This is a genomic window from uncultured Stenotrophomonas sp. (genome assembly GCF_963519925.1).
Lineage (GTDB): Bacteria > Pseudomonadota > Gammaproteobacteria > Xanthomonadales > Xanthomonadaceae > Stenotrophomonas > Stenotrophomonas maltophilia_AE.
In genome coordinates this window covers 1-56,901 of sequence record NZ_CAUQPH010000009.1, presented here as the reverse complement: position 1 = coordinate 56,901, position 56,901 = coordinate 1, and the positions used below count along the sequence as shown (strand labels likewise).

The 56,901-nt window shown below is 66.9% G+C and carries 51 protein-coding genes and 1 tRNA gene (1 of these 52 only partly in view); 32 read left to right on the top strand and 20 right to left on the bottom strand.

From position 1 onward, the window contains the following. The 7 genes from RWO33_RS03460 to ykgO form a co-directional block, all read right to left on the bottom strand. Positions 1 to 754: the 5' portion of a phytanoyl-CoA dioxygenase family protein gene (locus RWO33_RS03460; RefSeq protein ID WP_314102012.1), read on the bottom strand. 92 nt of this gene lie to the left of the window's left edge; 754 of the gene's 846 nt are visible here — the first part of the coding sequence; it begins with the start codon at positions 752 to 754; its stop codon lies off the left edge, out of view. 51 nt (positions 755 to 805) lie between these two features. Continuing rightward, positions 806 to 2,041, bottom strand: coding sequence for a TraB/GumN family protein (locus RWO33_RS03455; RefSeq protein WP_314102009.1), 1,236 nt, complete (start codon positions 2,039 to 2,041; stop codon positions 806 to 808). Next, positions 2,034 to 2,564 (bottom strand): GNAT family N-acetyltransferase, encoded by a 531-nt coding sequence (locus RWO33_RS03450; protein ID WP_314102007.1) that lies wholly within the window; start codon positions 2,562 to 2,564, stop codon positions 2,034 to 2,036. The genes RWO33_RS03455 and RWO33_RS03450 overlap by 8 nt, the downstream gene beginning before the upstream one ends. Positions 2,565 to 2,586: 22 nt before the next feature. Further along, the gene (locus RWO33_RS03445) at positions 2,587 to 3,474 is read right to left on the bottom strand and encodes a carbon-nitrogen hydrolase (RefSeq protein WP_314102005.1); all 888 of its coding nucleotides are present in this window, start codon (positions 3,472 to 3,474) and stop codon (positions 2,587 to 2,589) included. A 237-nt stretch (positions 3,475 to 3,711) separates the two neighbouring features. Continuing rightward, a complete protein-coding gene (locus tag RWO33_RS03440) occupies positions 3,712 to 4,749 on the bottom strand; it encodes an agmatine deiminase family protein (RefSeq protein WP_314102003.1) in 1,038 nt (345 codons plus the stop codon). Between the two features lie 44 nt (positions 4,750 to 4,793). Beyond that, a complete protein-coding gene (locus RWO33_RS03435; RefSeq protein WP_145477870.1) occupies positions 4,794 to 5,120 on the bottom strand; it encodes a hypothetical protein in 327 nt (108 codons plus the stop codon). A gap of 223 nt (positions 5,121 to 5,343) precedes the next feature. Further along, positions 5,344 to 5,469: a type B 50S ribosomal protein L36 gene (gene ykgO / locus RWO33_RS03430; RefSeq protein WP_017355593.1), complete on the bottom strand. Its 126-nt coding sequence runs from the start codon at positions 5,467 to 5,469 to the stop codon at positions 5,344 to 5,346. Between the two features lie 193 nt (positions 5,470 to 5,662). Here ykgO and cmk point away from each other — a divergent pair, with 193 nt between their 5' ends. The 7 genes from cmk (at position 5,663) to galU (ending at position 13,681) form a co-directional block, all read left to right on the top strand. Continuing rightward, positions 5,663 to 6,343, top strand: coding sequence for a (d)CMP kinase (gene cmk, locus RWO33_RS03425; RefSeq protein ID WP_145477869.1), 681 nt, complete (start codon positions 5,663 to 5,665; stop codon positions 6,341 to 6,343). A 194-nt stretch (positions 6,344 to 6,537) separates the two neighbouring features. Beyond that, positions 6,538 to 8,223, top strand: a complete 1,686-nt coding sequence (gene rpsA / locus RWO33_RS03420) for a 30S ribosomal protein S1 (RefSeq protein ID WP_070209366.1) — start codon at positions 6,538 to 6,540, stop codon at positions 8,221 to 8,223. Positions 8,224 to 8,312: 89 nt separating this feature from the next. Continuing rightward, on the top strand, positions 8,313 to 8,618 hold the full coding sequence (locus RWO33_RS03415; RefSeq protein WP_017355596.1) for an integration host factor subunit beta: 306 nt from the start codon (positions 8,313 to 8,315) through the stop codon (positions 8,616 to 8,618). 101 nt (positions 8,619 to 8,719) lie between these two features. Next, positions 8,720 to 9,898 carry a lipopolysaccharide assembly protein LapB gene (gene lapB / locus RWO33_RS03410; RefSeq protein WP_145477868.1) on the top strand — a complete coding sequence of 393 codons (1,179 nt, stop codon included), beginning with the start codon at positions 8,720 to 8,722 and terminating at the stop codon, positions 9,896 to 9,898. Between the two features lie 3 nt (positions 9,899 to 9,901). Further along, the gene (locus RWO33_RS03405; RefSeq protein ID WP_314101991.1) at positions 9,902 to 10,876 is read left to right on the top strand and encodes a glycosyltransferase family 4 protein; all 975 of its coding nucleotides are present in this window, start codon (positions 9,902 to 9,904) and stop codon (positions 10,874 to 10,876) included. 16 nt (positions 10,877 to 10,892) lie between these two features. Continuing rightward, positions 10,893 to 12,800 (top strand): nucleoside-diphosphate sugar epimerase/dehydratase, encoded by a 1,908-nt coding sequence (locus RWO33_RS03400; protein WP_186308826.1) that lies wholly within the window; start codon positions 10,893 to 10,895, stop codon positions 12,798 to 12,800. Next, positions 12,797 to 13,681, top strand: coding sequence for a UTP--glucose-1-phosphate uridylyltransferase GalU (gene galU / locus RWO33_RS03395; RefSeq protein WP_145477866.1), 885 nt, complete (start codon positions 12,797 to 12,799; stop codon positions 13,679 to 13,681). The genes RWO33_RS03400 and galU overlap by 4 nt, the downstream gene beginning before the upstream one ends. A gap of 165 nt (positions 13,682 to 13,846) precedes the next feature. Here the strand turns inward: galU and RWO33_RS03390 are convergent, their stop codons facing one another. The 3 genes from RWO33_RS03390 to RWO33_RS03380 form a co-directional block, all read right to left on the bottom strand. Beyond that, complete coding sequence (locus tag RWO33_RS03390; RefSeq protein WP_145477865.1) at positions 13,847 to 15,055, bottom strand: acetyl-CoA C-acyltransferase; 1,209 nt, start codon at positions 15,053 to 15,055, stop codon at positions 13,847 to 13,849. Between the two features lie 66 nt (positions 15,056 to 15,121). Continuing rightward, positions 15,122 to 17,509 (bottom strand): 3-hydroxyacyl-CoA dehydrogenase/enoyl-CoA hydratase family protein, encoded by a 2,388-nt coding sequence (locus tag RWO33_RS03385; protein ID WP_314101988.1) that lies wholly within the window; start codon positions 17,507 to 17,509, stop codon positions 15,122 to 15,124. 49 nt (positions 17,510 to 17,558) lie between these two features. After that, positions 17,559 to 18,236, bottom strand: a complete 678-nt coding sequence (locus RWO33_RS03380) for a TetR family transcriptional regulator (RefSeq protein ID WP_145477863.1) — start codon at positions 18,234 to 18,236, stop codon at positions 17,559 to 17,561. A 299-nt stretch (positions 18,237 to 18,535) separates the two neighbouring features. Between RWO33_RS03380 and ndk the strand changes: the two genes are divergently transcribed. The 12 genes from ndk (at position 18,536) to guaA (ending at position 32,707) form a co-directional block, all read left to right on the top strand. Next, the gene (ndk, locus tag RWO33_RS03375; protein WP_145477862.1) at positions 18,536 to 18,961 is read left to right on the top strand and encodes a nucleoside-diphosphate kinase; all 426 of its coding nucleotides are present in this window, start codon (positions 18,536 to 18,538) and stop codon (positions 18,959 to 18,961) included. A 10-nt stretch (positions 18,962 to 18,971) separates the two neighbouring features. After that, positions 18,972 to 20,177: a 23S rRNA (adenine(2503)-C(2))-methyltransferase RlmN gene (gene rlmN, locus RWO33_RS03370; RefSeq protein ID WP_145477861.1), complete on the top strand. Its 1,206-nt coding sequence runs from the start codon at positions 18,972 to 18,974 to the stop codon at positions 20,175 to 20,177. After that, positions 20,164 to 20,961: a type IV pilus biogenesis/stability protein PilW gene (pilW, locus tag RWO33_RS03365; RefSeq protein ID WP_145477860.1), complete on the top strand. Its 798-nt coding sequence runs from the start codon at positions 20,164 to 20,166 to the stop codon at positions 20,959 to 20,961. Before rlmN ends, pilW begins: the two co-directional genes overlap by 14 nt. Positions 20,962 to 20,967: 6 nt before the next feature. Continuing rightward, on the top strand, positions 20,968 to 21,834 hold the full coding sequence (locus RWO33_RS03360) for a RodZ domain-containing protein (RefSeq protein WP_145477859.1): 867 nt from the start codon (positions 20,968 to 20,970) through the stop codon (positions 21,832 to 21,834). Between the two features lie 69 nt (positions 21,835 to 21,903). Next, positions 21,904 to 22,542, top strand: a complete 639-nt coding sequence (locus tag RWO33_RS03355) for a tetratricopeptide repeat protein (RefSeq protein ID WP_314101984.1) — start codon at positions 21,904 to 21,906, stop codon at positions 22,540 to 22,542. After that, entirely contained in the window at positions 22,542 to 23,750 is a 1,209-nt protein-coding gene (gene bamB / locus RWO33_RS03350) for an outer membrane protein assembly factor BamB (RefSeq protein ID WP_314101982.1), read from the top strand. Before RWO33_RS03355 ends, bamB begins: the two co-directional genes overlap by 1 nt. Positions 23,751 to 23,762: 12 nt before the next feature. Further along, positions 23,763 to 25,160: a ribosome biogenesis GTPase Der gene (gene der / locus RWO33_RS03345; RefSeq protein ID WP_145477856.1), complete on the top strand. Its 1,398-nt coding sequence runs from the start codon at positions 23,763 to 23,765 to the stop codon at positions 25,158 to 25,160. 167 nt (positions 25,161 to 25,327) lie between these two features. Next, positions 25,328 to 26,467: a molybdopterin-synthase adenylyltransferase MoeB gene (moeB, locus tag RWO33_RS03340; protein ID WP_314101979.1), complete on the top strand. Its 1,140-nt coding sequence runs from the start codon at positions 25,328 to 25,330 to the stop codon at positions 26,465 to 26,467. 142 nt (positions 26,468 to 26,609) lie between these two features. Further along, positions 26,610 to 28,439 (top strand): monovalent cation:proton antiporter-2 (CPA2) family protein, encoded by a 1,830-nt coding sequence (locus RWO33_RS03335; protein WP_314101977.1) that lies wholly within the window; start codon positions 26,610 to 26,612, stop codon positions 28,437 to 28,439. A 38-nt stretch (positions 28,440 to 28,477) separates the two neighbouring features. Beyond that, positions 28,478 to 29,353, top strand: a complete 876-nt coding sequence (folD, locus tag RWO33_RS03330; RefSeq protein WP_314101976.1) for a bifunctional methylenetetrahydrofolate dehydrogenase/methenyltetrahydrofolate cyclohydrolase FolD — start codon at positions 28,478 to 28,480, stop codon at positions 29,351 to 29,353. 222 nt (positions 29,354 to 29,575) lie between these two features. Continuing rightward, a complete protein-coding gene (gene guaB, locus RWO33_RS03325; RefSeq protein WP_314101974.1) occupies positions 29,576 to 31,030 on the top strand; it encodes an IMP dehydrogenase in 1,455 nt (484 codons plus the stop codon). 111 nt (positions 31,031 to 31,141) lie between these two features. Then, positions 31,142 to 32,707: a glutamine-hydrolyzing GMP synthase gene (gene guaA / locus RWO33_RS03320; protein WP_314101972.1), complete on the top strand. Its 1,566-nt coding sequence runs from the start codon at positions 31,142 to 31,144 to the stop codon at positions 32,705 to 32,707. A 108-nt stretch (positions 32,708 to 32,815) separates the two neighbouring features. Here the strand turns inward: guaA and RWO33_RS03315 are convergent, their stop codons facing one another. Then, complete coding sequence (locus RWO33_RS03315) at positions 32,816 to 35,923, bottom strand: discoidin domain-containing protein (protein WP_314101970.1); 3,108 nt, start codon at positions 35,921 to 35,923, stop codon at positions 32,816 to 32,818. Between the two features lie 229 nt (positions 35,924 to 36,152). Between RWO33_RS03315 and RWO33_RS03310 the strand changes: the two genes are divergently transcribed. The 5 genes from RWO33_RS03310 to RWO33_RS03290 all read left to right on the top strand — a co-directional run bounded on the left by RWO33_RS03310 (position 36,153) and on the right by RWO33_RS03290 (position 41,671). Further along, entirely contained in the window at positions 36,153 to 36,392 is a 240-nt protein-coding gene (locus tag RWO33_RS03310) for a hypothetical protein (RefSeq protein ID WP_314101969.1), read from the top strand. 133 nt (positions 36,393 to 36,525) lie between these two features. After that, positions 36,526 to 37,047, top strand: coding sequence for a DUF3592 domain-containing protein (locus RWO33_RS03305; protein ID WP_314101967.1), 522 nt, complete (start codon positions 36,526 to 36,528; stop codon positions 37,045 to 37,047). Between the two features lie 92 nt (positions 37,048 to 37,139). Further along, positions 37,140 to 38,363: a helix-turn-helix transcriptional regulator gene (locus tag RWO33_RS03300; RefSeq protein ID WP_314101965.1), complete on the top strand. Its 1,224-nt coding sequence runs from the start codon at positions 37,140 to 37,142 to the stop codon at positions 38,361 to 38,363. Beyond that, the gene (locus RWO33_RS03295; RefSeq protein WP_314101963.1) at positions 38,360 to 40,564 is read left to right on the top strand and encodes a hypothetical protein; all 2,205 of its coding nucleotides are present in this window, start codon (positions 38,360 to 38,362) and stop codon (positions 40,562 to 40,564) included. The genes RWO33_RS03300 and RWO33_RS03295 overlap by 4 nt, the downstream gene beginning before the upstream one ends. A gap of 150 nt (positions 40,565 to 40,714) precedes the next feature. Beyond that, positions 40,715 to 41,671, top strand: coding sequence for an aminoglycoside phosphotransferase family protein (locus tag RWO33_RS03290; protein ID WP_314101961.1), 957 nt, complete (start codon positions 40,715 to 40,717; stop codon positions 41,669 to 41,671). Positions 41,672 to 41,686: 15 nt separating this feature from the next. On the opposite strand, the gene RWO33_RS03285 is transcribed toward RWO33_RS03290, so the two are convergent. The 7 genes from RWO33_RS03285 to RWO33_RS03255 are packed head-to-tail and all read right to left on the bottom strand — an operon-like array spanning position 41,687 to position 48,183. Next, complete coding sequence (locus RWO33_RS03285; protein ID WP_314102025.1) at positions 41,687 to 42,574, bottom strand: DMT family transporter; 888 nt, start codon at positions 42,572 to 42,574, stop codon at positions 41,687 to 41,689. Between the two features lie 32 nt (positions 42,575 to 42,606). Next, positions 42,607 to 43,656 carry a UDP-N-acetylmuramate dehydrogenase gene (murB, locus tag RWO33_RS03280; protein ID WP_314101959.1) on the bottom strand — a complete coding sequence of 350 codons (1,050 nt, stop codon included), beginning with the start codon at positions 43,654 to 43,656 and terminating at the stop codon, positions 42,607 to 42,609. Beyond that, entirely contained in the window at positions 43,653 to 44,708 is a 1,056-nt protein-coding gene (locus RWO33_RS03275) for a quinone-dependent dihydroorotate dehydrogenase (protein ID WP_145477844.1), read from the bottom strand. Before RWO33_RS03275 ends, murB begins: the two co-directional genes overlap by 4 nt. A 9-nt stretch (positions 44,709 to 44,717) precedes the next feature. Continuing rightward, positions 44,718 to 45,488 carry a class I SAM-dependent methyltransferase gene (locus RWO33_RS03270; protein WP_145477843.1) on the bottom strand — a complete coding sequence of 257 codons (771 nt, stop codon included), beginning with the start codon at positions 45,486 to 45,488 and terminating at the stop codon, positions 44,718 to 44,720. A gap of 7 nt (positions 45,489 to 45,495) precedes the next feature. Then, positions 45,496 to 45,780 carry a DUF4190 domain-containing protein gene (locus tag RWO33_RS03265; RefSeq protein ID WP_145477842.1) on the bottom strand — a complete coding sequence of 95 codons (285 nt, stop codon included), beginning with the start codon at positions 45,778 to 45,780 and terminating at the stop codon, positions 45,496 to 45,498. A 52-nt stretch (positions 45,781 to 45,832) separates the two neighbouring features. Beyond that, on the bottom strand, positions 45,833 to 46,633 hold the full coding sequence (locus RWO33_RS03260) for an SDR family oxidoreductase (RefSeq protein ID WP_314102022.1): 801 nt from the start codon (positions 46,631 to 46,633) through the stop codon (positions 45,833 to 45,835). A gap of 17 nt (positions 46,634 to 46,650) precedes the next feature. Then, positions 46,651 to 48,183, bottom strand: a complete 1,533-nt coding sequence (locus RWO33_RS03255; protein ID WP_314101955.1) for an aldehyde dehydrogenase family protein — start codon at positions 48,181 to 48,183, stop codon at positions 46,651 to 46,653. Between the two features lie 226 nt (positions 48,184 to 48,409). Here RWO33_RS03255 and kdsA point away from each other — a divergent pair, with 226 nt between their 5' ends. Then, positions 48,410 to 49,255 carry a 3-deoxy-8-phosphooctulonate synthase gene (gene kdsA / locus RWO33_RS03250; RefSeq protein ID WP_145477839.1) on the top strand — a complete coding sequence of 282 codons (846 nt, stop codon included), beginning with the start codon at positions 48,410 to 48,412 and terminating at the stop codon, positions 49,253 to 49,255. Positions 49,256 to 49,378: 123 nt separating this feature from the next. Further along, positions 49,379 to 49,455 (top strand) — tRNA-Arg (locus RWO33_RS03245). A 366-nt stretch (positions 49,456 to 49,821) separates the two neighbouring features. On the opposite strand, the gene RWO33_RS03240 is transcribed toward RWO33_RS03245, so the two are convergent. Continuing rightward, the gene (locus RWO33_RS03240; RefSeq protein WP_314101953.1) at positions 49,822 to 50,400 is read right to left on the bottom strand and encodes a hypothetical protein; all 579 of its coding nucleotides are present in this window, start codon (positions 50,398 to 50,400) and stop codon (positions 49,822 to 49,824) included. An 818-nt stretch (positions 50,401 to 51,218) separates the two neighbouring features. Here RWO33_RS03240 and RWO33_RS03235 point away from each other — a divergent pair. The 3 genes from RWO33_RS03235 (at position 51,219) to RWO33_RS03225 (ending at position 52,557) form a co-directional block, all read left to right on the top strand. After that, complete coding sequence (locus RWO33_RS03235; protein ID WP_314101951.1) at positions 51,219 to 51,434, top strand: hypothetical protein; 216 nt, start codon at positions 51,219 to 51,221, stop codon at positions 51,432 to 51,434. Between the two features lie 235 nt (positions 51,435 to 51,669). Continuing rightward, positions 51,670 to 52,119: a PA2169 family four-helix-bundle protein gene (locus tag RWO33_RS03230; RefSeq protein WP_314101949.1), complete on the top strand. Its 450-nt coding sequence runs from the start codon at positions 51,670 to 51,672 to the stop codon at positions 52,117 to 52,119. 150 nt (positions 52,120 to 52,269) lie between these two features. Continuing rightward, entirely contained in the window at positions 52,270 to 52,557 is a 288-nt protein-coding gene (locus tag RWO33_RS03225) for a hypothetical protein (RefSeq protein WP_145477833.1), read from the top strand. Positions 52,558 to 52,586: 29 nt separating this feature from the next. On the opposite strand, the gene RWO33_RS03220 is transcribed toward RWO33_RS03225, so the two are convergent. Continuing rightward, positions 52,587 to 53,063, bottom strand: coding sequence for a GNAT family N-acetyltransferase (locus RWO33_RS03220; protein ID WP_314101946.1), 477 nt, complete (start codon positions 53,061 to 53,063; stop codon positions 52,587 to 52,589). A 120-nt stretch (positions 53,064 to 53,183) separates the two neighbouring features. Between RWO33_RS03220 and RWO33_RS03215 the strand changes: the two genes are divergently transcribed. The 3 genes from RWO33_RS03215 to RWO33_RS03205 all read left to right on the top strand — a co-directional run. Continuing rightward, a complete protein-coding gene (locus tag RWO33_RS03215) occupies positions 53,184 to 53,912 on the top strand; it encodes an AraC family transcriptional regulator (protein WP_314101944.1) in 729 nt (242 codons plus the stop codon). A 72-nt stretch (positions 53,913 to 53,984) separates the two neighbouring features. Continuing rightward, positions 53,985 to 54,932, top strand: a complete 948-nt coding sequence (locus tag RWO33_RS03210; protein ID WP_314101942.1) for a DMT family transporter — start codon at positions 53,985 to 53,987, stop codon at positions 54,930 to 54,932. Positions 54,933 to 55,379: 447 nt separating this feature from the next. Further along, positions 55,380 to 56,901 (top strand): aspartate kinase (locus RWO33_RS03205; protein ID WP_314102020.1); only part of this gene is annotated, 1,522 nt, incomplete at its 3' end.

Sequence of the window (56,901 nt, the reverse complement as noted above, 5' to 3'; positions counted from 1 at the left end):
AGTAGCGCCACGAGGCGGATTGGCGCGCGGTCGACGGATCGTAGAAGGCATCAAGGTGTCCCACGGGCACGCCCTTGGGGGTAACGTGCATGACCACGCTGCGCCGCATGCGTGCGGCCGCGTGCGGTGCACCGCCATGGAACAGTTGCGGGTGCCAGATGATCACGTCGCCCGGGGCGACGTGCACGGGTCGGGGCGACAGTCCCACCGCGTCGCACTGGGCCGCGACCACGGCCTGGTAAGCAGACCAGCCGGCAGGCGCCAGGGGATCGATCGGTCCGTCCCCGAACACCTCGCGGCGGATGGCCTGCACATCCACCGGCGGCAGTTTGTGGCTGCCCGGCACCACCATCAGTGGCCCGTTGTCGTCGCCGACCTCATCCAGCGCAACCCAGACGCCCATGTAGCGCTCGGCGGGGGTGGTGGCGAACACGGGTGTGTCGCGGTGCAACGCCTGCTCGGAGCCACGTTCGTAATACAGCGTGGTGTAGAGCGACGTCGGTTCGCCGAAGAACCGGTCGCACACGGCGATCGCGGCATTGTCGGTGAGCAGTCGGGTCAACGCGTCCACGACCAGGTGCAGGTTGACCACGCGCGAAAGGCGGCCGTGCTCGTCCAGGTTGCGCGACGCCGCCTTCGCATTGCGCTGCTTGAATCGGGCGATGCGCCCGTTGAGCTCCTCCACCAGCGCGGCATCGACGGCCCCGCGCACCACGACGAAGCCATCGCGTTCCAGGTTGTCCAGGTGTTCCATTGCTGCTCCTTGCATTCGCTGTGTGCTGCCGATCCAGGTGGGGGTGCCGCGCTATGCCGCCACTTTTCCCCACACCTGGAAGCCGGTCAGCCAGAGTCCGAGCATGCTGCCGAGGTTGGTCAGCATGAAGGTCAGGACCACGCGGGTGACCCGGTTGCGGTACCAGCCGCGCACGCTCTGCGCGTCGTCGCGCAGCTTGAGGAAGTCCTCGTAGGCCGGTTTGCGCAGGCGGGCTTCGACCAGGGCGGCGAATGCGCCGGTGGGGATGCTCAGCCGGAACGGCTTGAACGGGGCGACCACGATGGCGGTGAGGATGCTGAGGGGATGGCTGCCAGCGAGCAGGCAACCCAGGCCGGCCAGGCCGCCGGTGTACATCGCCCACACCGCCAGCAGTTCGGTGCCCACGCCCAGTCCACCGCGGTAGAAGCCCACCGCGATCCCGGCCAGCACGATCGCCAGGATGGCCAGGGTGATCCAGGGAATGTTGCGCTTCTTCGGCACCGCTTCAAGCGATTCGCGCAGCGGGCCCGGTGCCTCGGTATCGGTTTCCAGGTACCGGGCCAGCCCGGCGAGATGGCCGGCGCCGACCACGGCAAGGACCTCGCGCTGGGCCGGGTCGTGTACTTCGCGCAGGCGGGTGGCCATGTAGCGGTCGCGCTCGCCGATGATGGTTTCATACAGCGCCGGGCTCTCGCTGGCGAACTCGCCGAAGCTCGCTTCCAGCATGTCACCCTGCTTGAGCTTCTCGATCTCGTCTTCGCCGACCTCTTCGGAGGCGAACAGGCCGGTGCCCAGGCCCATGACCAGCTTGATCTTCCCGAAGAAGCCCAGCCGCTGCGAGGCCCGCTTGAAGGTCAGCCCCACTTCGCGGTCGATCAGGTGCACGGGCAGGTTGCGTTCGTTGGCCAGGCCCACGGCGCGCTTGAGCTCGGCACCGGGCTCGATGCCCAGTTGTTCGGCCAGGCGGCGCTGGTAGGCGGCCAGGGCGAGGTTGGCGGCGAACAGCGCCACGCGGCCCTTGCGGATCACCTCGACCAGGTCGAGCTTGGCCAGTGCATCGGGATTGGTCAGCGCCTGCAGGCGCTGCGGATCCAGCTCCACCGCGACGGCATCGAAGCGGCCGCTGTTGATGGCGCGTTCCACCACCTCCACGCTGGCCTGCGAAACGTGAGCAGTGCCCAGCAGGGTATAGCGCACGCCATCGCGCTCGACCACGCGCACGGGTTGGCCGGCGAACAGGGTGTCGCCGTTGTCGTCCATCAGGTTGTCGGTCATTTCATCATTCATTCGAAGGGGCGCTGTCGACACCATCGCCGAGCGCGCGCTGCATCTGCACCGTGTCCAGCCAGCGCCCATGCTTGCGGCCCAGGCCACGGAAGATGCCGACCAGGTGGAAGCCGAAGCGTTCGTGCAGCTTGATCGAGGCGGTGTTGGACGGCTCGCCGATCACCGCCACCATCTGGCGGTAGCCGCGCGCGACGCAGGCGTCGATCAGGCCCTGCATCAGCGCGGTGCCGACGCCCTTGCCCTGGAAGGCGGCGTCGACATAGACGGAGTTTTCCACCGTCCACTGGTAGGCGATGCGGCCACGGTAGGTGTTGGCATAGGCGTAGCCGGCGACCTGGCCATCGACCTCGGCCACGAGGTAGGGGAACCCGCGCGCGACGATGTCGTGCATGCGCCGCTGCATCTCGGCCGCATCCGGAACGTCGTACTCGTAGGTATTGACGAAGTCGGTCACTTCCACGGCATAGATGGCGGTGATGGCCGGAATATCGGCATCGGTGGCGTCGCGCAGCAGCACGGTCACGGGGCGGGCTTCCTGTGGGGGATCAGTCGATGTAGCGCTTGAGCAGGTCGCCGTAGGCGTCGATGCGGCGGTCGCGCAGGAACGGCCAGATCCGGCGGACGTGTTCGCTGCGCTGCAGGTCGACGTCGCAGACCAGCACGGTCGGCTCGGCACCGGCTTCGGCAATGAATTCGCCCTGCGGGCCCAGCACGTGGCTGTTGCCCCAGAACTGGATGCCGGAGGCGCCCAGCGGCGAGGCTTCATGGCCGACGCGGTTGCAGCTCAGCACGGGCACGCCGTTGGCCACGGCATGGCCGCGGTGGCTGAGCACCCAGGCATCGCGCTGGCGGCCCTGTTCGTCCTTCTGGTCGTCCGGGTCCCAGCCGATGGCGGTGGGGTAGAGCAGCAGTTCGGCACCGGCCAGCGCCATCAGGCGCGCGGCTTCCGGATACCACTGATCCCAGCAGACGAGCACGCCAAGGCGACCCACCGAGGTATCGATCGGCTTGAAGCCGATGTCGCCGGGGGTGAAGTAGAACTTCTCGTAGAAGCCGGGGTCGTCCGGGATGTGCATCTTGCGGTACTTGCCCAGCAGGGTGCCGTCCTTTTCGAACACCACGGCGGTGTTGTGGTACAGGCCGGCGGCGCGGCGCTCGAACAGCGAGCCGACGATGACCACGCCGTGCTTTTTGGCGAGCGCGCCGAGGCGTTCGGTGCTCGGACCGGGAATCGGTTCGGCCAGGTCGAACTCATCCACCGACTCGTGCTGGCAGAAGTACGCGCCGTTGTGCAGTTCCTGCAGCAGGATGAGCTTGGCACCCCGGGCAGCCGCTTCAGCCACGCGCGTTTCGATCACGGCCAGGTTGGCGGCCGCGTCACCGTGGTTGCGCTCCTGGATCAGGGCGACGGAAAGGGTGTGGCGAGAGCTCATCCGGGGCGGTCCTGCTGGGGGAAAAACGCAGTTTATCGCGGATGGGTGTGTGCGGCGTGCTGGGCGATAAACGGGGTGCGTGTCTGGTCGCGAAGAGCAGCTGTTCACCTTTACGGGCTGGGCCGGCCGACGGGCAGCCCAGCTCAGACCAAGCGATGGCCACCGGCTGTTCGCCCAAAACCAAAAGCGCCGGGCAAAAAGCCCGGCGCCAGGGAAACCATCGAATGCCGATGAGCTTTACGCAGCCAACAACCCGGAAGGCAACTGCATGGTGATGCAGTGCAGGCTGCCGTTCTGCCAGATCAGCGAGCGGCAGGGAACCTGCACGATCTCGTGGTTCGGATAGGCCTGGGCCAGGACGTCGCGCGCCGCGTCGTCGGCCACGTCGCCGTAGGCCGGCATCAGCACCGCGCCGTTGAGGGTCAGGTAATTCGCGTAGGACGCCGCCAGGCGGCGGCCCTCGTCCATCACCGGGCGTGCCCATGGCAGCGGGAACAGCCGGTACGGCTGGCCGTCGGCCGTGCGCAGCGCCGCCAGTTCGTCGCCCATCGCCTGCAACTCGGCGAAATGCGAGTCCGTGCTGTCGTCGCAGGCCTGGTAGACGATGCTGTCCACCGACGCGAAGCGCGCCAGGGTGTCGATGTGCGCGTCCGTGTCGTCGCCTTCCAGGTAGCCGTGGTCGAGCCACAACACGCGGTCCTGCGCCAGCCAGCTGGCCATGTCCGCGCTGAGCGAGGCACGGTCGCGGTCCGGATGGCGCTCGTGCAGGCACTGCCAGGTGGTCAGCAGGGTACCGGCACCATCGGTCTCGATCGCCCCGCCTTCGAGCGCGAACGGGATGCTCTGCAGCTCCGCGTCGGCGAACAGCCCCGCCTGGTGCAGCACGCCCACCAGCTGGTCGTCCAGGCTTGCCTCGAACTTGCCGCCCCAGCCGGTGAAGCGGAAGTCCAGCAGGCGGAAGCCGCCGTCGGCGCGGCGCAGCGTGATCGGGCCCGAATCGCGCAGCCAGGTGTCGTCGTACTGCGCAGTGACGAACCGCACCCGCCCGGTATCGATCCGGTTCGAGCGCAGGCGCGCATCGGCGTACGCCTCCAGGTCGTCGTCGGCCACGATGATCACCACCGGCTGGAAGCGGGTGATGGCCGCGACCAGCGCGATGTAGGTGTCCTCGACGTCACCCAGGCGGTCGGCCCAGTCGGTGTCGGCGTGGGGCCAGGCGATCAGGATGGCGGACTGGGATTCCCATTCGGCCGGAAAGCGGAGCGTGTCGTTCATGGTCTCGATGCGATGGCCCGCCGGGCGGCGGGCGTGGTTGTGGATCAGCGGATCGGCGGCTTCGGGCCAACTTCGTTGGCGTCGGCCTTGTTGGCCACCACGTCGATCACCTTGGACTTCTCGAAGTACACGGTGAACATCGGGTAGACCCAGCGGTTGATGGTCGGCCACTGGCGCTTCTGGCCGCCACGCGGCTCCAGCTTCTCGGTGGGTTCACCAAACGCGCTCAGCACCTGGCTGGCGGTCTGACCGCGCACCGGTACCACCGGCGCGGCCTGCTCCTTGGTGCGGTCGATCAGCAGGGTATCGGCGTGGGCGCCGGCACAGGCCAGCAGGGCCAGCAGCGGCAGGGTGGTCAGGTAACGCTTCATCTCGATCTACTCCCCAGTCATCAAGAAAGGAGCCACGACCGGCGGTCGTGGCCAACAACGGCATCAGGACCAGTGGTCATGATCTACCGGCGGATCCGGCAAGGCAGCCATGACCGGTGGTCGTGGCACACCCGGCGATTACAACAAAATCGGCAATAAAAAACCGCCCGGAGGCGGCTTTTTATTCAGGCAGGTCGCGACCGATGGCCGTGACGCCCTCGGCTCAGCGCTGGCGAGCCTTGAAGCGCGGGTTCGACTTGCAGATCACGAAGATCTTGCCGCGACGACGGACGACCTTGCAGTCGCGGTGACGGGACTTGGCCGACTTCAGGGAAGACAGGACTTTCATTGCATACCTCGGCGTAAACGTGGATTCGGTTGGAGCGCGGCCGCGATATGCAGACGACAATCGGCAGGTGACGCTCGTTCAAGCCCGCCATTCTACCGGGCTTTTTTCCATCCTTTCAAGTGGTTGCACCAAAAAGGTCTCGGCAGCGGTCGGGCAGGGGCTAGAATGGGGGGTCAAATCCACAGGGAAACCCATGAATCAGCTACCTCCCGTGCTCACCATCGACGGCCCGTCCGGGGCCGGCAAGGGGACCGTAAGCCGCATTGTCGCATCCCGGCTGGGCTGGCACTACCTGGATTCGGGCGCCCTGTACCGGGCCGTGGGGGTGGCCGCGAGCTGGGCCGATATCGACACCTCGGACGCCTCCGCGCTGGTCCGGTGCACCTTCGACACCCATGTGCGCTTCGTCGAGGCGGCCGACGGGGGGCTGCGTGTCATCGTCAATGAGACCGACGCCACCGACGAGCTGCGCCTGGAAACCACCGGCGCCCTGGCCTCGGCCATTGCCGCCATCCCCGAGGTCCGCGCCGCGCTGAAGGAGCGCCAGCGCGCATTCAGGGTTCTGCCGGGCCTGGTTGCCGACGGCCGCGACATGGGCACCGTGATCTTCCCGGATGCCCCATTCAAGGTCTTCCTGACCGCCAGTGCCGAGGAGCGGGCCGGGCGCCGGCATAACCAGTTGAAAGACAAGGGGGTTTCTGTTAACTTTGATGACCTCCTGCGCGAGATCATGGCCCGCGACGCCCGTGATGCACAGCGCACAGTGGCGCCCCTGAAGCCGGCAGATGATGCCGTCGTCATCGACACCAGTGGTATCGGCATCGACACCGTCGTTGCCAAGGTACTGGATCTGCTTCCGGTTTCGGGTGCCTGATCCGTGGCAAGGAGGCCGTCAATCCATCGGCGGCAGTCGCACCAATGCAAGGCAACACAAGCTCCGTCCCGCAATGATGCGTGGCGGTTTTCCTACTTAACACACGACTCGCGTTACCGGGGTCGACCAACAGGCGGGCAGTAAAAGGGAACCGTTCCGGAACCCATGCCCATGTGTCCAACAGAGTAAATCTAATGACCGAATCATTTGCCGAACTGTTTGAAGCCAGCCAGGCCAATCTGGCCAAGCTGAAGCCGGGCGCCATCGTCAGCGGTGTTGTCGTTGAAGTCCGCGGCGACGTCGTGGTGATCAACGCCGGCCTGAAGTCCGAAGGCATCGTGCCGATCGAACAGTTCCGTAACGACGCCGGCGAAATCGACGTTGCCGAAGGCGATGTCGTCAAGGTCGCCCTCGACTCGATCGAGAACGGCTTCGGTGAAACCGTCCTGTCGCGCGAGAAAGCCAAGCGCGCCATGGTGTGGGACGAGCTGGAAGAAGCCCTGGAAAAGAACGAAACCATCACCGGCCGCATCAGCGGCAAGGTCAAGGGTGGTTTCACCGTGGACATCAAGGATGTCCGCGCGTTCCTGCCCGGTTCGCTGGTGGATGTGCGCCCGGTGCGCGACCCGGCCTACCTGGAAGGCAAGGAGCTGGAATTCAAGCTCATCAAGCTGGACCGCAAGCGTAACAACGTCGTGGTCTCGCGCCGCGCTGTCGTCGAAAGCGAGCACTCGGAAGAGCGCGAGCAGCTGATGGACAAGCTGCAGGAAGGCGCGATCCTGAAGGGTGTCGTCAAGAACCTGACCGATTACGGCGCGTTCGTGGACCTGGGTGGCATCGACGGCCTGCTGCACATCACCGACATGGCCTGGAAGCGCGTGCGCCATCCGTCCGAAGTCGTCAACGTCGGCGACGAGCTGGACGTCCGCGTGCTGAAGTTCGACCGCGAGCGCAACCGCGTTTCGCTGGGCCTGAAGCAGCTGGGCGAGGATCCGTGGGACAACATCGCCCGCCGTTACCCGGCCAACAGCCGCGTGTTCGGCAAGGTCTCCAACGTCACCGATTACGGCGCGTTCGTCGAGATCGAGCCGGGCGTCGAAGGCCTGGTGCACGTTTCCGAGATGGATTGGACCAACAAGAACGTCAACCCGTCCAAGGTCGTGCAGGTCGGTGACGAAGTCGAAGTCATGGTCCTGGACGTCGACGAGGAGCGTCGCCGCATCTCGCTGGGCATGAAGCAGGTTGCCGCCAATCCGTGGGAAACCTTCGCTGCCATCCACAAGAAGGGCGACAAGGTGTCGGGCCAGATCAAGTCGATCACCGACTTCGGCATCTTCATCGGCCTGGACGGCGGTATCGACGGCCTGGTGCACCTGTCCGACATCAGCTGGAACACCACCGGCGAAGACGTGGTCCGCAACTTCAAGAAGGGCGACAACCTGGACGCCGTCGTCCTGGCCGTCGATCCGGAGCGCGAGCGCATCAGCCTGGGCGTCAAGCAGCTGGAGCAGGATCCGTTCGGTCAGTACATGGCTGCCAACCCGAAGGGTTCGAAGGTCGAAGGCGTGGTCAAGGAAGTGGACGCCAAGGGCGCTACCATCGAACTGGCTGACGGCATCGAAGGTTACGTCTCGGCTCGCGACGTTGCCAACGAGCGCGTCGACGACGCGACCCAGTTCCTGAAGGTCGGCGACAAGGTTGAAGCGAAGTTCGTGGGCATGGATCGCAAGGGTCGTACCCTGCAGCTGTCGATCAAGGCCAAGGACGACGCGGAAATGCGCGAAGTGCTGGAGGAATACCAGTCCTCTTCCGCTTCCAGCGGCACCACCCAGCTCGGTGCGCTGCTGCGCGCCCAGCTGAACGGCAACAAGTCCGAGTAATCGGGCCCCGCCGTAGCTGTAGTTTCCTGGGCGGCCCGGACACTTGTCCGGGCCGTTTCAGGGTTTGAGACCCTCGACGCGAGTCCGCAATGACCAAATCCGAGTTGATCGAAATCCTGGCGCGCCGACAGGCGCATCTGAAGTCGGACGATGTCGATCTGGCGGTGAAGTCGTTGCTGGAAATGATGGGCGGGGCGCTGGCCGGCGGGGATCGCATCGAGATCCGCGGGTTCGGCAGTTTTTCGCTGCACTACCGGCCGCCGAGGCTGGGGCGCAACCCCAAGACCGGGGAATCGGTCGCATTGCCGGGCAAGCATGTCCCGCATTTCAAGCCGGGCAAGGAACTGCGTGAGCGCGTCAGCGCCGTGGTACCGCTGGAAAGCGATCCTGCCTGAGCCACGTCATCCGCCAGTGCGGATGCACCCCTTGCATGGGTTCGGCTACTCTTGAACCCCAACGCATGCCTTCTTCTACTTTCTACGGACGTTGAGCGCCGATGGAATTTGTCTCCGAGTGGTTCTGGTTTTTCCTGTTCCTGCCGCTGGCAGCGGTGTCCGGCTGGGTGATCGGCCGGCGTGGTGGCCAGCGCCATGGCGACAACCAGGTCAGCCGTCTGTCCAGCACCTATTTCCGTGGCCTGAACTACCTGCTCAACGAGCAGCCTGACAAGGCCATCGAACTGTTCCTGCACATCGCCGAGCTGGACAAGGAAACCTTCGAGACCCAGGTCGCGCTGGGGCACCTGTTCCGCCGCCGTGGCGAGGTCGATCGTGCCATCCGGCTGCACCAGGGGCTGGTCAACCGCACCGACCTGAGCGACGCCCAGCGCGTCCAGGCGCTGCTGGCCCTGGGCGAGGACTACATGAAGTCCGGCCTGCTGGATCGCGCCGAGACCGTCTTTACCGAGCTGGCCCAGATCGACCAGCGCGCCCCGCAGGCGCTCAAGCACCTGATCGGCATCTACCAGGCCGAGCGCGACTGGGAAAAGGCGATCGACAACGCCACCCGTTACGAAGAGGTCACCGGCGAGCCCATGGGCAAGCTGGTCGGGCAGTTCGAATGCGAACTGGCTGAACGCTTCCGCGGCGCCGGCAAGATCGAGGAGGCGCGTGCGGCGATCGCGCGGGCCTACCAGGCCGACGCCATGTCGGTACGTGCCGGCATCATCGAAGGGCGCCTGGAAACCGACTCGGGGAACGCCGAAGCGGCCGTGCGCGCATTCGAACGTGCCGCCCGCAACGACCCCGAATACCTGCCCGAGGTGCTGCAGCCGTTGATGCAGAACTACCGCAAGGTCGGCGACCTCGGCGGCGCCCGCGCATTCCTGTCGGAAATGACCGAGCACTACCGCGGTATCGCGCCGGTGCTGGCCCTGACCCAGCTGATGGAAGAACAGGAAGGCGTCGCCCCGGCGCGCGCCTACCTGGGGCGCCAGCTGAAGGATCGTCCGTCGGTTCGCGGCGAGTCGGCCCTGATCGACCTGACCCTGGCCGAAGGGGCCGACTCCACCGCGACCCTGCACGACCTCAAGCACATCACCGACCAGCTGCTGGTCCGCAACCCGGCGTACCGCTGCACCCGCTGCGGCTTCGGCGCGCGCACCCACCACTGGCAATGCCCGAGCTGCAAGGAGTGGGGAACGGTCAAGCCGCTGCTGAACTACGCGGTGCTCTGACCCATGGCCCCTGCGTGGTGGATCGGAGCGGCGGCCGTGCTGGCCGTCGCGGCGGCGCTTACCGCGTGTGCCCGCCACTATGCGCTGCGGCGCAACCTGATGGACCAGCCCGGCGAACGCCGCAGCCACGGCGTGGCCACTCCGCGCGGCGGCGGCATCGCCATCGTCGTGACCCTGCTGCTGGCGGCACTGGTGGCCGCCATCGCCTGGCCCACGGCACGCATGCCGCTGCTGGTGTCTGCGCTGGGCCTGGTGCTGGTGGCCGGTATCGGCTGGTGGGATGACCATCGCCCGCTGCCGGCAGTGCGTCGGCTGCTGGTGCATCTGATCGCCGCCGCCCTGATCGCGGGCCTGGTCTGGAATGCCACCGGCAACGTCTGGCAGGCCGCGCTGGCCCTGCTATTCACGACATCGCTGATCAACATCTGGAACTTCATGGATGGGATCAACGGGATCGCGACCAGCCAGGCCATTCTGGCCGGTGTGGCCTTCTCCCTGGTGCTGCCCGGCCCCCTGGCCCTGGTCGGTATCGTGCTGGCGCTGGCCTGCCTGGGTTTTCTGCCGTTCAACTTCCCGCGCGCGCGGATTTTCATGGGCGATGTCGGCAGCGGGGCACTGGGCTACGCGGTCGCGGCGCTGGTCTGCCTGGCCAGCGTGACCACCTCCCTGTCCTGGTTGCTGCTGCTGGTGCCGCTGACCGCGTTCCTCGTGGACGCGGGCTTCACACTGCTCTCGCGCATGCTCTCGGGTCAGAGATGGATGGAGCCCCACACCCAGCATCTTTACCAGCGGGCCGTTAAAGGTGGTGCCACGCACACTTCGGTTACAGGGACGTACTTTGTTTTTGGTCTGTTCAGTATTACAGTGTTTAATGCTTGCACGTACTTGCAGCCGAGGTGGGAGGCTGCCGTTGCCATAGCGTGGATCTTCTGCGCGACTGGTCTTTGGCTGCTCCTGCGCAAGGGAATGCGCCACTAGAAGGATTGCCTGGTTTATGACGTCTTGGCTGGACCGCTTTACGAGCCTGCTTCCGCGTGCCGCCATCGTGGCCCACGATCTGTTCATGGTCTGGGCCTGCTGGCAGCTGCTGCATGCGGGCCGCTATTCGATGTTGGCGGACGCCCCTTCGCTGCCCCTGTGGAACATCGATACCACGCTGGTGCTGGCTATCCAGGCGGTGGTGTTCTGGCGCGTGGGCCTGTACCGCGGCCTGTGGCGGTTCGCCAGCGTGGCCGACCTGCTGCACATCTTCAAATCGAGTTTCATCGGCCTGCTGGCCATCGTCGTGGTGCTGGCGTACAAGCGCTTCGCCGGCGTCCCGATGTCGGTTCTGGTCATCTATCCGTTCGCGCTGTCGGCGCTGCTGGGCGCGCCGCGCCTGCTGTACCGGGCATGGAAGGACTACCAGGCGCTGCAGTCCGACGCCACCGCGCGCCGGGTGCTGATCCTGGGCGCCGGCCAGGCGGCCGAAGCCCTGGTCCGCGACCTGCGCCGTTCGGGCGATTTCGAGCCGGTAGGCCTGCTGGACGACGCCCAGCACCTGCAGGGCGCCAAGCTGCAGGGCCTGCCCATCCTCGGCACGCTCGATGACGCGGCCGCAGTGGCCCGCGAGACCGCCGCCAAGCTGCTGGTCATCGCCATTCCCTCGCTCGATGCAGCGGGCATGCAACGCGTGGTGGCGCTGTGCGAAAGCACCGGCGTACCGTTCCGGATGGTGCCCAAGCTCAATGACGTGCTGCTGGGGCATTCGCTGCCTGGCGAGCTGAAGGAAGTGGCCATCGAGGACCTGCTCGGGCGCAAACCGATCCTGCCGGACTGGTCCCTGATCCGTGGCTGGCTGGGCGGGCGCACCGTGCTGGTGACCGGCGCCGGTGGTTCGATCGGGTCCGAGCTGTGCCGCCAGTGCGCGCGGCACGGGGCAGGGCGGGTGGTGCTGCTTGAAATGAGCGAGCTGCTGCTGCTGACCATCGAGGCCGAACTCAAGCGCAGCTTTCCGGACCTGATGGTGGAAGCGGTGCTGGGCGACTGCGGCGACCCCGCCGTGATCCGCCATGCGCTGTCGCTGTCCAGCGTCGACGCGGTCTTCCACGCCGCCGCCTACAAGCAGGTGCCGGTGCTGGAACGCCAGCTGCGCGAAGCGGTGCGCAACAACATCCTGTCCACCGAGACGGTGGCGCGCGCCTGCGTGGAAGCGCGCATCGAACATTTCGTGTTCATCTCCACCGACAAGGCCGTCGACCCGGTCAACGCGCTCGGCGCCAGCAAGCGCTATGCGGAGATGATCTGCCAGAGCCTGGACCAGAAGACCAGCCATACCCGTTTCGTGACCGTGCGCTTCGGCAACGTGCTGGCCTCGGCCGGCAGCGTGGTCCCGGTGTTCCGCGAGCAGATCCTCAAGGGCGGTCCGGTCACGGTCACCGACCCGGAGGTGACCCGGTACTTCATGACCATTCCCGAGGCCTGCCAGTTGATCCTGCAGGCCGCGGCATCGGCGTCGCACGGTGCGATCTATACCCTGGACATGGGCGAGCCGGTGCCGATCCGGGTGCTGGCCGAACAGATGATCCGCCTGGCCGGCAAACAGCCGTACAAGGACATCGCCATCGTCTACACCGGCCTGCGCCCCGGCGAGAAGCTGCACGAAACCCTGTTCTATTCGGACGAGGACTATCGCCCGACCGCGCATCCCAAGATTTTGGAAGCCGGCGTGCGCACCTTTGCGCGCGACCAGGTGCTGGGCAACGTACCGCGCCTGCGCGAAGCGATCGCCAATTACGATACCGACGCCATCAACAGCATCCTGTTCGCGACCATGCCGGAATTTGCGCCATTGCAACAGGAATCTCACGTCGAGTCGGCTAACGTGGTGCCCTTTCCGGCACGAGAGGCCAACAGGCTGTGACGAACAAGCGCATTCGCAAGGCGGTATTCCCGGTAGCGGGACTGGGCACCCGGTTCCTTCCCGCGACCAAGACGGTTCCCAAGGAAATGCTGCCGATCATCGATCGGCCGCTGATCCAGTACGCCGTCGATGAAGCGATCGAAGCGGGGTGCGACACCCTGATCTTCGTCACCAACCGCTACAAGCATGCGGTGGCTGACTACTTCGACAAGGCCTACGAACTCGAGCAGAAGCTGGAGCGGGCGGGCAAGACCGAGTTGCTGGAGCTGGTGCGCAACGTGCTGCCGGAAGGCGTGCGCGCGGTCTTCGTCACCCAGACCGAAGCGCTGGGGCTGGGCCACGCGGTGCTGTGCGCGAAATCGGTGGTCGGTGACGAGCCGTTCGCGGTGCTGCTGCCGGACGACCTGATCTGGAACCGCGGCGACGGCGCGCTCAAGCAGATGGCCGATCTCAATGCGGCCACCGGTGCCAGCGTGATCGCGGTCGAAGACGTGCCGCACGAGAACACCGCAAGCTACGGCATCGTGGCGACCGAAGCGTTCGACGGCCGCAAGGGCCGCATCTCGCAGATCGTGGAGAAGCCGAAGCCGGAGGACGCGCCGAGCGACCTGGCCGTGGTGGGCCGTTACGTGCTCGACCCGAAGATCTTCGGCCTGCTTGAAGCCACCGGCCGCGGCGCTGGCGGTGAGATCCAGCTGACCGACGCGATTGCCGAGCTGCTGAAGTCCGACGAAGTCAATGCGTACCGCTTCGAAGGTACCCGTTTCGACTGCGGTACCCATCTGGGACTGGTCGAGGCGACGATCCGCTTCGCGCTCGAGAACAAGAAGCTGGCCAAGCCCGCCCGCGAGAAGCTGACGCAGATGCTGGCCGAGGATTGATCGCGAAGGCGGTCAATCGGTGAAAAAAAGGGCGGCCTGATGGCCGCCCTTTTTCGTAGCGCCGGCCGTTGGCCGGCCCTCATTACCGCCTGGGCCGACCAACGGTCGGCGCTACCGGGCGCGGAAACGGCCACCGACCAACGGTCGGTGGCTACCGGCGCCGCATTACAGCGATTCGAAGATGCCCGCTGCGCCCATGCCGGTGCCGATGCACATGGTGACCATGCCGTACTTCTGCTGGCGACGGCGCAGGCCGTGCAGCAGGGTGGCGGTGCGGATCGCGCCGGTCGCGCCCAGCGGGTGGCCCAGGGCGATGGCGCCGCCCAGCGGGTTGACCTTCGACGGGTCCAGGCCGCAATCGCGGATCACCGCCAGCGACTGCGCGGCGAAGGCTTCGTTGAGCTCGATCCAGTCCAGCTGGTCTTGGCTCAGGCCGGCCTGCTTCAGCGCCTTGGGAATCGCGGCGATCGGGCCGATGCCCATCACTTCCGGGCGCACGCCGGCGACCGAGAAGCTGACGAAGCGGGCCAGCGGCTTCAGGCCGTAGTCCTTCACCGCCTGCTCCGACGCCAGCAGCACCGCGCCGGCGCCGTCGCTCATCTGCGAGGAGTTGCCGGCGGTCACGGTGCCGCCGAACTGGCCGTTGCGGAACACCGGGCGCAGCTTGGCCAGGCCTTCGGCCGACGAATCCGGACGCGGGCCTTCGTCGGTGTCGACGATGCGGTCGCGGGTGATGATGCGGCGGCCGTCGGCCAGGTCGGGCTGGCGGGTGCGCACGTCGTAGGGACTGATCTCATCCTTGAACTCGCCGTTCTGGATCGCGGCGATGGCCTTCTGGTGCGACGCCAGCGCGAAGGCGTCCTGCTCTTCGCGCGAGACCTTCCATTCCTCGGCAACCTTCTCGGCGGTGATGCCCATGCCGTAGGCGATGGCCACGTGGTCGTTGTCGAACACGCTCGGGGCCATGGCGATCTTGTTGCCCATCATCGGCACCATCGACATCGACTCGGTGCCGCCGGCCAGCATCAGGTCGGCATTGCCCAGGCGGATCTGGTCGGCCGCCATCGCCACGGCCTGCAGGCCGGACGAGCAGAAACGGTTCACCGTCTGCGCGGCGATGGTATCGGGCAGGCCGGCCAGCAGCACGCCGATGCGCGCCACGTTCATGCCCTGCTCGGCTTCGGGCATGGCGCAGCCGATGATGGCATCGTCGATGCGGTTGACGTCGATCCCCGGTGCCTGCGCGACCACGGACCTGAGCACGTGGGCCAGCATGTCGTCGGGACGGGTATTGCGGAACACGCCCTTGGGCGCCTTGCCAACCGGGGTGCGGGTGGCGGCGACGATGTAGGCGTCCTGGATTTGCTTGGTCATTGCAATGATCTCTTCAATTAGGGGACAGGCGTGCCGACCAACGGTCGGCACCTACCGGGCGCGCAATCAATTGCGCAGCGGCTTGCCGGTCTTGAGCATGTGCGCGATGCGGGCCTGGGTCTTTTCCTGCTGGGCCAGTTCGACGAAGTGCTTGCGCTCCAGGGTCAGCAGCCACTCTTCGTCGACCAGCGTGCCGCGGTCCACTTCGCCACCACACAGCACGGTGGCGATGCGCACGGCGATCTCGTAGTCGTACGGGCTGATGAAGCGGCCTTCCAGCATGTTGACCAGCATCATCTTGAAGGTGGCGATGCCCACGTCACCGGCCACCTGGATGCGGCGGGCCGGCATCGGCGGACGGTAGCCGCCTTCGGCCAGCGCCTGCACTTCGGCCTTGGCGATGTGCAGCGCTTCGAAGCTGTTGAACACCACCTTGTCGGTGGCGCGCATCAGGCCCAGTTCCTTGGCGTTGACCGCCGAGTTGGAGACCTTGGCCATGGCCACGGTTTCGAAGGTCTTCTTCAGTTCGGCGAACACATCACCGCCCGGGCCGGCGGCTTGGGAGGCGCGCACTGCCAGTTCCTTCAGGCCACCACCGGCCGGCAGCAGGCCGACGCCGGCTTCGACCAGGCCGATGTAGCTTTCCAGTGCGGCCACGCTCTTGGCGCTGTGCATCTGGAACTCGCAGCCGCCACCGAGGGCCAGGCCGCGCACCGCGGTCACCACCGGCACCAGCGCGTACTTGATGGCCTGGCTGGTGCGCTGGAAGTTGTGCACCATTTCTTCGAACTGGTCGACCTTGCCGGCCTGCAGCAGGCCGAGCGCGCCGGCCAGGTCGGCACCGGCGGAGAAGGGTTCCTTCTGCTGCCAGATCACCAGGCCCTTGAAGCCCTGCTCAGCGCGCTTGATCGCTTCCTGCAGGCCGTTGAGCACGTGGTCGGACACGGTGTTCATCTTGGTCTTGAAGCTGACCACGGCAATGCCGTCGCCATCGTGCCACATGCGCACGCCGTCGTTCTCGAACACAGTTTCGCCCGGGCTGAAGGTCTCGCCCAGCAGCGGATCCGGGAAGCGCTGGCGCTGGTACACCGGCAGCGCCGAACGCGGCAGCTTGGCGTTGCGGGTCGGGCTGTAGCTGCCCTCGGCGGCGTGCACGCCGTCGCGGCCGTCGAACACCCAGTCCGGCAGCGGGGCGTTGCTCATGCTCTTGCCGGCGACGATGTCATCGGCGATCCACTGCGCGACCTGCTTCCAGCCGGCAGCCTGCCAGGTTTCGAACGGGCCCAGCGACCAGCCGTAGCCCCAGCGGATGGCCAGGTCGACGTCGCGCGCGGTTTCGGCGATGTCGGCCAGGTGGTAGGCGCTGTAGTGGAACAGGTCGCGGAAGGTCGCCCATAGGAACTGCGCCTGCGGGTGCTGGCTTTCGCGCAGCTTGGCGAACTTTTCGGCCGGGTTTTTGATCTTCAGGATCTCGACCACTTCCGGGGCCGCGGTGCGGTCGGCAGGGCGGTAGTCCTGCTTCTCCAGGTCCAGCACCACGATGTCCTTGCCGACCTTGCGGAAGATGCCGGCGCCGGTCTTCTGGCCCAGCGCGCCCTTGGCGATCAGCGCGTCCAGCCACTTCGGCGAGGCGAAGTACTGGTGCCACGGGTCGTTGGGCAGGGTGTCGCCCATGGTCTTGATGACGTGGGCCATGGTGTCCAGGCCGACCACGTCCGAGGTGCGGTAAGTCGCTGACTTCGGGCGGCCGACCAGCGGTCCGGTCAGGCCATCGACTTCATCGAAGCCCAGGCCGAACTGCTGGGTGTGGAAGATGGTGGACAGGATCGAGAACACGCCGATGCGGTTGCCGATGAAGTTCGGGGTGTCCTTGGCATACACCACGCCCTTGCCGAGGGTGGTGACCAGGAAGCTCTCCAGCCCCTCCAGCACGGCGGCGTCGGTGGTGGTGGCCGGGATCAGCTCGGCCAGGTGCATGTAGCGCGGCGGGTTGAAGAAGTGCACGCCGCAGAAGCGGTGGCGCAGCTGTTCGGGCAGCACGTCGGCGAGCTTGTTGATGCCCAGGCCGGAGGTATTCGAGGCCAGTACGGCATGGTCGGCCACGAACGGCGCGATCTTCTTGTACAGGTCCTGCTTCCAGTCCATCCGCTCGGCGATGGCTTCGATGATCAGGTCGCAGTCGCGCAGCTGTTCCAGGCCGCTGCTGTCATCCGGCGTGCCATAGTTGGCCGGGGTGATCGCTTCGGCGTACGACTTGCTGGCCAGCGGGGCAGGGCTGAGCTTGCCGAGATTGGCGATGGCCTTCAGGACGATGCCGTCGGCAGGACCTTCCTTGGCGGGCAGGTCGAACAGCACGGTGTCGACGCCGGCATTGGTCAGGTGGGCGGCAATCTGGGCACCCATGACGCCGGCACCCAGCACGGCGGCACGGCGGACTGGCAGGGAATTGGACATGTCGATAAGCCTTTGTTGGTCGTTGCAAGCAGCCAGGCAGGGCCGGGCTCTACGGGGTGGAAGGAGATTCAACAGCTGGGAAGGACGGTGCAGGGCCGGTCGCCGCGCTGGCGCGGAACCCGGCCTCGGCGAAATGGATGAGCTCCTGGGCCGCATGCGCACGATGCGCCGCTTCGGTGACACCGGCGGGACGCTTGATCAGGCCGAAGTCGGCCATTGCATAGGTGAGCGCGCCGGCAAGGAAATCCAGTCGCCAGTACAACTCCTCCTTGCTCAGGCCGGGCACGCAGGCCGCGATCGCCTTGCCGAACTCACGCAGCACGTGGCCGTAGTGGTCGGACAGGAACTTGCGCAGGTTGTCATTCTTTTCCGCGTAGGCGCGGGCGATGACCCGCACGAACGCACCGCCGGTCTGGCGGTCCTGGGCCATGGCCAGGGCCGGTTCGACGAAGGCGGCCAGGACCGGCCGCAATTCACCGGGATGTCCACGCCGGGCGAGCTCCAGCTGGGACAGCCGGGCGGCGGTCATCTCGTCCATGCGGCGGCGGAACACCTCGTTGACCAGGTTTTCCTTGGACCCGAAGTGGTAGTTGACCGCGGCGATGTTCACGTCCGCCTGGCTGGTCACCTGGCGCAGCGAGGTCCCGGCGAACCCGTGCAGGGCGAACAGCTCCTCGGCGGCGCCGAGAATGCGGTCCTTGGTGGAAAAGTGGGCGGGCTTGGCCATGGGCGGGGCAGGGTTCAATCAAACGATTGTTTGATATTAGTCCCGGTCGCCGGCAGAGGCATGCTGCGCCGCAGCACGCAAAGGCAACCGTTCACGTAGCGCCACGCCCTGCGTGGCGGTCCGGATCCTGAACGCAGCGCACACCCCGCCGGCCGCCCGCGCCCACGGACACCATGGCATCACGCCCCGCGACCCTGTAGAATCCCCACCACGTATATAGGCTAAGCCCGCGTTTTGACGCGGGTTTTTTTCATGTTACTCTCGGGCCGATCAGTGGCCCGCCCAACGGAGAACTTCCCATGGCGCTGGAGCGCACCCTTTCCATCATCAAGCCGGACGCCGTCGCCAAGAACGTCATCGGCGAAATCTACGCCCGCTTCGAAAAGGCTGGCCTGAAGGTCGTGGCCGCCAAGTACAAGCAGCTGTCGCGCCGCGAAGCCGAAGGCTTCTACGCCGTGCACCGCGAGCGTCCGTTCTTCAACGCGCTGGTCGAGTTCATGATCTCCGGCCCGGTGATGATCCAGGCGCTGGAAGGCGAGAACGCCGTGCTGGCCCACCGCGACCTGCTGGGCGCCACCAATCCGAAGGACGCTGCGCCGGGTACCATCCGCGCCGACTTCGCCGATTCCATCGATGCCAATGCCGCCCACGGCTCGGACTCGGTCGAGAATGCCGCGATTGAAATCGCGTACTTCTTCGCCGCGACCGAAGTGGTCTCGCGCTGAGAGTAATGCCGTGAACGAGGTCGTACAGCCCACCGCCATCCCCATCGTGCTCGCCGAAGGCGCGCCGGTGGCCAAGCAGAACCTGCTCGACCTCGATCGCGAGGGCCTGGAGCGCTTCTTCGCCGAGACCCTCGGCGAAGCGCGCTACCGTGCCCACCAGGTAATGAAGTGGATCCACCACCACTACGTCACCGACTTCGATGAAATGACCGACCTGGGCAAGGCGCTGCGCAGCAAGCTGAAGCAGCATGCCGAGGTCCGCGTTCCGAACATCGTGTTCGACAAGCCCTCGGCCGACGGCACCCACAAGTGGCTGCTGGCCATGGGTACCGACGGCAAGAACGCGATCGAAGCGGTGTACATCCCGGACAAGAACCGCGGCACGCTGTGCGTGTCCTCGCAGGTCGGCTGTGCGCTGAACTGCACCTTCTGTTCGACGGCCACCCAGGGCTTCAACCGCAACCTGTCCACCGCCGAGATCATCGGCCAGGTGTGGGTGGCTGCGCGCCACCTGGGCAACATCCCGCACAAGCAGCGTCGCCTCACCAACGTGGTGATGATGGGCATGGGCGAGCCGTTGATGAATTTCGACAACGTCGTGCGCGCCATGAACGTGATGCGCGACGACCTTGGCTACGGCCTGGCCAACAAGCGCGTGACCCTGTCGACCTCCGGCCTGGTGCCGCAGATCGACCGCCTGTCGGCCGAAAGCGATGTGTCGCTGGCGGTGTCGCTGCATGCGCCGAACGATGCGCTGCGCGAGACCCTGGTGCCGCTCAACAAGAAGTACCCCATCGTCGAATTGATGGCGTCGTGCGCGCGCTACCTGCGTGCCAACAAGCGCCGTGAATCGGTGACGTTCGAATACACCCTGATGAAGGGCATCAACGACCAGCCCGAGCACGCCCGCCAGCTGGCGCGGCTTATGCGCCAGTTCGACAACGCGGTGCAGGCCGCGCACTCGGGCAAGGTCAACCTGATTCCGTTCAATCCGTTCCCGGGCACGCGCTACGAGCGTTCCGGGGATGCCGAGATCCGCGCGTTCCAGAAGATCCTGCTCGATTCGCAGGTCCTGACCATGGTGCGGCGTACCCGCGGCGACGACATCGACGCCGCCTGTGGCCAGCTCAAGGGCCAGGTCATGGACCGCACGCGTCGCCAGGCCGAGTTCAACAAGACGCTCCAGGACGGGAAAAACCGGGATGCCGCTGCCTGACCTTCGATTGCCAGCCGTTGTTTTCGTCGCGCTGGCAATTGCCGGCTGTGGCAGCAAGGGTGTCAAACCCATGAGCGCACCCCTGGGGGTCGCACCGGAGTACGTGGCCCGCGACAGCGCCGACACCCGGCGCCGGGTCAACTACCAGGACCAGCTCACGCTGGCGGCGGAAGCGCTGCGCAGCGGGCAGTCCGAGATGGCCGAGAAGCGCGCGAAGAACGCGCTCAAGCTGGAGCCGGGACGGCCCGATGCCTACGTGCTGCTGGCGGCGCTGGCGACCCAGCGCGGCGCGACCGCCGAGGCCGGCCCGCTGTTCCAGAAGGCGGCCGAGCTGGCCCCGAACGACGGCAATGTGCTCAACAACTATGGTGCCTGGCTATGCGGCCAGGCCCGCTACGCAGAGGCGTTGACCTTCTTCGATCGCGCCGTGGCCGCGCCGGGCTATCGCACCCCGGGCGCCGCGCTCGCCAATGCCGGTGGCTGTGCACTGGATGCCGGGCAGCCCGAGCGCGCGGCGCGCGACCTGCGCCGGGCGCTGGCGCTGGATCCGGCCAACCCGTATGCGCTCGAATCGATGGCCCGCAGCGAGTACGCCCAGGCCCGCTATTTCGAGGCCCGGGCCTTCGTGCAACGGCGTCTGTCGGCTGCACCGGCCACGCGTTCCGTGTTACAACTTGCCTCTCAGATCGAGGCGCAGCTTGGTGACACAGTGGCATCCGGTCGCTATCTGCAGCGAATTCGCGAAGAATTTCCGCAGGATGCGGCTCCTAAATCCCGGGGTTGAAGCATTGTGATTGATGACCAGACTGTGAGCGCACTTGATACCGCGGCCGGCTGTGGGGCCCGCCTCCGCCAGGCGCGTGAAGCGGCAGGGCTGACGCTCGAGGAAGTAGGGCAGACCCTGCGCATGCCGGTGCAGGTGGTGAAGTCGCTGGAGGCCGAGCAGTGGGACCGCCTGGGCGCGCCGGTGTTCGTCCGCGGCCAGCTGAAGAGCTATGCGCGCCTGCTCAAGGTCGACCTGGGTGAAGTGCTGGACCAGTCCCGGATCGGACCGGTGGTGCCGCCGCAACTTGTCAGTCACACGCACACCCCGCGGGCACGGCGTATTGCCGAAAGCCTGGGGCGTCGCGCCCTGTACGTGGGTATCACCGCAGTACTGGCGGTGCCGGTCTGGTTTGCCACCCGCGGCCATTTCGACGGTACCGCGCCGACGCCCAACACCGCGTCGCTGGACGTGATTCCGGCAGCGGTTCCGGTTGCCGGTTCGGATGCGCCGGCCACCCAGCCAGCGAATACCGCAGCGCCCGCCGCTGCGCCGGCCACCCCGTCGGCCCCGTACCTGGCTTCGCTGACCCCGGTGCCGCGGCCGAATGCCCCCGCGCCGGCGCCGGCGGGTGCGTTGAGCCTGCAGTTCAAGGGCGACAGCTGGGTGGACATTGCCGCGCCGGATGGCAGTACCGTGGAAAAGGCCCTGGTCAAATCGGGCGAAACCCGCACGTTCAGCCCCGGCCAGGTGGCCCGCATGGTGCTGGGCAACGCGTCGGCGGTCGAGGTTCAGCAGGCCGGCACTATCGTCGACCTTTCACCGTACCAGCGAGCCAACGTGGCACGCTTTACGGTATCCTCTGACGGCTCCGTGGCTCCGGTTTCACACTGAGCCGCGTTTCTACTGTTTCGACAGTCCAATTCAAACAGTCCCTCCTGACCGGCAGGGGCGAGAGTACGCATGGCGATCGACGACCTGCTCGACGAGCACGAACAAAGTGAACGCGTCCGCAGCTGGCTGCGGAACAACGGTGTGAGCATCATTGCCGGCGTGGCCATCGCCATCGGCGGCATTGCCGGCTGGCAGTGGTGGCAGAAGGAGCAGGGCAGTCACCTGACCGGCGCCAACGCGCAGTATCAGGCGGTGCTCAAGCAGCTCGAGGACAACAAGCTGGATGAAGCGGCCAAGGGCGTGAAGGATCTGGATGGCACCAAGGCCAAGATCTACGCCGACCTGGCGGCACTGCAGCTGGCCAAGGCGCAGGTCGAGGCCGGCAAGAATGAAGAGGCGCTGGCGACCCTGCGCGCGATCGACGCCGACCCCGCGTTCAAGCCTGCGATCAACCAGCGCATCGCGCGCCTGCTGATCGCCACCGGCAAGCACGATGAAGCCATCAAGCTGCTCGGCGATGCGACCGACAGCGCCAGCCTGGAGATCCATGGCGACGCGCTGATCGCATCGGGCAAGCGTGACGAGGCCCGTGGGCTGTATGAGAAGGCGCTCAAGACGCTGGACGTGGCAGCGCCGCAGCGGCGCGTCCTGGAAACCAAGGTGATGGATGCCGGTGGCACCGTCGCCGACCCCGCGGAGTCGGTGTAATGAAACAGATGGTCATGATCAAGCGCGTTGCCACCCTGGTCCTGATGGGCGTGGCGCTGTCCGGCTGCAGCACCGTCAAGGGCTGGTTCGCGGGCAAGGACGCAGAGGCCAAGAAGGCACTGGAACCGGCGGAGCTGGTCAAGTTCGAGCCGACCGTCAAGGTCGACCGGGTCTGGAGCACCAACCTGGGCAAGGGCGAGAAGCGCATCGGCGTGCGCCAGGGGCCGGTCGTGGCCGACGGCCGCGTATACGCGGCGGCGATCACCGGTGGCGTGCATGCGCTGGACCTGCAGACCGGCAAGACCGTGTGGACCTATGAACCGGCCAAGGTCAAGAAGCAGCCGAAGCTGCGCCTGTCCGGTGGGCCGGGCGTGGGCGACGGCCTGGTCGTGATCGGCACGCTGGACGGCCAGGTAATCGCACTGGATGCCAACGATGGCACCGAAAAGTGGCGCGCCAAGGTCCCCGGCGAAGTGATTTCCGCCCCGGCCGTGGGCCAGGGCATCGTGTTCGTGCGCAGCAACGACGGCCGGGTGACCGCCTTCGATGCCGGCAACGGCACCCAGAAGTGGTTCAACCCGCGTGAGCTGCCCGCGCTGACCGTGCGCGGCAACGCGCCGGTGGTGGCGGGCCCCGGCGTGCTGTTCATCGGCAATGACGATGGCAGCGTCTCGGCGCTGGGGATGCAGGACGGCCGCACCGTGTGGGACCAGATGGTCGCCAACGGCGAAGGCCGCACCGAGCTGGAGCGCATGTCCGACGTGGACGGCGCCCCGGTGCTGGAAGGCAACACCCTGTTCGTGAGCAGCTTCAAGAACCAGACCATGGCGATCGAAGGCCCGACCGGCCGTCCGCTGTGGGCGCGCGATCACGGTGGCGCCGGTGGCGTCGCCCTGACCTCGGGCAATGTGTTCGTCACCGACAACAAGGGTGGCGTGTTCGGGCTGGACAAGGCCAGTGGCACCGCCATGTGGTCGCAGACCGGGCTGGCCCGCCGCTCGCTGACCGGGCCGGTGGTGCAGGGCGATTACGTTGTAGTCGGTGACTACAAGGGCTACCTGCACTGGCTGCGCACGGACAACGGCGAGTTCGCCGGGCGCGCCAAGAGTGGCGGCGATGCCCTGCTGGCGCAGCCAGTGGTCGCCGATGGGATTCTGCTGGTGCAGAACGTTGATGGAAAGCTGACCGCATTCCGGTTGGCAAAATAAGGAGTTACCGCGATGCTGCCCTTGGTCGCCCTGGTTGGACGGCCGAACGTCGGCAAGTCCACCATTTTCAATGCGCTGACCCGTACCCGTGACGCCCTGGTCCATGACCAGCCCGGCGTCACCCGGGACCGCAACTATGGTGTCTGCCGTCTGGACGAGGACAACCATTTCCTCGTCGTCGACACGGGCGGTATCTCGGAGGATGACGAAGGCCTGGCCGGCGCTACCGCCGACCAGGCCCGCGCTGCCGCGGGTGAGGCCGATCTGATCCTGTTCGTGGTCGATGCCCGTGATGGCACCTCCGCGCTGGATGACGAGATCCTGTCATGGCTGCGCAAGCTGTCGCGGCCGACCCTGCTGCTGATCAACAAGATCGACGGCACCAACGAAGACACCGTCCGCGCGGAGTTCGCCCGCTACGGGTTCAGTGAAATGCTGACCGTGTCGGCCGCGCATCGCCAGGGCCTGGACGACCTGCTTGAAGAAGTGGTCCAGCGCCTGCCCGAAGAGGGCAGCGGCGAGGAGATGGACAACGATCCGAACCGGATGCGCATTGCCTTCGTCGGCCGCCCCAACGTGGGCAAGTCGACGCTGGTCAACCGCATCCTCGGCGAGGAGCGGATGATCGCTTCGGAAGTGCCGGGCACCACCCGCGATTCGATCGCGGTGGACCTGGAGCGCGATGGCCGCGAATACCGCCTGATCGACACCGCCGGCCTGCGTCGCCGGGGCCGGGTCGAAGAAGTGGTCGAGAAGTTCAGCGTCATCAAGACCCTGCAGGCGATCGAGCAGTGCCAGGTGGCGGTGCTGATGCTGGACGCCAGCGAAGGCGTGACCGACCAGGACGCGACCGTGCTGGGTGCGGTGCTCGACGCCGGGCGCGCCCTGGTGGTGGCGATCAACAAGTGGGACGGCTTGACCGACTACCAGCGCGAGCAGGCCGAAGCGCTGGTGTCGCGCAAGCTGGGCTTCGTGCCGTGGGCGGAAACCGTGCGCATCTCGGCCAAGCATGGTTCGGGGCTGCGCGAGCTGTTCCGTGCGATCCACCAGGCGCATGCCTCGGCCACGCACGAGTTCAGCACCAGCGAAGTCAACAAGGCGCTGGAAATCGCCTACGAGACCAACCCGCCGCCGGCGATCCGCGGCCACGTCTCCAAGCTGCGCTACGTGCATCCGGGTGGATCCAATCCGCCGACCTTCATCGTGCACGGTACGCGCCTCAAGGAACTGCCCGAGTCCTACAAGCGCTATCTGGAAAACTTCTTCCGCAAGCGCTTCAAGCTGATCGGCACCCCGGTGCAGTTCATCTTCCGCGAGGGTGCAAACCCCTATGAAGGCAAGAAGAACCAGCTGACCGATCGCCAGATCGCGAAGAAGAAGCGCCTGATCCGGCACGTAAAGGGCCGTTGAAACAGCTCGCCGCGGGGGCGACTCCCCGCGGCGCTGCTGCAGCCACGCCTTCGGGGGCTTGGCTGTAAAGTGGTAGAGCCACGCCCTGCGTGGCTGCGCGGTGCCACCGCGGAGAGCAGCCACGCAGGGCGTGGCTCTACGATCCGGGCGCGAGCGATAATGCGGCCATGACCGACATTCCCGAGATCTCTCCGGGCCAAGCCCGCCAGCGCCTCACCCACGGCGCCCTGCTGGTCGACGTGCGCGAAGCGCACGAGCGTGCCGCCGGCATGGCCGAAGGCGCGCTCGGCATCGCGAAAGGGGAGCTCGAGGCGAATGCCTCCGCCCACCTTCCGTCCGCGGACCGCGAGCTCATCCTGATCTGCCAGAGCGGCAGGCGCTCCCTGGACGCCGCCCAGGCCCTGCTCGGTCTCGGCTACCCCCACGTCAGTTCCGTCCACGGCGGCACCACCGCCTGGCGCGCCGCCGGCCTGCCGCTCGTGCAGCCGATCCAGAGCGACGACGAGCGCGATTTCAACGAACGCTACTCCCGGCACCTGCTGCTGCCGCAGGTCGGCGTGGCCGGCCAGGAGGCGCTGCTTGGCGCCCGCGTGCTGCTGCTCGGTGCCGGCGGCCTCGGCTCGCCCGCCGCGTTCTACCTGGCCGCGGCCGGGGTAGGGCACCTGCGCATCGCCGACGATGACCTGGTGGACCGCAGCAACCTGCACCGGCAGATCCTGCACACCGACGCCAGCGTCGGCCAGCCCAAGGTGCAGTCGGCACGCGAACGCCTGCTGGCGCTGAATCCGCGCCTGGACGTCGACGCGGTGCAGGCGCGGGTCACCTCGGACAACGTCGACGCGCTGCTCGACGGCGTGGACGTGGTGCTGGACGGTTCGGACAACTTCCCGCTGCGCTACCTGCTCAACGATGCGTGCATCCAGCACCGCATTCCGCTGGTGTATGGCGCGGTGGAACGCTTCACCGGGCAGGTGTCGGTGTTCGATGCGGGTCGCCGGCGCGGCCAGGCACCGTGCTACCGCTGCCTGTTCCCGGAACCGCCGCCGCCGGAGTTCGCACCGAACTGCGCCGAGGCCGGCGTACTGGGCGTGCTGCCGGGCATGGTCGGCCTGCTGCAGGCCACCGAAGTGCTGAAACTGCTGCTCCAGATCGGCGAGCCGCTGGCGGGGCGCCTGCTGACCTTCGATGCGCTCGCGATGCGCTTCCGCGAGATCCGCCTGGCACCGGACCCCGGCTGTCCCCTGTGCGCGCCGGATCGTGCGTTCCCGGGCTACATCGATTACGCGGCGTTCTGCCGCTCTGGCTGAGTACGCCGCGATAGCGAGACGATCTGCGCAATTTATCGCCAGTCGTTCCATTGATGGCACGATCATGCGCACCTGCGTGCTAGGTACCTGCGTCAACTTGTCCTATCGTGACGGCTGATCGGTGTTGCAAGGAAACAACCGCATGGCGGTGGAAGCAGGTGCCAGTGAACTGGTGAAAGTCGTCGCCCTGCTGGGTGCCGCGGTGGTGATGGTGCCGTTGTTCCGGCGCCTGGGGCTGGGCTCGGTGCTGGGCTACTTCGCCGCCGGGCTGGCGATTGGACCGTTCGGCTTCGGCTGGTTCTCGGATCCGCAGGCCATCCTGCACACCGCCGAGCTGGGCGTGGTGATGTTCCTGTTCGTGATCGGGCTGGAAATGCGCCCCTCGCACCTGTGGAGCCTGCGCAGGGAAATCTTCGGGCTGGGCACGCTGCAGATCGTGGTCTGCGGCGCGGTGCTCACCGGCGTGTGCATGCTGTTCGGATTCCCGCTGCCGGTGGCCTTCATCGGCGCCGCCGGTTTCGTGCTGACCTCCACCGCCGTGGTGATGCAGCTGCTGGCAGAGCGCGGCGACATCGCGCTTCCGTCCGGGCAGAAGATCGTCTCCATCCTGCTGTTCGAAGACCTGCTGATCGTGCCGCTGCTGGCGGTGGTGGCGTTCATGGCGCCGGTGCAGGCCGATGCCGGGGCGAGCTCGCGCTGGATCAGCGTGGCGATCGCCGCCGGCGCGATCATCGGCCTGGTGCTGGTCGGCCGCTTCCTGCTCAACCCGCTGTTCCGCATCCTGGCCGCCGCCAAGGCGCGCGAGGTGATGACCGCCGCCGCATTGCTGGTAGTGCTGGGCGCGGCACTGCTGATGCAGCTGGGTGGGCTGTCGATGGCCATGGGCGCGTTCCTGGCCGGCGTGCTGCTCAGCGAATCCACCTTCCGCCACCAGATCGAAGCCGACATCGAACCGTTCCGCGGCATCCTGCTCGGGCTGTTCTTCCTCAGCGTGGGCATGGCACTGGACCTGACCGTGGTGGCCAACAACTGGCCGCTGATCGTGTCCGGCGTGCTGGCGCTGATGCTGGCCAAGGCGGTGTGCATCTACACCGTGGCGCGCATCCTGGGCAGCGACCATCGGCAGGCGCTGGATCGTGGCGTGGTGATGGCGCAGGGCGGCGAGTTCGCGTTCGTGCTGTTCTCGGCCGCCGCTGCTGCCGGTGTCATCGGTATCGAGGTCAACGCCAACCTGACCGCCATCGTGGTGCTGTCGATGGCCCTGACCCCGCTGTTCGTGCTGCTGCACGACAAGCTGATGCCGGCGCGCGAAGTGTCGCTGGAAGGCGTGGACACCGCCGAGGGCATGTCCGGCAGCGTGCTGATGATCGGCTTCGGTCGTTTCGGCCAGGTGGCCAGCCAGTCGCTGCTGGCGCGCGACGTGGACGTGACCATCATCGACAACGACGTGGACATGATCCACAACGCCGAGCGCTTCGGCTTCAAGATCTATTACGGCGACGGTACCCGCCTGGATGTGCTGCATGCCTCCGGCGCGGCCACTGCGCGTGCGATCGCGGTGTGCGTGAACAACGCGCAGGACGCCGACCGCATCGTCGAGCTGGTCGCGCATGAATTCCCGCAGGCCAAGCTGCTGGTGCGCTCGTTCGACCGCGAGCATTCGCTGCGCCTGATCCACGCCGGGGTGGATTTCCAGATCCGCGAAACCTTCGAATCCGCGCTGATGTTCGGCCAGGCCGCGCTGGTCGAGCTGGGCGCGGACGAGGACGACGCCCGCGACATTGCCGAGCAGATCCGCGAACGCGACGCCGAGCGCTTCGAACTGGAGATGGCCGGCGGCGACCTGCGCGCCGGCGCGCACATGGTGTTCGGCAGCGCGCTGCCCGGCGTGCCCACGCCGACCCCGTTCACCGCACCCAAGCGCAAGGCGCGCACCCTCAACGCCGACGAAGTGCCGGAAGAAGAGGAATAGGGGACAATACGTTCCCCACCGCTCCACGCCCGCATTCGATGAACGATCCCGCCCCCCGTCATACCGCCCGCATCCTGGACGGCCGCCGCATCGCCGAAGACCTGCTGGACAGCCTGAAGGTGCGTGTCGACGCCCGCCTGTCCGCAGGCGGCAGCCGCCCGGGGCTGGCCGTGGTGCTGGTGGGGGGCGACCCGGCCTCGACCGTGTACGTGCGCAACAAGCGCCGCGCCGCGGAGAAGGTCGGCATCGAAGCCTTCGATTACGACCTGCCGGCCGGTACCAGCGAGGCCCAGCTGCTGACCCTGATCGACCAGCTCAATGCCGATCCGAAGATCCACGGCATCCTGGTCCAGCTGCCGCTGCCGGGCATCCCCGATGCCAGCCGCCTGATCCACCGGATCGACCCGCGCAAGGACGTCGACGGCTTCCACCCGGAAAACGTCGGCCACCTGGCCCTGCGTGAATTCGGCCTGCGCCCGTGCACGCCGCGGGGCATCACCACGCTGCTGGGCCATACCGACCAGCCGGTGCGGGGCCGCAACGCCACCATCGTCGGCGTCAGCAACCACGTCGGCCGGCCGATGGGCCTGGAGCTGCTGATCGCCGGCTGCACCGTCACCAGCTGCCACAAGTTCACCCCCAAGGACGTGCTCGAGCAGTCGGTGCGCAACGCCGACATCCTGGTGGTCGCGGTGGGCCGCCCGGGCATCGTGCCAGGCGAGTGGGTCAAGCCGGGTGCGGTGGTGATCGACGTGGGCATCAACCGGCTGGACGACGGCCGCCTGGTCGGCGACGTGGGCTTCGAGGCCGCCGCCGGTCGCGCCAGCTGGATCACCCCGGTGCCGGGTGGGGTAGGGCCGATGACGGTGGCGACGTTGATGCAGAACACCATCGAGGCCGCCGAAGCGTCCTGACGCCGGGAGGCCGTGACGACCAACGGTCGTCACCTACCGGGGCGCTCCGCCCATCGTCCGTCCCGCAAGCCGGTAGCGCACGACCGTTGGTCGTGCGGCCGGCCACGGTCGATCGCCGCATGAACGGCCGACCGCGGCGCGACACAGCGTCGCATCCGGCCCCTGCCCATCGGGGCGAAATCAGGGTAAAATGTCGCGCTTCCCCACATCTCGGGTATGCCGATGCTGCGCATCCAGGCTGAAGCACTGACTTACGACGACGTCTCGCTCGTCCCCGCCCATTCCATCATCCTGCCCAAGGATGTGACCCTGGAAACGCGCCTCACGCGTGACCTGCGGTTGAAGTTGCCGATCCTCTCGGCCGCCATGGATACGGTCACCGAAGCCCGCCTGGCGATCGCCATGGCCCAGCTCGGCGGCATGGGCATCATCCACAAGAACCTGAGCGTGGAGCAGCAGGCCGCGGAAGTGGCCACGGTCAAGAAGTTCGAGGCCGGCGTCATCCGCGACCCGATCACGGTCGGTCCGGAAACCACCATCCGCGACGTGCTGGCGTTGACCCAGGCGCGCAACATCTCCGGCGTGCCGGTGGTGGATGGCGGCCAGCTGGTCGGCATCGTGACCCATCGCGACATGCGCTTCGAGACCGAGCTGGACGATCCGGTCCGCCACATCATGACCAAGAAGGATCGCCTGATCACGGTCAAGGAAGGCGCCGCGTCCGAGGAAGTGCTGCAGCTGCTGCACCGCAACCGCATCGAAAAGATCCTGGTGGTCAACGATGATTTCGCCCTGCGTGGCCTGATCACCGTCAAGGACATCCAGAAGAACACCGATTACCCCAACGCCGCCAAGGACGTCGCGACCCGCCTGCTGGTCGGTGCCGCCGTGGGCGTGGGTGGCGATACCGATCGCCGCGTCGAAGCGCTGGTCGCCGCCGGCGTGGACGTGCTGGTGGTGGACACCGCGCACGGTCATTCGCAGGGCGTGCTGGACCGCGTCAGCTGGGTCAAGAAGCACTTCCCGCAGGTGCAGGTCGTGGGGGGCAACATCTGCACCGGCGAAGCCGCGCTGGCGCTGCTGGACAGCGGCGCGGACGCGGTCAAGGTCGGCATCGGCCCGGGCTCGATCTGCACCACCCGCGTGGTCGCCGGTGTCGGCGTGCCGCAGATCACCGCCATCGACCTGGTCGCCGAAGCGCTGCAGGACCGCATCCCGCTGATCGCCGACGGTGGCATCCGTTACTCGGGCGACATCGGCAAGGCGCTGGCCGCCGGTGCCTCCACCATCATGATCGGTGGCCTGCTCGCCGGTACCGAGGAATCGCCCGGTGAAACCGAGCTGTTCCAGGGCCGTTCGTACAAGAGCTACCGCGGCATGGGTTCGCTGGCGGCGATGGAGAAGGGGTCCAAGGACCGCTACTTCCAGGACGCCTCCAGCGCCGACAAGCTGGTGCCCGAAGGCATCGAAGGCCGCGTGCCGTATCGCGGCCCGGTCGGCGGCATCATCCACCAGCTGATGGGCGGCCTGCGCGCCACCATGGGCTACGTGGGCTGCGGCAACATCGAAGACATGCGCAGCAAGCCGAAGTTCGTCAAGATCAGCGGCGCCGGCCAACGTGAGAGCCACGTCCACGACGTGCAGATCACCAAAGAGCCGCCGAACTACCGCGCCTGACGCGGCATGAGCGAAGAGGAACGAGGAAGCTGATTCCCGTTCCTCTTTCTCTATCTGCCTTCGTTGCCTGATTTTCGTTCCTCCGTTCTCCATCCAGCATTGCCGGGCGCCATGACCAACATCCATAACGACAAGATCCTCATCCTCGATTTCGGCGCGCAATACACCCAGCTGATCGCGCGCCGCATCCGCGAACTCGGCGTGTACTGCGAAATCTGGGCGTGGGATCACAACCCGGCGGACATCGCCGCGTTCGGCGCCAAGGGCATCATCCTGTCCGGTGGCCCGGAATCGACCACGCTGCCGGATGCGCCCGCCGCGCCGCAGGAAGTGTTCGACAGCGGGCTGCCGATCTTCGGCATCTGCTACGGCATGCAGACCCTGGCCGCCCAGCTCGGTGGCGCCACCGAAGCAGCCGACCAGCGCGAGTTCGGCCATGCCGAAGTCAACGTCGTGCACCCGGACGCGCTGTTCAAGGGCCTGAGCGACCACGGCGGCGAGCCGAAGTTGAACGTGTGGATGAGCCACGGCGACCACGTCTCGGTAGCACCGCCGGGCTTCACCATCACCGCCACCACCGACCGCATTCCGGTGGCCGCGATGGCCAACGAGGAAAAGCGCTGGTACGGCGTGCAGTTCCACCCGGAAGTGACCCACACCCTGCAGGGCCAGGCGCTGCTGCGCCGCTTCGTGGTGGACGTGTGCGGCTGCCAGACCCTTTGGACCGCGGCCAACATCATCGACGACCAGATCGCCCGCGTGCGCGAACAGGTCGGCGATGACGAAGTGATCCTGGGCCTGTCCGGCGGCGTCGATTCGTCGGTGGTGGCCGCACTGCTGCACAAGGCGATCGGCGACAAGCTGACCTGTGTGTTCGTCGACACCGGCCTGCTGCGCTGGCAGGAGGGCGACCAGGTGATGGCGATGTTCGCCGAGCACATGGGCGTCAAGGTGATCCGCGTCAACGCGGCCGACCGCTATTTCGCCAAGCTCGAAGGCGTGAGCGACCCGGAAGCCAAGCGCAAGATCATCGGCAACCTGTTCGTGGACATCTTCGACGAAGAGTCCAACAAGCTCAGCAACGCCAAATGGCTGGCGCAGGGCACCATCTATCCCGACGTGATCGAGTCGGCTGGCAGCAAGACCGGCAAGGCCCACGTGATCAAGAGCCACCACAACGTCGGCGGCCTGCCCGAGCACATGAAGCTGGGCCTGGTCGAGCCGCTGCGCGAGCTGTTCAAGGACGAAGTGCGCCGCCTCGGCGTCGAACTCGGCCTGCCGCGCAGCATGGTTTACCGCCATCCGTTCCCGGGCCCGGGTTTGGGCGTGCGCATCCTGGGCGAAGTGAAGCGCGAATACGCCGAACTGCTGGCCAAGGCCGATGCGATCTTCATCGACGAACTGCGCAAGGCCGACCTGTACGACAAGACCAGCCAGGCCTTCGCGGTGTTCCTGCCGGTGAAGTCGGTCGGCGTGGTTGGCGATGCGCGTGCGTACGAGTGGGTGATCGCGCTGCGCGCGGTGGAAACCATCGACTTCATGACCGCGCACTGGGCGCACCTGCCTTACGACTTCCTGGGCACGGTGAGCAACCGGATCATCAATGAACTGCGTGGCGTCTCGCGCGTGGTCTACGACATTTCCGGCAAGCCGCCGGCCACGATCGAGTGGGAATGACCCTTCGGTAGAGCGGGGTTCTGCCCCGCTGCCGTTGATTTACAAAGGCGCCGCAAGGCGCCTTTGTCGTATCCGGATCCGGTCCGCGCAGCCACGCAGGGCGTGGCTCTACCAGGTGGCTTCCAGCGTTCTGAATGGCTTGGCCAGCCTTACGCCCTGTGCATCGAAGTCCTGCACGGGATGTCCATCCACGATCACCCGGGTCGGCCGGGTACGCGACGGCCACCAGACGCGTAGGGCAGTATCCCTGCGCAGCCCCTTGCCCAGCGTCAGCTGCAGCGTGGTCCCGCGCTGCACTGCCTGCATCTGCAGGGTCCCGAACGCGGTCGGCAGCCGCTCCACGGCCAGTCCATCGCCGGCCAGCCATGCCGTCGGCGTGCCCGGCAGCAGTGACAACGCATCATCGTCCTCGCGCATCAACATGCCGAACAACGTGCGCCCATACTCGGCCCCGATCCAGGTGTGCGGCATGTCGCCGAGGTAGCGCGGGAAGCGCAGCCGTGAGTGCACGACTTCTGCCAATACCTGCCACTCGAGCGGGCGCCGGTCGCGCAGCAGGCCCTGCAGCAGCTCGTCTGCCGCTTCGGGCTGGTCCAGGTGCACGTAGCTGAGTACGTTGCGGATTTCGTACGGCGTGTAGGCATACAGCGCGCCGGGCTGGCTGCGCTTGCGCACGTCCTCCAGATAGCGGGCGAAGGTGGTGCGCAGCGCCTGTTCCGGCAGCACGTCCTGCGCGCCGGTGGGATCCAGCGCGATCGACACGCCGGTCGGGTCGCCATCGCCGAGGTCGGCCGAGGAGGGGATGAAGTCGATACCCTTCCATGCCATGGTGGCGCGGATCGAAGCGGCCAGCGCGTCGTGCAGCAAGCGGTACTGTTCCCGCGCCCACGCCGCGGTTTCGTGATCGCCCAGCGAATCGGCCAGCCACGCGCCGTCATGCCAGCCTTTCAGGCCCCAGTAGTCGTCCCAGTAGCTGTGCGTGGGTGAGGGGTAGCCCTCATGGCTGATCGACGGCGCCAGGATGCCCGCGAAGCGTTCCGGCGCCGGCTGGCTGGCCATGTAGCCGGGTACCAGCGTGCGTTCCCGCAGCTCCTGCAGGAAGCGCAGCGCGGCTTTCACCTTCGGCAGGTAGGCGCGCACCGATTCCGGGCCGCCGTCCAACCGTGCGACATCGGATACCAGGGCGACGTACTGGCCCTGGCTGTCGTACTCGATGTCCGAACCGAAGCCGGTGTTGACGGTGCCGTCGTTGTTGAGGATCGGCGAGACCAGTCCATTGGCGTGTACCCCGTGCTCGGTGTACCAGGCCAGGTAGTCGCGCGCGATCTTCGCTTCGCCCATGCGCAGCAGCACGGCGGAGGTGGCCATGCCATCGCGGATGAAGGAGCGGTTGTAGTTGCGCGGTCCGGGCTGCATGGCCGGTCCGGTCTGGTTGATCAGCATGTAGGCCGCCTGCGCGCGCAGCATGTCCACCAGCGACGGATCCGGCAGGCGTAGTCCGACCTGGCCGAGGCGGGCCTGCCAGTCCTTGGAGGCCACCGTGGCCAGGCGCTCGAAGGTGGCGTCGGCGTCGCGGCCTGCGAGTTCAAGCGCGGGCGGCTCGGGCAGGACGCCGTGCGTGTCGGCGGCGGCATTGCCCAGCGGGAAGGCCACCACGACCGACTGCGTGGCGCCCGGTGCGAGCTGGATCGGGTAGTCCAGCGCAGCGGCAGCCAATCCGTCCGGATCCTCCGCGTGCTGCACGGGTGGCAACGCGCCTTGTGCGACGGCCGCAGTGATTTCAGTGCTGCCATCGGGACCGAACGGGGCCGCGCCCGCGCCGCCGACCGGCGTAAGCGATTGCATCAGCGTGCGGCCGTTGACGCGCACCGTGCCGGCGTCCACCGCGATGCTGCGGATCGGCGAAAGGCCACCGTTCTGCCAGGGCGGATTCATCTGCATGGGACGCACCACCAGCGCGAGGCTGCCGGCTATCGGAGCATTGCTGGTATTGCGCAGGCGATGGCGCACGAAGGTCACCGGTTGCCCGTCCATCTCCACCGCGAACGCTTCGCTTTTCAGTTCCAGCCCGGGGTGCGGCTGCCACGTGGCGGACGGCATCGGCTTCCAGCCGTCGCGCAGTGCATGCTGCACGCGCTGGTCTGCCGCACCCGATGCCGCGCCGTCGGCACCGCGCCAGATCGGCTGCACCAGCGGCGCGCCCTTGAAGGCCTCGATATTGCCGTGTTCGTCGAAGATCGACTTCTGCAGGCCACCGTGCACGCCCACGGCGGTCCAGTAGGTCTGCTGCATGTGCAGCGAGGCCGGGAACAGCGCGCCGTGCGCGCCGCTGGCGACGATCTGGTAGCGCTTCATCGGCGTCATCACCGCGGCCGGCCCCAACAGGCGCAGCCGCGCGATCTGCGGCGCGTCGCCGTCCACCTGCAGGCGCAACGCACGCGCGTTCACCGCCTGAGTGCCGGCCAGCCAGCTCTGCTGGCGACTGCCCGCTTGCGGGTCGTTGGCCAGATCGCTCCAGCGGCCCTGTGCGTCCTGCACCTGCAGGCGGGCGGCCCCGTGTGCCCCGGCCCATTCAACCGACAAGCCCGTAGTGGAGGCGCCGCCTGGCAGCGCGATGTCGAGGGTATGACGGCCCGCCTTGTCGGCCGGAACCGCGACCGCACTACCACCTTGCCACAGCGCTGCGGCCTGTGTCGGATTCAACCCGGGAATGCGCGCACTTGTGCGGGCATCCAGTGGTTCCAGCTCGAAGATCGATACGCCCCAGTCCGAGGTACGGTCCGGGCTTGCCAAACGCAGATAGCGCGCCTGGCGCGGGGCGAAGGGCACCGTTTCGATGCCGCCCAAAGAATCGCGCATGGTGTAGGCGGTGTCCCACCATTTCCCGTCCAGCGAGGTCTGCAGGCTGTAGCCCTCGGGATTGGATACGTCCCAGGTGATGCGTGCTCCGGACAACGTGGACGGTTTGCCCAGGTCGACCTGGAACCAATGCCCTGGGCTGAAGGCGCCCCCAGTGACCGTCTTCGGATCGCCATCGATCAGGTGGGCGATCGCCATGGCGGGCACCTGCTGGGAGGAACTGCTTGCTTGCCATTCACCTCGCGGCGGAAGGTCCTGGGCGAAGGAGGCAGTAGCAAACGAAACCATCCCCACGAAAACGATCCTGGGAAAGCTCATTGGGAGAATGAGCGAGGATCGGTCAGCAATCAAACGCATCAGCGCAGTCTCACGTTCAGTGGCCCCTCAATCGAGGCGGACCCAACGCTAGCAGGGACTGAAATCGTTTACATGCCGCATTGCAATACTTGCGATTCCATACCCCCGTCTTTCATTGGGATTATCAATTGATCGAGTTCGCATTTCGCGATGAAAGAACTGGAGCTCCTGCCGGGCCAGGGGCAGCATCTCACCACGGCACTGATTCCTTCCCCTGGGACAGAACAATATGCGATACACCTTCACGCTCAAGCACCAGCTTCCTTACGACCGGGATATTGATGAACTGCTCGAGATTCTTGGATCGTCCAACTGCGGCGATGCGCTGGCAGGCATTGGCTTAGCAGGCAGGATCGCGCTTGAGTTTTCGCGGGAGGCAGAAAATGAAGAAGCTGCCGTTCGTGCCGCGATTGCAGATGTACAGTTCGCGCTACCGGCTGCGACGCTGATTGATGCGACGTCTGCTTGACGAATCGTCAAGCATCGCCTGTCCCGGGTTGACAGGATGCCCGTTCAAGCGCCGCAGTCCTTTCCCCACACTGGTTCCCGACGTCGCGGCCACCTGGCCGGCGACACCTTCGAACCATTACCGGGGAAACCAGATGATCAGTATTCCTGTTTCAGATTCGTCGCATGACCGACTGTCCCGCGCCTCGCGCTGGTTGTGCAGCATCGGCTACGCCGTGCTTGCCGTGTTCTTCGCCTGGTCCGCGCTGAGCGGGCACCGTGAAGCCGAAGCGATCCTCAAGGACGCGGTGACGGTGCAGGCGCCGGTGCAGGTCGACCACATCGAGGAAAAGCGCCGCAAGGGGCGGGTGTCCTACCAGTACCACTTCCGTTACGACTTCGAGGCCAACGGCGTTACCCACACCGGGCACTTCTCCACTTCCGAGGACAATGCCGCGCCGTACCTGGAGGAAGAACCGCAGGTGACGGTGGCCTATTCGCGGGCCGATCCCGCCCGGTTCGAACGGCTGGAGCGGTTGGAAGGCCAGAAGAGCCTGGGGTCGGTGCTGGGGCGGGTGGTGGTTGCACTGGGCATGCTGGCGATCCTGGCGTTCGTGGTCCACCTGTTGCTGACCCGCAAGCTGTTCGTGCGGCAGACGCCTGCGGCGGCGGGCTGAGCCGGGAGCCCACCGTGACCGATGCGTACCTGGTTGACAGTCCAAGCGGTCACGGTAGGGTGTGCGGCTCCCTCCCTTTCTGGTCGTTTCCCATGCCTGCGCTGGACTTCGCGGACCTGCTGTCCCGGCACATGCGGCGGATCCGGGCCAGCGCTGGGGGAGTGGCCGCAGAGATCGGCATCAGCCGCGAGGCGGTCAACAACTGGCGCGCCGGCACCTCGCGCCCCAGCCGCCGCCATCGCGACCGCGTCCTGGCCTGCGCCAATTACCTGCGCTTGACCGAGGTCGAATGCAACGCGCTGCTGCAGTCGGCCGGTTTCGAGCCGGAGTTCCCGGTCGAGGCGCCAACGGGTGAGCCCGTTGCCGGGCAGGCAGCGCCGCCGACGCTGGTTCCGCCAACGGTCACCCGTCTGTTCGACCGCCTGCAGGCGTCGCGCCCGTATCCGGTCAGCCTGCTGCTAACCCAGGCGCATTGGGGCCAGCCGCCGGAGCGGGCGGCGATCCTCGCCGAGGCCGATGCGCGTTATGGCAGTGGACGCGTGTTGCACCTGCAGCCGCCGTTCCGTGCCGGCGCGGGCGATCAGGATTATTTCGCGCTGCTGGCGGCGCAGTGCGGGCTGGACGGGGTGTCGTCGGACGCGGGGTTCGAAATGGCGCTGGCACGCCTGCTGCAGCAGCCCGGGCCGTTGTTCTGCCTGGTCAGCCGCTTCGAACAGGGAGCGCCGGAACCGCGTGACGTGCTGGCCGGGATCCTGCGCAGCCTCAGCGAAATGTACAGCGGCAAGCTGCACCTGCTGATCTGCGGCGGCGCGGCGCTGGCCGACCTGAAGTACCAGGGCGGCGACCTGTCGCTGCTCAACATCGCGGCCACCGAGAGCTGGCCGGAGCTGGACCTGGATGACCTGCGACGCGGTGCCGGTGCCGGTGCGCTGCCGGATGGCACGCTGGCGCGTGCGCTGCACCTTTCCGGTGGTCATCCGCTGCTGGCGCAGGCCGCGCTGGTGCTGCTGGCCGACGCCAGCCTGGATGACGAGGCGGTCACTGAGACGCTTTCCACGCATCCGCGGCTGTGGGAGGCGCTGGTGCCGGTGCTGCGCGATGTGGCGGCCCGCACGGCAGTGGAAGACTGGCTGCTGCGCCCGACACTGGGTCCGGCGCGTCCGTACCTGGCCGACCCGCTGCTGCGCCAGCTGTACTGGGCCAACCTGCTGGCGGCCCGGCCGCAACCGCAGGGCGCGTGCCTGGAATGGCGCTGCGACGCGATCCGGCGTGCCGTGAGGCAGGTGATCGAAAGCCTGCAGGCGCAGCCGGCATGATCGCGCTGCCACGGGGTCGGCTTGGGCTTGGCCTGCCGCTGCTGCTGGTGGTCGGGCTGACCTGGTTCGTGGGCAGCTACCTGTTCGTCCCATGGCTGAATCCGCTGCAGCTGTGGCGCATGCAGCGCGACGGCGAAAGCATGATGCTCATGCAGAGCGCGAACATCGACATGATGTTCCTGCGCGAGGAAGCGCTGTCGTACTGGCTGCAGCATGAAACGTGGCCGCAGCAGGTCGATGTTCCCGGCGTGCACGATCCCGCCGAGGCCCTGGTCGAAGCCGAGCTTCCGCAGCCGTGGGTGCTGCGGCTGCGCTTTACCGACCGCTTCCCGGCCAACAGCGGACTGCGTGGCACGGTGATCGAACAGACCCTGGAACCGGATACCCGGCACTGGCGATGCCGCCCGGGTGCGCCGGCACCTCCCGCGCGCTGGCTGCCGCCGAACTGCCGCGAGGAGGCGCCCTGGACGCTGGTGCAGTGGTTGTCGCTGCTGCTCGGCGGGGCGGTGTTCGGCGTCGCCGCATTGGGACTGCTCTGGTACTGGGTGCGGCCGGCGGTGGCTGGGATCGTGGCCGAGCCGGGCCTGCTGTTCTCGCAGCCGTTGCAGGCGCTGCCCGCCATCGACCGGCAGCTGGGATGGCTGCGCCTGCGCGGGCGCGTCCTGGCGGGCGCCGGTATTGCGAGCGTGCGCTGGCGCGACGCGCTGCGCCAGGTGCAGGCGAGTCCCGCAACGCGCGCGCAGCAGCTGGCGACGCGGATCGGCGCGGGCGATGCGCCGGCCCCCGGTTGGGCGCTGGCGGGGCTGGTGCGTGAGTGGACATTGCCGGACACGCTTCCGCTCGCGCTCCAGCGGCTGTGGCTGTACCAGCCGGACCCCGCCCTGGGCGCGGACGCGATCGTGCAGGCGCTGCGTGGCATGCCCAACGGCCAGGACGTGGTGCTGGTGGTCAGCCCGTCGCTGGCGGTGGAAGCAGAACTGGTTGCGTATGCAAACGACCCGGGCAACCTCTGCGCGTGCCTGGAGCAGGCCGCGCAGACCCGCTGGCTGCTGCAGCCGGGTGCGCTGGACGCACTGGTCGACCTGCTCGCGCGGCAGCTGCGGGTCACCCGCATTTCGCCGTACCAGACCCACGGTGGCATCACCCGCCCGGGCGCGTTCTTCGGGCGCGAGTCGCTGCTGGCGCGGGTGCTCAACCGCGAACCGGGCAACTACCTGCTGGTGGGCGGCCGCCAGCTCGGCAAGACCAGCCTGATGAAGGCGATCGAGCGCCGTTTTGCCGGCCATCCCCGCGTGCACTGCGTGTACCTGTCGCTGCGCGATCACCGCCTGACCATGCGGCTGGCGATGGAGCTGGGCATGGCCGAAGACACCGGCATCGACGCGCTGGTGGCCGCGCTGTCGGCGCGCGCGGCCGGACGCGGGCTCCTGCTGCTGATCGACGAAACCGACCTGTTCCTGCGCGCCGAGGCTGACCAGGGCTATCCGCAACTGGGCGCGCTGCGTGCGTTGAGCGAAGAAGGGCGCTGCCACTTCATGCTGGCCGGGTTCTGGGACCTGTACGAAGCGGTCACCCTGGACTTCGCTTCGCCACTGCGCAATTTCGGCGAGGTCATCCACGTCGGCAGCCTGGAAGAGGATGCGTGCCGGGCGCTGGCCACGGAACCGATGGCGCGGCTGGGCGTGCATTTCGCCAGCCCCGACCTGCCGCAGCGGCTGGTGGCCGCGTGCGGGCGCCGCGCCAACCTGGTCGCCATCACCTGCCAGCAGCTGCTCAACCAGCTGGATCGTGGCCAGCGCGTGCTCGACGCCGCGCAGGTGCATGCCGCGCTGGTCAGCGAACCGGTGATCGACGCGCTGGCGGGCTGGGCGCGGCTCAGCCCCGACCCGGTCGCGTGCCGGATCGACCGCATCGTGGTCTACCAGGTGGCTGCAGCGCAGCTCACCGGCAGCGGCGAACGCGGCATCGCGCTGGTCGACCTGCTGGCGACCTTCGACGCCGCTGGCGCGCGCGTCGATCCGGAACAGGTGCGGCAGGCACTGGCGCGACTGCAGCTGGCCTATGTGATCCGGCGCGAGGCCGACGGGCTGCCGTTCGTGTTCGCGGTGCCGGTGTTCGCCACCCAGTTCCAGCGCGAGGAAGTGGTGGCGTTGTTGCAGCGTGAACTGCAGGCGATGTGCGCTGACGATGCGTCTGTGTGACGCGCTTCGCTGGGAGTGCGCGCTCTGTTCTGCAATAGTGATGCGACATTTTCGCGCCACGGCAGAGTGATGCTGCATCCCCAGGAGTTGTCTTCGTCACACATCGGCGCCGTGCTTGCACAGGCGTATGGCGTGCAGGTGAGCCATGTCATGCAACGGCCCGCCGGCGCCGACGCCGGCGCGACGGTGTACCAGCTGACCGCTGTGGACGGTGCGCGCTGGTGGTTGAAGTGCCGCCGCTATGCGGTGGCCGATGGGGTCTGGAACGTGCTGCGGCATCTGCGCGCCGCGCGCGGGCTCGACGAGGTGATCGCCCCGCAACCGGCGCTTGACGGTGCGCCCGCGGTGCTGGCCGAGGGCCTGCAGTGGACCCTGTTCGCGTATGTCGACGGCCAGTCCGGATTCGAAGAAGCGCTGTCGCAGGCGCAGTGGCAGCGGCTGGGGCAGGTGTTGCGTCGCGTGCACGACACCCACTTGCCGGCCGCGCTGGCCGCCGGGCTGGCACAGCCGGAGTTCGATGACGATACGGCGGTGGAGCGGGTCGGCGCATGGCTGCAGCGCGGCGACGCGCTGTGGCCGATGCCCGATGCGCTGGCCGAGGACTACCGGCGTGCGTGGCGGCAGCACCGCGAGCAGATAGACGGAGTCTGGCGCCGCTGCGTCGCGCTGCGCGAGCGCCTGTGCGGCCCGTGCGGGACGCGCGGGCTCTGCCATGGCGACCTGCATGCGGGCAACCTGTTGCTGCGCAGCGATGGCGCGCTGGCGCTGATCGATTGGGACGACATGGTGCTGGCGCCGCGCGAGCGCGACCTGATGTTCGTCGGGGCCGGGGTCGGCGGTCGCTGGGGCCGCGATGATCCGCCGGGTTTCCAGCAGGGATACGGCGCCGTGGCGCTGGATCCGGTACGGTTGGCGTACTACCGCCACTGGCGCGTGCTGCACGACCTGCAGGAATTCCACGACCTGATGCTGGAACCGGGCGCCGCGACGCGGCCGCCCAGCCAGCGCCGGCAGGCGCTGCGTTACATGGACGATCAGTTCGCGCCCGGCAATGTGATTGATGCCGCCGCACGCAGCTGGTCGGCGGCGGCTGCAATGGCGTCCTGAGCCGTCGGCGCTCGGCTACTCGCCCGGCTTGGCCGCAGCGGTGGCAGCCTCGGAGGCCGCGCGCCGCACCAGTACCGCTTCACGGTGGGCGATGTAGGCATTGGCGGCCAGGATGATGCCGGCCCCGATCACCGTCCAGCGGTCCAGGGTCTCATTGAACAGCAGCCAGCCCAGCAGGCTGACCAGTGGCAGCTGCATGAAGCTGATCGGGGTCAGCGCGGACACTTCACCCAGCCGCAGCGCACGCGTCCACAGCAGCTGGCCCAGGGTGCCCAGCAGGCCGGTCGCGGCCAGCCAGGCCCATCCCGTGGCGTTCGGCCAGACCCAGCCGAACAGCGCCGGTACCAGTGACATCGGCACCCAGAACACATACGTGTAGAACACCACGGTGTCGGCGCCGTCCACGCGCGTGAGCTGCTTGATCTGGATCGCGACCAGCGAACTCAGGACCGCTGCCAGCACCGCCACCAGCAGGCCGGGACTGAACGACGCGGCGCCCGGGCGCACGATGATCAGGACGCCGATGAAGCCGAAGATCACCGCGGCCCAGCGGCGCATGCGCACGGTTTCGCCCAGGAACAGCACGGCGGCGATGGTGACGAACAGCGGCGTGGAGTACGACAGCGAGATCGCCTGCGAGATCGGCAGGTGGCCGATGGCCCAGAACGCGCACAGCATCGAGGCCAGCCCGATCAGGCTGCGCACGAAATAGCGCGGCAGCTGCCGGGTGCGGAACGGCGAGCTGCCCGGGCGCAGCAGGAACGGCAGCAGCGCGAGCAGGCCGAACGCGTTGCGGAAGAACGCCACTTCCTGGGTGGGCACGTGGCCGGACGCGTAGCGGATCGCGATCGCCATCAGCCCGAAGGCCATCGTGCTGCCAAGCATCAGCAGCGCCGCACGCATCGGCGTCGGCGCGGGCAGGGCGAGCGGTGGGGTCACCACTGCGCGCCGATCAGGCGCGGCTCCGGTTCGATCGGCACGCCGAACTTTTCCAGCACCGACGCGGAGATGCGCCGCGCCAGCGCCAGCAGCTCGGCGCCACTGGCCGAACCGTGGTTGACCAGCACCAGCGCATGCTGCGCGGAGACGCCCGCATCGCCTTCACGGAACCCCTTCCAACCGCAGGCCTCGATCATCCACCCGGCCGACAGCTTGCGCCGGTCGTCGCGGTCGGCCGGATACACCGGCAGATCGGGGAACTGCTGCAGCAGCACCTCCACCTGTTCCAGCGGCAGCACCGGATTCTTGAAGAAGCTGCCGGCATTGCCCAGCACATCCGGATCCGGCAGCTTGCGCCGGCGGATCGCGATGACTGCATTGGCAACGTCGGCGGCGACCGGCAGTTCCACGCCCATGGCCTGCATTTCCTCGGCGATGCCGGCGTAGCCCAGGCGCAGGTCATGCAGCAATGGCAGGCGCAGTTCGATCGAAGTGATCAGGTAGCGGTCCGGCTCGCGCTTGAACACGCTGTCGCGGTAACCGAACGCGCAGGCTTCGTTATCCAGGCGGACCCACTGGTTGGTGGCACGGTCCCACGCATCCACGGCCTGGATGAACTCATCGACCTGCACGCCATAGGCACCGATGTTCTGGATCGGCGAGGCCCCGACGGTGCCGGGAATGAGCGCCAGGTTTTCCAGGCCCGACAGACCGTTCTGCAACGACCACATCACCAGCCCATGCCAGTTCACACCGGCGCCGGCGCGCACCACCGTGTGGTCTGCGCGATGTTCCAGTTCCTCGATGGTGCGGTTGGCGAACACCAGCACCGTGCCGGGCACGTTGTCGGCCAGCAGCACGTTGCTGCCACTGCCCAGGACCAGCAGCGGTGTGCCGGCGACCTGGGGCAGGGCGAGCACCTCGGGCAGCAGGGAGGGCTCGTGCAGTTCCAGCAGCTGTTCGGCGCTGGCGTCGACGTGGAAGGTATTGAGCGCCTTCAGCGAGGCGTTTTCGGTCAGCGACCAGGCAGGCATTGCAGTACTCATAGGGGGGCCACGGCGCCGCGGCTGGGGGCTTCGCGACGACGGCGGATGGCCTCGACGCAGTCATGCACCAGCGCCGGGCCCTGGAAGATCAGGCCGCTGTAGCACTGCACCAGGGCAGCGCCGGCGGCCATCTTGGCCACCGCATCGGCACCGGACTGGATGCCGCCGACGCCGATCAGCGGCATGGATTCGGGCAGGCGCGCGCGCAGGCGGCGCAGCACCAGGGTGGATTGGCCGAGCAGCGGCGCACCGGACAGGCCGCCGGCTTCGCTGGCCCGTGGGTCGCCCGCGACCGCGCTGCGGTCGATGGTGGTGTTGGTGGCGATCACGCCGTCGACCTGCAGTTCGCCCAGCACGCGCGCGGCGGCGTCGATGTCGCGGTCGCTCAGGTCCGGCGCGACCTTGACCAGCATCGGCACGCGCTTTCCATGCTGCGCCGCCAACGCTTCCTGGCTGTCGCGGAGCTGCGAGACAAGCTGGCGCAACGCGGTTTCCTCCTGCAGCTCGCGCAGGCCAGCGGTATTGGGCGAGGAGATGTTGACGGTGATGTAATCAGCCAGCGGGTACACCTTCTGCAGGCAATGCTGGTAATCGTCGAACGCCTGCTCGTTGGGGGTGTCCTTGTTCTTGCCGATGTTGATGCCGAGCAGGCCATTGCGGCGCTGCGCCCGCTCGACATTGCGCACCAGCGCATCCACGCCCAGGTTGTTGAAGCCCATGCGGTTGATGATGGCCTGGTGGGCCGGCAGGCGGAACAGGCGTGGCTTCGGATTGCCTTCCTGCGCGCGCGGGGTGATGGTGCCGATTTCCACGAAACCGAAGCCCAGCGCGAACAGCGCATCGATGTGCTCGCCGTTCTTGTCCAGGCCGGCGGCCAGGCCGACCGGGTTCGGGAAGCGCAGCCCCAGGGCGGTGGTCGGCAAGGGGGCTGGGCGGCGCGCCAGCAGCGGCGTGGTGCCGGAACGGTAGGCGAGTTCCAGCGCACTCAGGCCCAGGCCGTGGGCGCGTTCGGCGTCCAGGGAAAACAGGAAGGGTCGGGCAAGCGAGTACATGGCGTCCAGTCAGTCCAGCGTGCCGACGAAGGCACGGGTGTGATATTCGAAAGCGATCCTGCCGTCCACCGCATGCGCGTCGAACAGCTGCTGCAGCGCCTCCAGCATCGGCGCATGGCGGGGATGGCCCGGCGGCGGCGCATACGACGACGACAGCAGGCGGCCGCGCAGGCCCTCCGCGTCCATGTACTGCGTGTTGGGGAACTGCGCGACACCGCGCAGCCCGCTGCCGAACCACGCGCGCATGGTGTCATCGTCCTGGTAGCGCTCGGCGACCTCGGTGTAGTCGGTACCGAACTCCAGCAGCAACTGCTCGTAGCCGACCAGGAACGGCGAAGCATCGAGCAGGCGCGAATTCCAGAACACCAGCGCCAGGCCGCCCGGCTGCAGGATCCGCGCCCATTCGCGACGCACTGCGGTGGTGTCGAACCAGTGGAAGGCCTGCGCCGCACTGACCAGGCCGACGCTGTCGTCGGCCAGCGTGGTCGCCTCGGCGGTGCCGTCCACCAGCTTCAGGCGCAGGTACTCCTGGCCCAGCAGCGCTTCGGCGGCCTCACGCATCGGCGCATTGGGTTCCACCGCGATCACCGGGTGCCCACTGGCCAGGAACAGCCGGGTGGAAATACCGGTGCCGGCGCCGATGTCGGCCACCAGCGTTCCGGTGGACACGCCGATCTCGCGATGCAGCCAGTCCAGCAGCGCCGGGGGGTAATCGGGCCGGTAGCGGACGTAATCGGCTACGCGGTTGCTGAAACGTCCGGTGGGGTCCGAACCGCTCATGGGCACCTCACGACTGCAGGGAAACGAACCAGGCCAGGCCACCGAAGAACATCACGATGGCCAGCAGCGCCAGCAGGCTGCCGATCACCACCACCCAGCCCATGATCAGGCCGGCCAGTGCCAGACCATCGCCTTCCAGTTCCAGCGGCCGACGGCGGATCTCGGCGCGGGCCATGTGCCCGGTAATGATGGCCACGACGCTGCCCAGGAACGGCAGGGCGGTCCAGCCCAGGATCCCGGCGATCAGGCTGATCAGCGCCATCGGGCTGGTTTGACGGGGCGGAAGGCTCATGTGGCTCCTGGGGACGGGGGAGGACAGGTGAATGATAGGGCCAGTGCCGGGTTTATCCCATCAAGACCTGGCCGCCGTCGACATTCAAGGTGTGGCCGGTGATCCAGCGTGCCAGCGGCGAACACAGGAACAAGGCCGCGTCGGCGACCTCCTGCGGCTGCCCGAAGCGCCCGAACGGGATCTTGGCCAGGGTGCCGTGGTAGAGCGCGGGATCGTCGCTGCGGCGGCGTGCCCACAGGCCGTCCTCGAATTCGATCGAGCCCGGGGCAATGGCGTTGACCCGGATCCGGTGCGGGGCCACGGCCAGCGCCTGCGAGGTGGTGTAGTGCATCAGCGCGGCCTTGGCCGCACCGTAGGGGGCCGCGCCCGGGCGCGGCTGCTGCGCGGCGATGGAGGCCAGGTTGAGGATGCAGGCGTCGGCGGACTGTTGCAGCCAGGGCAGGGCCAGCCGCGAGGCCCGCACCGCCGCCATCAGGTCCACGCCCAGGCTGGCCTCCCAGCCGGCCTCGTCGTCGGACATGCCATAGCCGGTGGCATTGTTGACCAGGACGTCGATGCCGCCCAGCGCCTCGGCGGCACCGGCCAGCCAGCGGCCGATGTCGTCCACCCGCGCGAGGTCGGCGACCTCGGTATGCACGGCAAGCCCGAGCGCGGCAGCGTCATCACGCAATGCCGCCAGCCCGGTTTCGCCGCGGGCGCACACCGAGACCGCAGCGCCAGCGCCGGCAAAGGCCAGCGCCATGGCGCGGCCGATGCCCTTGCTGCCGCCGGCGACCAGCACCCGGCGACCCGAAAAGTCCAGGACGCGGCGGCCATCGGCCGTCTCCGGTAGGTGCCGACCGTTGGTCGGCACGCTCTGGCTCGCGCCCGTCACAGGTCGAACTTGATGCCCTGGGCCAGCGGCAGCGAGTCGGAGTAGTTGATGGTGTTGGTCTGGCGGCGCATGTAGACCTTCCATGCATCCGAACCGGACTCGCGGCCGCCGCCGGTATCCTTCTCACCGCCGAACGCGCCACCGATCTCCGCACCGGAGGTGCCGATGTTGACGTTGGCGATGCCGCAGTCCGAACCGGCCGCCGACAGGAAGCGCTCGGCCGCCTTCAGGTTCTGGGTGAAGATCGACGAGGACAGGCCCTGCGGCACGCCGTTCTGCATGTCGATGGCTTCGTCCAGGGTGCTGTACTTCATCACGTACAGGATCGGCGCGAAGGTTTCGTGCTGCACCACTTCATCGCTGTTCTTCAGCCCGGTCACGATGGCCGGCAGCACGAAGTTGCCAGCGCGGTCGATGCGCGTGCCGCCGGTTTCGACGGTGCCGCCGCTGGCCTTGGCCTTCTCGATGGAGGCCAGGAACTGCTGCACGGCGCCGTCGCCGTTGAGCGGGCCCATCAGGTTGGCCGGGTCGGTCGGGTCGCCGATCTTGCCTTCGACCTGCTTGTAGGCCTTGATCAGCGTGGCCAGCACGTCGTCATGGATCGATTCGTGCACGATCAGCCGGCGCGTGGTGGTGCAGCGCTGGCCGGCGGTACCGACCGCACCGAACACGATGCCGGGGATGGCCAGCTTCAGGTCGGCGGTTTCGTCGAGGATGATCGCGTTGTTGCCGCCCAGTTCCAGCAGGCAGCGGCCGAGGCGGTGCGCCACCTTTTCCGCGACCGTGCGGCCGACCTGGGTCGAACCGGTGAAGCTGATCAGCGGCACGCGCTTGTCGGCCACCATCTTTTCCGACAGCGCGGTGCCGGCATCGTTGATCAGGAAGAAGATGTCCGGGAAGCCGGCGCCGCGCAGCGCCTCGTTGCAGATCTTCATCGAGGCGATCGCGGTCAGCGGCGTCTTGTTGGACGGCTTCCACAGGCACACGTCACCGCAGATCGCGGCCAGGAACGAATTCCATGCCCACACCGCGACCGGGAAGTTGAACGCACTGATGATGCCGACCAGGCCCAGCGGCTGGTACTGCTCGTACATGCGGTGGCCGGGGCGTTCCGAATGCATGGTGTAGCCGTACAGCATGCGGCTCTGGCCCACGGCGAAGTCGGCGATGTCGATCATCTCCTGCACTTCGCCGTCGCCTTCCGGCTTGCTCTTGCCCATTTCCAGCGCGACCAGCGAACCCAGCGCATCCTTGTGCGCGCGCAGTGCTTCGCCGCACAGGCGCACGGCTTCGCCGCGGCGCGGGGCCGGGGTAGTGCGCCACACCGTGAAGGCTTCCTGGGCGCGGGCGACGATGGTCTCGTAGTCGGCGTCGGTGGTGGCGTACACCTGGGCGATGGCCTCACCGGTGGTCGGATTGACCGGGGTGATCACGCCGGCGTCGGTGGCCTTGGACCACTCCCCGTTGCCGAGATAGGTGCCAGCGTTGGTCGCGTCGAGGCCAAGCGCCTTGAGCAGGTCAGAGGACATGCAAACTCCTGTTGCGAATCAAAAAAGGGCGCAGCCGCTGGCAGGGTGGGGGGCGGCGTGCAGAACGACGATTCTAACCCGTCGCCGTCCGCCGGTACCGACCCACGCTCGGCACCCGCCGCGGTTGCGCCTCATCTGCCGGATCGCCTTCCCGGTAGCGCCCGACCGTTGGTCGGGCCACCCAACCCGGTAGAATGGCCACCATTGTTCGCCCCCAGGAATCTGAATGAACGTTACCGTTGCAGAAGGCGTCGTCGTTGGGAACCGTCTCCCGTTCGTGCTGTTCGGCGGCCTGAATGTGCTCGAAGACCTCGATTCGACCCTGCATGCGGCCGAGCACTTCACCACGGTGACCCGCAAGCTGGGCATTCCGTACGTGTTCAAGGCCTCGTTCGACAAGGCCAACCGCTCCTCGATCAAATCATTCCGTGGCGTCGGCCTGGACGAAGGGCTGCGCATCTTCGAAGAGGTCAAGCGCCGCTTCGGCATTCCGGTGATCACCGACGTGCATGAAGTGGCGCAGGCCGCGCCGGTCGCCGAAGTGGTCGACGTGCTGCAGATTCCGGCGTTCCTGGCCCGCCAGACCGACCTGGTGGTGGCCATCGCCGAAACCGGCCGTGCGGTCAACATCAAGAAGCCGCAGTTCCTGAGCCCCACGCAGATCAAGCACATCGTGTCCAAGATCCGCGAAGCCGGCAACGAGAACATCATTCTGTGCGAGCGCGGTTCGCAGTTCGGCTACGACAACCTGGTCGTGGACATGCTGGGCTTCCGCGAGATGATTGAATCCACCGGCGGCCTGCCGGCGATCTTCGACGTCACCCACAGCCTGCAGCGCCGCGACGCCGGCAGCGAAGCCTCCGGCGGCCGCCGCCGCCAGGTGGCCGAACTGGCCCGCTCGGGCATGGCGCTGGGCCTGGCCGGCCTGTTCCTGGAAGCGCACCGCGACCCCGACCACGCCCGCTGCGATGGCCCGAGCGCCTTGCCGCTGAGCGCGCTGGAACCGTTCCTGGCCCAGATCAAGGCCGTGGACGAGCTGGTCAAGGGCTTCGCGGAGCTGGATATCCGCTGAGTCTGCCCACCTTGCGGCGGGATCGGCCTTGGTCCCGTCGCTGAATGTGGGTATCCTTCACAGCTGCCCGCATGCAATGTGCGGGCGGCCAGCGGCAAAGGCAGCATGCCTCCACCGCACATCGGCCCCGTAGCTCAGCTGGATAGAGCGTCCCCCTCCTAAGGGGAAGGTCGCCCGTTCGAATCGGGCCGGGGTCACCAAATTCAATGACTTCCGATGAGTTCGTAAGTCTTAATATGCCATTGCATTTGGCATGGCCCCTGTGTGGGTTCTTGGACTGACGCGAGACGGCACCAGCAGCCTGACAACATACGATGGCGCTCAGACGCGAGTCATCGAACAACTTAGCGTTGCCGTTCCATGCAATGCATGAGTGCGCGATGGCCGAATCATCGAATCCGCGCCACATCTCCCGCTCCTGGAGGCGGAGGTTTGACATGGCGGGTGCTGAGGACGTGTTCTCAAATAGGGTGAGCCACTTCAATGGCCTCAGCCGCATGATTGGCTCTTCTGAGCCCCGAGGTGCAGGTGCGTCCGTTTGCTTGGAAGATGGCACCGCCGCGGGTCTACGCGGCATTGGCGCTGCGCCCCTGCCCGTATACGATTTCGAACTTGACGCCGAACTTAGCCCCAAGTTGGGCCGCTGCCTTGCTGTGTCCATTGTCTGAGCGGTCCTGAACATGAATTCTGACAGTCCCAAGCTCAGGTCTGCCTTCCATGCCTGTAATTCCGGGAATGATTTTCTTGGCCTCCTTCAATGAATTCTCTACGATCGCTCTGAACTCGGCCTTATCGTAGGGATACCCTTCCTCGAACTCCACACGTACGGTTGCACCTTCGCCGGACATTCGCTGAGTGGGAATGATCTGTGGGCCTTTAAGCCCGACGACGATATGCTGGTCTGGAAACTGCTCAACAGAGATGAATGTAAGGCGGGCCTTGTAGCGTTCACGCAGCGACTCGACATACTGGTTAATAGCGTCGTTGGCCTCAATTCTCTTGCCTGCCTCTTCTTTCGTTACGCCGAATTCTTGAGCGAATGCAGCTACTGCGATTTCAGCTTCGCTGGATGTTGCTTCGGGAGTAGATAGAGTCGCGGTGCTTTGCGCTAATGCTGCCAGCAACAGCAAAGTGCTTATCGACATAAAAATTATCCTGGAAGTCGTTTGTGGCCATCACTGGTCACCATCGAACGCTAACATTGTGCAACGCCTCTCGGGTTATAGCGCGCGCAGTCCTTGACTTTACTGGGACGAGCGTCACGCATTGGCAGGGGACCTTGAATGTGCGCGTCGAGTACTGGGGCAAACAGCAGAATCGCTGCATTGCTGAGCGCGTCACCTAGAAGGGTCGGGCCAGTCGATTGCGCCAACCGGGCCGATGTTTATGAGCTATCTCGACTGCGGCTCGAGACGTTCAATAAAGCGGCGACCGGCTCCAGCAGCTCTTCCCGATTGTTCCGGGGCGTGTTGACCGACCGGCTCACTCGATAGGCCTCCATCGACGTCGGGTATTGCTGACTATGACGGCGACGAATTGTCCGGCGGGGACGGGCCGTTCGACATCCGTCGGGACACCGCTGAAGCGGAACTGGTGAGTGGGGCAGATTAGGGATGTTCATCGAGGGTGAATCGGATGTCCGCTTCTGGCCGGAAGCGGACCTCTCCGCTCGTTGTGGCCTTCACGCAATTGGGAGGCCTATGCCCAGGCATGGGCGTGGGCCGCCACTTTGGGGCGTTTCTGGGGTAGGGCTTGGCACACAGTTGGCACAGTGGCGAGCAAATTTCTTGCGCCCTATAGAAGGGTCGTCCCCCTCCTAAGGGGAAGGTCGCCCGTTCGAATCGGGCTGGGGTCACCATCGATGGACCCACCATCGAAAACACGCCGTGCACGCGTTCCTCGCCGTGGTTTGACGAGGAAGCTGTCACCGTGGCTGCAACACCACCGTTGCAGGAACCACTCCATGGCACTTGTCGCCACCTCCCTTGAATTCCCGTGGCAGCCCACGGCGCACGTGCCAGCTCCGGAGCCCGAACCTGCTGCGCCGGAGCCGCCGGTAGAGGCACCGCCACCGTCCGAGCCGCCGGTGACGGAGCCGCCGGGTGAGGTTCCGCCGGAGCGTGATCCGCAGCCGGAGCGTCCGCCGATCGAGGCACCGGTGCCACCGAACCCGCGCTGACATGACTGGAGCAATGCCGCACACAGTGCGGCTTTTCTTTGTTCGTTCCCTTCGCCTCGCGAGATGTGACGACGTTGTCTGCGCCTAAAACACGTCGCGAAAACATGGCGTTTCCACGGTCAACACATCGCTTAACGCTGTCGTTGGAAGGTCACGCCGACTTCATTGCAACTGCGGAAAAGTGGATTCACCCCGACACGGGTCACCACAGAATTTTTCCCAGGAGTAGAAATCAGTGAGCACCGAATCCAAGACCGCGCACACCCTCAACGACCTCATCGAGATCGCCCGTGATGGCAAGGACTTCTACACCGAAGCTGCCACTAACGTGAAGGATGCCGAGCTGTCGCAGTTGTTCACCCGCATTGCCGCCGTCAAGGCCGATATCGTTTCCGCGCTGAGCAGCACTGTGGCCGCTACCGGTGCGAAGCCGGCCGAGCACGGCACCATGGTCGGCTCGATGCAGCAGTTCTACGGCAAGGTTCGCGCCACCTTGGGCGACACGCAGTACGGCTATGTTGCCGAGCTGGAGGAATCCGAGGATCGCCTGCTGAAGGCATTCCGCGACGCCCTCACCGACAACGACACCCCGCCGGCCGCCCGCGCTGAAGTCACCCGCCTGCTGCCGCAGGTGGAAGAGACCCATAACGTGATGCGCAACCGCAAGCACGCCATGAAGTCGTAATGGCTCCGGCGGCGCCAGCCGCCTTGCCATAATGCAGGCGCCCCGGTTCAGCCGGGGCGTCTGCGTTTGCGGAAAGGTGGGTCCAGACCCCGCCGTACGGCCACCCCGGATATGGTGCATACTCGAACACACGTACCGCTGGGATTGCTCATGGAACACATGCGTTGGCTCACGCTTCGCCTCGGCAACAACCAGTCCATTGGACCCCAGGTGTTGTTGAACCTGTGGTCGAACGCATGCGAGACGAACCAGTCCTCGGTCACCCGTGACATGCAGGGTGGGCGTTCCACCGCCTATGCGCTGCATGCACCTACCTCATTGGCGTATCCCAAGCGGGCAGAGCTGCGCATGCGCAAGCTGCTGGAAGAAGCCGGCTATACCTTCACCATGGGCTCCCTGGCCGACCGCCCGGCACCTCAGCCGGTTCGTTTCCGCTGAGCTGGATCGACCACGCGTAGGCACAGCGTTTACCGGGCAATCGGCAACACGCGCCGCATGATGCGTACCGGCACGCCGGTGCGATGGGTCTGCCGCTCCAGCGGCTCCCACCCCAACCGTGCATACAGTCCCCCATCGTCGTGCTCGGTCTGCAGGAACACTTCGCGCACGCCATAGCCGCGCGCTTTCTGCATGAGGGCTTCGATCATCGCGCTGGCCAGGTCGCGGCCCCGGTGTTGCGGGGTGACGAACACACCGCCCAGCCAATGCAGCCGTTCAGGATGCTCGGTCCGCTCGTGGAATTTCAGCTGCGCGGCGGCGATGGGTACGTCGTTCTGCATGGCCATCAGCAGCATTGGCAGCTCGTTGTCGTGCAGGAACACCTCGAGGCGCTGCTGTTCGTCATCGTAGGTGTGCCCTGGAACACGCGCACCCCAGGTATCGAAATACCAGCGGGCAACGGTCGGCAGCAGGTGCGGAGCCTGGCTCAGCGTGAGGTATGTCATCGAGTACTCCCTGTACAGAACGTCGGTACGTCCGGCGCGACACCCTCTTATACCACCCACCCCTCGGCCCCTTGCCGTGACGCGTTGCAGGTTTCTGCAACCGCGCGCAGACTTGCGCGCATGTCTTCACCTGCTTTCAACGTTCGCCAGTATGGGCGCGATTCCAGCGTCGATCGCCACGCGTTCGCGCAGTGGGTGCTGCCGGTGCGCGGTGAACTGGCATTCGAGCTGGAAGGGCGGGGCGCACGGCTGGATCTGCTGCAGGGGGCCTTCGTCGCGCCACTGGCGGGGCACGCCCAGGCCGCCGGCGATGACGATCGTTTCCTGATCGTCGACTGTCCGGCCGACATGTTCGATGACGACACCCTTGAGCGCCTTCAACGACAGCCCGTATTGGCGCTTCCAGCCCAGGTGCGGCGGATGGCGCAGCGGGTGGGCACGGTACCGGACGAATGTGTCGAGGCCGACGTGGTGGCGCTGGAGCTGCCTGCGCTGCTGGAGGCGTTTTCTCTGGCCGGCAGCGCTACCCGCCTGCAGGCAGTGTGCGCGCGCATCGAGGCGGCCCCCGGGCAGGCGTGGCCGGTTGAGCGCATTGCCAACGAGGTAGGGGTCAGTACCAGTCGCGTGCATGCGTTGTTCCAGCGGGCGTTCGGGCTCAGTCCGCAGGGCTGGCTGAGCGGCAGCCGGCTGCGCTGGGCGCGGGGGCGATTGGTCGATAGCGACGCGCCCATCGCGTCCATCGCCCAGCACGCCGGTTACTCCGAACAGAGCGCGCTGACCCGTGCGCTGCGACGCGAATGGGGCATGACACCGGCCGACTACCGACGCCGCCACCGGTCCGCGCAGTAGCCTGGGTCAAGATCGACGGTGGCTTCCCACCTACACTGGCGCGGACTTTCCTTTGCCGGGTGCAGGGCGTAGATGAATCGTTCGATGGGCGTGGGCATCGCCAACGGCATTGCCGCCGGCGCGCTGTGGGGCGTGGTGTTCCTGGCGCCGGCCGTGTTGAGCCAGTTCAGCCCGGTGCAGCTGTCGGCCGGGCGCTACCTGGTCTATGGCCTGATTGCCGTGGTGTTGCTGGCGCCGCGCTGGCGCCAACTGCACCAGCGCATCGGCGCGCCGGAATGGCGCGGACTGCTGTGGCTGAGCCTGGCCGGCAACCTGGTGTATTTCGTGCTGCTGGCCAAGGCCGTGCAGTGGGCTGGTGGCGCGGCCGCCTCGCTGATCGTGGGGCTGATCCCGGTGGTGGTGACCGTGGTCGGCGCGCGCGAACAGGGCGCGGTGCCGTTGCGCCAGCTGGCGCCCGCGCTGGGCCTGTGCCTGCTCGGGGTGGCGCTGGTCGGCTATGAGGCGCTGCAGTCCGAGCATGCGCAGGGGTCGACCCAGCAACGCCTGCTGGGCCTGCTGTGCGCGGTCGGCGCGCTGTTCTCCTGGGCGCTGTACTCGATCGGCAACAGCCGCTGGCTGGCGCGACGTCCGGACCTGTCCGGGCACGACTGGTCGCTGTTGACCGGGGTCACCACCGGCGCACTGGCACTGCTGCTGGTGCCCAGTGCGTTCGTGCTGTCCAGCACGGTGCATGCCGCCGGCGCGTGGATGTGGTTCTGGGTCGTCAGCGCCGGCGTGGCGATAGTGGCGTCGGTGGTCGGCAACGCCTGCTGGAACCGCGCCAGCCGCAGCCTGCCGTTGACCATGACCGGGCAGATGATCGTGTTCGAAACCCTGTTCGCACTGTTGTACGGCTTCGCCTGGCAGCAGCGCTGGCCCACCCATATGGAAGTCGTGGCCATCGTCTGCCTGGTGTCGGGGGTGCTGCTGTGCGCCCACGCCCACCGTCCTCCGCGCGCGGTGGCCCAGCACGTCGGCTGAGTGTCGGCTGCGGCACGTTGGTCACATCCGCAACCTTTTTTGCCGACGATGCGGACCGTTCGCGGTGAATGCCGTTTTGCGGTGCAGCACTTGACAAGCGTATGGCCGGCGTAGTTTTCTTGGCCCATGGTCCTTGCCGCCGCCACCGTCCCGCTTAGCACCACCGCCGTCAACGGCGGCAGTGCCCGTGCGCGCCTGGCCCTCGGCACCACCACCATTACCACCGTCACCACTCGCCTGGTGCGGCCCGTCGTCTTCGCGTAATTTCCGAAAACAACGGCCCCGCACCAGACCAGGTTGCGGGGAATCTCCTTCAGCCTGGATGTCGCGGGGCCTCGAATCGAGGTCAGTATGTCCCACGTTGCCGCTTCACCCGACGCCGCTCCCTCCGATGCCGCTGCAGCGGCAGGCGCGTCCTCCGCCCTGCGTGCCGCTACGGCGACCGTGGTGCACAAGTTCGGGGGTACCTCGGTCGCCGATGCCGACCGCTACCGCCATGTAGCGCAGCTGCTGCTGGCCCGCGACGAGGCGGTGCAGGTCACCGTGGTGTCGGCGATGAAGGGGGTGACCGATGCGTTGATCGCCCTGGCCGGTGCGGCCGCGGACAACGCGCCGCAGTGGCGCGAGGACTGGCATGCGCTGCGTGCGCGCCATCGCGGTGCGGCGGTGTCGTTGCTGGGCGAGCATGCCGGCGACACGGTGGAATGGCTGGACGCACGTTTCGACCAGCTGGCCGAAGTGCTGGCGGCGCTGGCGGTGATCGGCGAACTGCCGGCCGAAGTGCTGGACCGCGTGCAGGGCCTGGGCGAAGTGTATTCGGCGCACCTGCTCGGCCACTACCTGCACAGCCGGGGCGAAGCGTGCTCGGTGCTGGATGCGCGCGATGTGCTGGTGGTCGATCGCGGCGAACTCGGGGTGGACGTGGACTGGGTGCAGAGCGCGCAGCGCCTGGCCAGCTGGCGCGAGGCTAATGCCGCCGCGCGGGTGGTGGCAACCGGATTCGTCGCACGCGACCGGCGCGGCCGCGTGACCACGCTCGGGCGCAACGGCAGCGACTACTCCGGGGCGATCTTCGCCGCGCTGTTCGACGCCGACGAACTGCACATCTGGACCGATGTGGACGGGGTGCTTTCGGCCGATCCGCGGGTGGTGCCCGAAGCGGTGCAGCTGGAGGCACTGAGCTATGACGAGGCCTGCGAACTGGCCTATTTCGGCGCCAAGGTGGTACATCCGCAGACGATGTCGCCGGCCATCGAACGTGGCCTGCCGATCATCATCCGCAATACCTTCCATCCCGATCATCCCGGCACCCGCATCACCGCCGAGCGCACCGCGTCGGGTCCGATCAAGGGGCTTACGCTCAGCGCCGAACTGGCCCTGCTCAATCTGGAAGGCACCGGCCTGATCGGTGTGCCGGGCACGGCCGAGCGCGTGTTCGCGGCGCTGCGCAACGCACATGTGTCGGTGGTGATGATTTCGCAGGGCTCGTCCGAACACTCGATCTGCTGCGTGGTGCGCCAGGCCGAAGCCGGGCGTGCGCGCGATGCCCTGCTGCAGGCCTTCGCGCATGAACTCGGGCTGGGCCAGGTGCAGCGGGTCCAGCTCACCGACAACGTCAGCGTGCTGGCCGCAGTGGGCGACGGCATGGCCGGGCAGCCCGGGGTGGCCGCGCGCCTGTTCGAATCGCTGGGGCGCGCGCAGGTGAACATCCTGGCGATCGCACAGGGCTCGTCCGAGCGCAACATCTCGGTGGCGGTGGACAGCCGCCATGCGACCAAGGCGCTGCGTGCCGCACACGCAGGCTTCTGGCTGTCGCCGCAGACCTTCTCGGTCGGCGTGATCGGCCCGGGCAACGTCGGCGCCGCGCTGCTGGACCAGTTGCTGGCCGCGCAGCCGACCTTGCTGACCCGCGCCAATGTCGACCTGCGGCTGCGCGCGGTGGCGTCGCGCAGCCGCATGCACCTGGACG

Bases quoted from the DNA above. Each gene is read 5' to 3' on its own strand.
- RWO33_RS03455 (WP_314102009.1), bottom strand. From the start codon at position 2,041: ATGAATGATGAAATGACCGACAACCTGATGGACGACAACGGCGACACC.
- RWO33_RS03445 (WP_314102005.1), bottom strand. From the start codon at position 3,474: ATGAGCTCTCGCCACACCCTTTCCGTCGCCCTGATCCAGGAGCGCAAC.
- RWO33_RS03440 (WP_314102003.1), bottom strand. From the start codon at position 4,749: ATGAACGACACGCTCCGCTTTCCGGCCGAATGGGAATCCCAGTCCGCC.
- RWO33_RS03435 (WP_145477870.1), bottom strand. From the start codon at position 5,120: ATGAAGCGTTACCTGACCACCCTGCCGCTGCTGGCCCTGCTGGCCTGT.
- ykgO (WP_017355593.1), bottom strand. From the start codon at position 5,469: ATGAAAGTCCTGTCTTCCCTGAAGTCGGCCAAGTCCCGTCACCGCGAC.
- cmk (WP_145477869.1), top strand. From the start codon at position 5,663: ATGAATCAGCTACCTCCCGTGCTCACCATCGACGGCCCGTCCGGGGCC.
- rpsA (WP_070209366.1), top strand. From the start codon at position 6,538: ATGACCGAATCATTTGCCGAACTGTTTGAAGCCAGCCAGGCCAATCTG.
- RWO33_RS03415 (WP_017355596.1), top strand. From the start codon at position 8,313: ATGACCAAATCCGAGTTGATCGAAATCCTGGCGCGCCGACAGGCGCAT.
- lapB (WP_145477868.1), top strand. From the start codon at position 8,720: ATGGAATTTGTCTCCGAGTGGTTCTGGTTTTTCCTGTTCCTGCCGCTG.
- RWO33_RS03405 (WP_314101991.1), top strand. From the start codon at position 9,902: ATGGCCCCTGCGTGGTGGATCGGAGCGGCGGCCGTGCTGGCCGTCGCG.
- RWO33_RS03400 (WP_186308826.1), top strand. From the start codon at position 10,893: ATGACGTCTTGGCTGGACCGCTTTACGAGCCTGCTTCCGCGTGCCGCC.
- RWO33_RS03390 (WP_145477865.1), bottom strand. From the start codon at position 15,055: ATGACCAAGCAAATCCAGGACGCCTACATCGTCGCCGCCACCCGCACC.
- RWO33_RS03385 (WP_314101988.1), bottom strand. From the start codon at position 17,509: ATGTCCAATTCCCTGCCAGTCCGCCGTGCCGCCGTGCTGGGTGCCGGC.
- RWO33_RS03380 (WP_145477863.1), bottom strand. From the start codon at position 18,236: ATGGCCAAGCCCGCCCACTTTTCCACCAAGGACCGCATTCTCGGCGCC.
- ndk (WP_145477862.1), top strand. From the start codon at position 18,536: ATGGCGCTGGAGCGCACCCTTTCCATCATCAAGCCGGACGCCGTCGCC.
- pilW (WP_145477860.1), top strand. From the start codon at position 20,164: ATGCCGCTGCCTGACCTTCGATTGCCAGCCGTTGTTTTCGTCGCGCTG.
- RWO33_RS03355 (WP_314101984.1), top strand. From the start codon at position 21,904: ATGGCGATCGACGACCTGCTCGACGAGCACGAACAAAGTGAACGCGTC.
- bamB (WP_314101982.1), top strand. From the start codon at position 22,542: ATGAAACAGATGGTCATGATCAAGCGCGTTGCCACCCTGGTCCTGATG.
- der (WP_145477856.1), top strand. From the start codon at position 23,763: ATGCTGCCCTTGGTCGCCCTGGTTGGACGGCCGAACGTCGGCAAGTCC.
- moeB (WP_314101979.1), top strand. From the start codon at position 25,328: ATGACCGACATTCCCGAGATCTCTCCGGGCCAAGCCCGCCAGCGCCTC.
- RWO33_RS03335 (WP_314101977.1), top strand. From the start codon at position 26,610: ATGGCGGTGGAAGCAGGTGCCAGTGAACTGGTGAAAGTCGTCGCCCTG.
- folD (WP_314101976.1), top strand. From the start codon at position 28,478: ATGAACGATCCCGCCCCCCGTCATACCGCCCGCATCCTGGACGGCCGC.
- guaB (WP_314101974.1), top strand. From the start codon at position 29,576: ATGCTGCGCATCCAGGCTGAAGCACTGACTTACGACGACGTCTCGCTC.
- guaA (WP_314101972.1), top strand. From the start codon at position 31,142: ATGACCAACATCCATAACGACAAGATCCTCATCCTCGATTTCGGCGCG.
- RWO33_RS03315 (WP_314101970.1), bottom strand. From the start codon at position 35,923: ATGCGTTTGATTGCTGACCGATCCTCGCTCATTCTCCCAATGAGCTTT.
- RWO33_RS03310 (WP_314101969.1), top strand. From the start codon at position 36,153: ATGCGATACACCTTCACGCTCAAGCACCAGCTTCCTTACGACCGGGAT.
- RWO33_RS03305 (WP_314101967.1), top strand. From the start codon at position 36,526: ATGATCAGTATTCCTGTTTCAGATTCGTCGCATGACCGACTGTCCCGC.
- RWO33_RS03300 (WP_314101965.1), top strand. From the start codon at position 37,140: ATGCCTGCGCTGGACTTCGCGGACCTGCTGTCCCGGCACATGCGGCGG.
- RWO33_RS03295 (WP_314101963.1), top strand. From the start codon at position 38,360: ATGATCGCGCTGCCACGGGGTCGGCTTGGGCTTGGCCTGCCGCTGCTG.
- RWO33_RS03290 (WP_314101961.1), top strand. From the start codon at position 40,715: ATGCAACGGCCCGCCGGCGCCGACGCCGGCGCGACGGTGTACCAGCTG.
- RWO33_RS03285 (WP_314102025.1), bottom strand. From the start codon at position 42,574: ATGCGTGCGGCGCTGCTGATGCTTGGCAGCACGATGGCCTTCGGGCTG.
- murB (WP_314101959.1), bottom strand. From the start codon at position 43,656: ATGAGTACTGCAATGCCTGCCTGGTCGCTGACCGAAAACGCCTCGCTG.
- RWO33_RS03275 (WP_145477844.1), bottom strand. From the start codon at position 44,708: ATGTACTCGCTTGCCCGACCCTTCCTGTTTTCCCTGGACGCCGAACGC.
- RWO33_RS03270 (WP_145477843.1), bottom strand. From the start codon at position 45,488: ATGAGCGGTTCGGACCCCACCGGACGTTTCAGCAACCGCGTAGCCGAT.
- RWO33_RS03265 (WP_145477842.1), bottom strand. From the start codon at position 45,780: ATGAGCCTTCCGCCCCGTCAAACCAGCCCGATGGCGCTGATCAGCCTG.
- RWO33_RS03255 (WP_314101955.1), bottom strand. From the start codon at position 48,183: ATGTCCTCTGACCTGCTCAAGGCGCTTGGCCTCGACGCGACCAACGCT.
- kdsA (WP_145477839.1), top strand. From the start codon at position 48,410: ATGAACGTTACCGTTGCAGAAGGCGTCGTCGTTGGGAACCGTCTCCCG.
- RWO33_RS03240 (WP_314101953.1), bottom strand. From the start codon at position 50,400: ATGTCGATAAGCACTTTGCTGTTGCTGGCAGCATTAGCGCAAAGCACC.
- RWO33_RS03235 (WP_314101951.1), top strand. From the start codon at position 51,219: ATGGCACTTGTCGCCACCTCCCTTGAATTCCCGTGGCAGCCCACGGCG.
- RWO33_RS03225 (WP_145477833.1), top strand. From the start codon at position 52,270: ATGGAACACATGCGTTGGCTCACGCTTCGCCTCGGCAACAACCAGTCC.
- RWO33_RS03220 (WP_314101946.1), bottom strand. From the start codon at position 53,063: ATGACATACCTCACGCTGAGCCAGGCTCCGCACCTGCTGCCGACCGTT.
- RWO33_RS03215 (WP_314101944.1), top strand. From the start codon at position 53,184: ATGTCTTCACCTGCTTTCAACGTTCGCCAGTATGGGCGCGATTCCAGC.
- RWO33_RS03210 (WP_314101942.1), top strand. From the start codon at position 53,985: ATGAATCGTTCGATGGGCGTGGGCATCGCCAACGGCATTGCCGCCGGC.